This is a genomic window from Pseudoalteromonas sp. OOF1S-7 (genome assembly GCF_022347765.1).
Lineage (GTDB): Bacteria > Pseudomonadota > Gammaproteobacteria > Enterobacterales > Alteromonadaceae > Pseudoalteromonas.
Genome location: NZ_JAKRFZ010000008.1, coordinates 57,672 through 115,342 on the forward strand (window position 1 = coordinate 57,672; position 57,671 = coordinate 115,342).

47 protein-coding genes (2 of these 47 cut by a window edge) are annotated in these 57,671 nt (G+C 47.9%); 16 read left to right on the top strand and 31 right to left on the bottom strand.

Translation table 11 applies throughout. The features are described 5' to 3' along the window. Together MHN33_RS12965 and sohB are read left to right on the top strand one after the other, a co-directional pair. A protein-coding gene (locus tag MHN33_RS12965) for a VolA/Pla-1 family phospholipase (RefSeq protein ID WP_239398392.1) crosses the window boundary here: on the top strand, window positions 1–700 show its 3' portion. The gene continues 1,721 nt to the left of window position 1, outside the view; only the last 700 of its 2,421 coding nucleotides appear in the window; its start codon lies off the left edge, out of view; the stop codon is at window positions 698–700. A gap of 72 nt (window positions 701–772) precedes the next feature. Further along, a complete protein-coding gene (gene sohB / locus MHN33_RS12970; RefSeq protein WP_239398393.1) occupies window positions 773–1,786 on the top strand; it encodes a protease SohB in 1,014 nt (337 codons plus the stop codon). Between the two features lie 50 nt (window positions 1,787–1,836). On the opposite strand, the gene MHN33_RS12975 is transcribed toward sohB, so the two are convergent. The 4 genes from MHN33_RS12975 to MHN33_RS12990 all read right to left on the bottom strand — a co-directional run bounded on the left by MHN33_RS12975 (window position 1,837) and on the right by MHN33_RS12990 (window position 6,021). After that, entirely contained in the window at window positions 1,837–2,328 is a 492-nt protein-coding gene (locus tag MHN33_RS12975) for a histidine phosphatase family protein (RefSeq protein ID WP_239398394.1), read from the bottom strand. A 39-nt stretch (window positions 2,329–2,367) separates the two neighbouring features. Beyond that, window positions 2,368–3,285 carry an ABC transporter ATP-binding protein gene (locus MHN33_RS12980; RefSeq protein WP_239398395.1) on the bottom strand — a complete coding sequence of 306 codons (918 nt, stop codon included), beginning with the start codon at window positions 3,283–3,285 and terminating at the stop codon, window positions 2,368–2,370. Next, a complete protein-coding gene (locus MHN33_RS12985; protein WP_239398396.1) occupies window positions 3,282–4,091 on the bottom strand; it encodes an ABC transporter permease subunit in 810 nt (269 codons plus the stop codon). The genes MHN33_RS12980 and MHN33_RS12985 overlap by 4 nt, the downstream gene beginning before the upstream one ends. Window positions 4,092–4,209: 118 nt before the next feature. Next, window positions 4,210–6,021 carry a M2 family metallopeptidase gene (locus MHN33_RS12990; RefSeq protein WP_239398397.1) on the bottom strand — a complete coding sequence of 604 codons (1,812 nt, stop codon included), beginning with the start codon at window positions 6,019–6,021 and terminating at the stop codon, window positions 4,210–4,212. A 148-nt stretch (window positions 6,022–6,169) separates the two neighbouring features. Between MHN33_RS12990 and MHN33_RS12995 the strand changes: the two genes are divergently transcribed. Further along, entirely contained in the window at window positions 6,170–8,434 is a 2,265-nt protein-coding gene (locus MHN33_RS12995) for an acyl-CoA dehydrogenase (RefSeq protein ID WP_239398398.1), read from the top strand. Window positions 8,435–8,539: 105 nt separating this feature from the next. On the opposite strand, the gene MHN33_RS13000 is transcribed toward MHN33_RS12995, so the two are convergent. The 4 genes from MHN33_RS13000 to MHN33_RS13015 form a co-directional block, all read right to left on the bottom strand. Further along, window positions 8,540–8,977 carry a hypothetical protein gene (locus MHN33_RS13000; RefSeq protein WP_049863006.1) on the bottom strand — a complete coding sequence of 146 codons (438 nt, stop codon included), beginning with the start codon at window positions 8,975–8,977 and terminating at the stop codon, window positions 8,540–8,542. A gap of 163 nt (window positions 8,978–9,140) precedes the next feature. Continuing rightward, window positions 9,141–11,489, bottom strand: a complete 2,349-nt coding sequence (locus tag MHN33_RS13005) for a hypothetical protein (RefSeq protein ID WP_239398399.1) — start codon at window positions 11,487–11,489, stop codon at window positions 9,141–9,143. Window positions 11,490–11,686: 197 nt separating this feature from the next. Next, complete coding sequence (locus tag MHN33_RS13010; RefSeq protein WP_239398400.1) at window positions 11,687–14,830, bottom strand: efflux RND transporter permease subunit; 3,144 nt, start codon at window positions 14,828–14,830, stop codon at window positions 11,687–11,689. Between the two features lie 3 nt (window positions 14,831–14,833). Further along, window positions 14,834–16,009, bottom strand: a complete 1,176-nt coding sequence (locus MHN33_RS13015) for an efflux RND transporter periplasmic adaptor subunit (protein WP_239398401.1) — start codon at window positions 16,007–16,009, stop codon at window positions 14,834–14,836. A gap of 221 nt (window positions 16,010–16,230) precedes the next feature. On the opposite strand from MHN33_RS13015, the gene MHN33_RS13020 reads away from it, so the two are divergent. Continuing rightward, window positions 16,231–16,479, top strand: coding sequence for a YkgJ family cysteine cluster protein (locus MHN33_RS13020; RefSeq protein ID WP_239398402.1), 249 nt, complete (start codon window positions 16,231–16,233; stop codon window positions 16,477–16,479). Here the strand turns inward: MHN33_RS13020 and map are convergent. From map to rsmF, 3 genes are all read right to left on the bottom strand, one after another. Further along, window positions 16,454–17,278 (bottom strand): type I methionyl aminopeptidase, encoded by an 825-nt coding sequence (gene map, locus MHN33_RS13025; protein WP_239398403.1) that lies wholly within the window; start codon window positions 17,276–17,278, stop codon window positions 16,454–16,456. The two genes, MHN33_RS13020 and map, sit on opposite strands and share 26 nt — an antisense overlap. Then, window positions 17,253–17,465 (bottom strand): ParD-like family protein, encoded by a 213-nt coding sequence (locus MHN33_RS13030; protein WP_239398404.1) that lies wholly within the window; start codon window positions 17,463–17,465, stop codon window positions 17,253–17,255. The genes map and MHN33_RS13030 overlap by 26 nt, the downstream gene beginning before the upstream one ends. Before the next feature lie 427 nt (window positions 17,466–17,892). Next, window positions 17,893–19,332, bottom strand: a complete 1,440-nt coding sequence (rsmF, locus tag MHN33_RS13035; protein WP_239398528.1) for a 16S rRNA (cytosine(1407)-C(5))-methyltransferase RsmF — start codon at window positions 19,330–19,332, stop codon at window positions 17,893–17,895. A gap of 230 nt (window positions 19,333–19,562) precedes the next feature. Here rsmF and MHN33_RS13040 point away from each other — a divergent pair, with 230 nt between their 5' ends. Together MHN33_RS13040 and arsJ are read left to right on the top strand one after the other, a co-directional pair. Beyond that, window positions 19,563–20,576, top strand: a complete 1,014-nt coding sequence (locus MHN33_RS13040; protein WP_239398405.1) for an ArsJ-associated glyceraldehyde-3-phosphate dehydrogenase — start codon at window positions 19,563–19,565, stop codon at window positions 20,574–20,576. A 3-nt stretch (window positions 20,577–20,579) separates the two neighbouring features. Next, window positions 20,580–21,779, top strand: coding sequence for an organoarsenical effux MFS transporter ArsJ (arsJ, locus tag MHN33_RS13045; protein ID WP_239398406.1), 1,200 nt, complete (start codon window positions 20,580–20,582; stop codon window positions 21,777–21,779). Between the two features lie 54 nt (window positions 21,780–21,833). On the opposite strand, the gene MHN33_RS13050 is transcribed toward arsJ, so the two are convergent. From MHN33_RS13050 to ccoN, 12 genes are all read right to left on the bottom strand, one after another. After that, entirely contained in the window at window positions 21,834–23,825 is a 1,992-nt protein-coding gene (locus MHN33_RS13050; RefSeq protein ID WP_239398407.1) for a methyl-accepting chemotaxis protein, read from the bottom strand. 230 nt (window positions 23,826–24,055) lie between these two features. After that, window positions 24,056–24,973 carry a tRNA 2-thiocytidine(32) synthetase TtcA gene (gene ttcA, locus MHN33_RS13055; RefSeq protein ID WP_239398408.1) on the bottom strand — a complete coding sequence of 306 codons (918 nt, stop codon included), beginning with the start codon at window positions 24,971–24,973 and terminating at the stop codon, window positions 24,056–24,058. Between the two features lie 148 nt (window positions 24,974–25,121). Beyond that, window positions 25,122–26,045: a universal stress protein UspE gene (gene uspE / locus MHN33_RS13060; RefSeq protein ID WP_239398409.1), complete on the bottom strand. Its 924-nt coding sequence runs from the start codon at window positions 26,043–26,045 to the stop codon at window positions 25,122–25,124. 100 nt (window positions 26,046–26,145) lie between these two features. Further along, complete coding sequence (locus MHN33_RS13065; protein WP_239398410.1) at window positions 26,146–26,874, bottom strand: FNR family transcription factor; 729 nt, start codon at window positions 26,872–26,874, stop codon at window positions 26,146–26,148. A 222-nt stretch (window positions 26,875–27,096) separates the two neighbouring features. After that, on the bottom strand, window positions 27,097–27,768 hold the full coding sequence (locus MHN33_RS13070; protein WP_239398411.1) for a sulfite exporter TauE/SafE family protein: 672 nt from the start codon (window positions 27,766–27,768) through the stop codon (window positions 27,097–27,099). Beyond that, a complete protein-coding gene (gene ccoS / locus MHN33_RS13075) occupies window positions 27,746–27,928 on the bottom strand; it encodes a cbb3-type cytochrome oxidase assembly protein CcoS (protein WP_049865783.1) in 183 nt (60 codons plus the stop codon). Before ccoS ends, MHN33_RS13070 begins: the two co-directional genes overlap by 23 nt. Further along, window positions 27,925–30,300 carry a heavy metal translocating P-type ATPase gene (locus MHN33_RS13080; RefSeq protein ID WP_239398412.1) on the bottom strand — a complete coding sequence of 792 codons (2,376 nt, stop codon included), beginning with the start codon at window positions 30,298–30,300 and terminating at the stop codon, window positions 27,925–27,927. The genes ccoS and MHN33_RS13080 overlap by 4 nt, the downstream gene beginning before the upstream one ends. A 5-nt stretch (window positions 30,301–30,305) precedes the next feature. After that, on the bottom strand, window positions 30,306–30,797 hold the full coding sequence (locus MHN33_RS13085; RefSeq protein WP_239398413.1) for a FixH family protein: 492 nt from the start codon (window positions 30,795–30,797) through the stop codon (window positions 30,306–30,308). 118 nt (window positions 30,798–30,915) lie between these two features. Beyond that, window positions 30,916–31,881, bottom strand: a complete 966-nt coding sequence (ccoP, locus tag MHN33_RS13090) for a cytochrome-c oxidase, cbb3-type subunit III (protein ID WP_239398414.1) — start codon at window positions 31,879–31,881, stop codon at window positions 30,916–30,918. Next, window positions 31,878–32,063 carry a cbb3-type cytochrome c oxidase subunit 3 gene (locus MHN33_RS13095; protein WP_010373992.1) on the bottom strand — a complete coding sequence of 62 codons (186 nt, stop codon included), beginning with the start codon at window positions 32,061–32,063 and terminating at the stop codon, window positions 31,878–31,880. Before MHN33_RS13095 ends, ccoP begins: the two co-directional genes overlap by 4 nt. A gap of 6 nt (window positions 32,064–32,069) precedes the next feature. Further along, entirely contained in the window at window positions 32,070–32,690 is a 621-nt protein-coding gene (gene ccoO, locus MHN33_RS13100) for a cytochrome-c oxidase, cbb3-type subunit II (RefSeq protein WP_138552105.1), read from the bottom strand. A gap of 12 nt (window positions 32,691–32,702) precedes the next feature. Then, window positions 32,703–34,136, bottom strand: coding sequence for a cytochrome-c oxidase, cbb3-type subunit I (gene ccoN, locus MHN33_RS13105; RefSeq protein WP_125719416.1), 1,434 nt, complete (start codon window positions 34,134–34,136; stop codon window positions 32,703–32,705). Window positions 34,137–34,232: 96 nt separating this feature from the next. Here ccoN and MHN33_RS13110 point away from each other — a divergent pair, with 96 nt between their 5' ends. The 5 genes from MHN33_RS13110 (at window position 34,233) to MHN33_RS13130 (ending at window position 42,773) form a co-directional block, all read left to right on the top strand. After that, window positions 34,233–34,943: a hypothetical protein gene (locus tag MHN33_RS13110; protein WP_239398415.1), complete on the top strand. Its 711-nt coding sequence runs from the start codon at window positions 34,233–34,235 to the stop codon at window positions 34,941–34,943. 196 nt (window positions 34,944–35,139) lie between these two features. Next, the gene (locus tag MHN33_RS13115; protein WP_239398416.1) at window positions 35,140–39,138 is read left to right on the top strand and encodes a hypothetical protein; all 3,999 of its coding nucleotides are present in this window, start codon (window positions 35,140–35,142) and stop codon (window positions 39,136–39,138) included. A gap of 63 nt (window positions 39,139–39,201) precedes the next feature. Continuing rightward, entirely contained in the window at window positions 39,202–40,296 is a 1,095-nt protein-coding gene (locus MHN33_RS13120; RefSeq protein WP_239398417.1) for a hypothetical protein, read from the top strand. Window positions 40,297–40,307: 11 nt separating this feature from the next. After that, on the top strand, window positions 40,308–42,218 hold the full coding sequence (locus MHN33_RS13125; RefSeq protein WP_239398418.1) for a hypothetical protein: 1,911 nt from the start codon (window positions 40,308–40,310) through the stop codon (window positions 42,216–42,218). Between the two features lie 78 nt (window positions 42,219–42,296). After that, entirely contained in the window at window positions 42,297–42,773 is a 477-nt protein-coding gene (locus MHN33_RS13130; RefSeq protein ID WP_239398419.1) for a transcription elongation factor GreAB, read from the top strand. Here MHN33_RS13130 and MHN33_RS13135 read toward each other — a convergent pair whose 3' ends face one another. Beyond that, window positions 42,774–43,769 (bottom strand): helix-turn-helix domain-containing protein, encoded by a 996-nt coding sequence (locus tag MHN33_RS13135; protein ID WP_239398420.1) that lies wholly within the window; start codon window positions 43,767–43,769, stop codon window positions 42,774–42,776. Window positions 43,770–43,885: 116 nt separating this feature from the next. Between MHN33_RS13135 and MHN33_RS13140 the strand changes: the two genes are divergently transcribed. Beyond that, window positions 43,886–45,787, top strand: a complete 1,902-nt coding sequence (locus MHN33_RS13140; protein ID WP_239398421.1) for a beta-ketoacyl synthase — start codon at window positions 43,886–43,888, stop codon at window positions 45,785–45,787. A gap of 49 nt (window positions 45,788–45,836) precedes the next feature. Here MHN33_RS13140 and fghA read toward each other — a convergent pair whose 3' ends face one another. Continuing rightward, window positions 45,837–46,679: an S-formylglutathione hydrolase gene (gene fghA, locus MHN33_RS13145; RefSeq protein WP_239398422.1), complete on the bottom strand. Its 843-nt coding sequence runs from the start codon at window positions 46,677–46,679 to the stop codon at window positions 45,837–45,839. 9 nt (window positions 46,680–46,688) lie between these two features. Then, a complete protein-coding gene (locus tag MHN33_RS13150; protein WP_239398423.1) occupies window positions 46,689–47,813 on the bottom strand; it encodes an S-(hydroxymethyl)glutathione dehydrogenase/class III alcohol dehydrogenase in 1,125 nt (374 codons plus the stop codon). Between the two features lie 94 nt (window positions 47,814–47,907). Here MHN33_RS13150 and MHN33_RS13155 point away from each other — a divergent pair, with 94 nt between their 5' ends. Beyond that, window positions 47,908–48,774: a LysR family transcriptional regulator gene (locus MHN33_RS13155; protein ID WP_239398424.1), complete on the top strand. Its 867-nt coding sequence runs from the start codon at window positions 47,908–47,910 to the stop codon at window positions 48,772–48,774. Here MHN33_RS13155 and MHN33_RS13160 read toward each other — a convergent pair. After that, window positions 48,771–50,438 carry a SulP family inorganic anion transporter gene (locus tag MHN33_RS13160; protein ID WP_239398425.1) on the bottom strand — a complete coding sequence of 556 codons (1,668 nt, stop codon included), beginning with the start codon at window positions 50,436–50,438 and terminating at the stop codon, window positions 48,771–48,773. The genes MHN33_RS13155 and MHN33_RS13160 overlap by 4 nt on opposite strands. Window positions 50,439–50,605: 167 nt before the next feature. Here MHN33_RS13160 and MHN33_RS13165 point away from each other — a divergent pair, with 167 nt between their 5' ends. From MHN33_RS13165 to MHN33_RS13175, 3 genes are read left to right on the top strand one after another with little or no spacing between them, the layout of a single operon-like run. Further along, complete coding sequence (locus MHN33_RS13165; protein ID WP_239398426.1) at window positions 50,606–51,817, top strand: lipoprotein-releasing ABC transporter permease subunit; 1,212 nt, start codon at window positions 50,606–50,608, stop codon at window positions 51,815–51,817. Continuing rightward, window positions 51,810–52,508, top strand: coding sequence for a lipoprotein-releasing ABC transporter ATP-binding protein LolD (gene lolD / locus MHN33_RS13170; protein ID WP_239398427.1), 699 nt, complete (start codon window positions 51,810–51,812; stop codon window positions 52,506–52,508). The genes MHN33_RS13165 and lolD overlap by 8 nt, the downstream gene beginning before the upstream one ends. Window positions 52,509–52,512: 4 nt before the next feature. Beyond that, entirely contained in the window at window positions 52,513–53,739 is a 1,227-nt protein-coding gene (locus MHN33_RS13175; RefSeq protein WP_239398428.1) for a lipoprotein-releasing ABC transporter permease subunit, read from the top strand. Between the two features lie 29 nt (window positions 53,740–53,768). Here MHN33_RS13175 and MHN33_RS13180 read toward each other — a convergent pair whose 3' ends face one another. The 4 genes in view from MHN33_RS13180 to MHN33_RS13195 are tightly spaced (at most 21 nt apart) and all read right to left on the bottom strand, a layout consistent with a single transcriptional unit that may run on beyond the window. Further along, complete coding sequence (locus tag MHN33_RS13180; protein WP_239398429.1) at window positions 53,769–55,388, bottom strand: bifunctional diguanylate cyclase/phosphodiesterase; 1,620 nt, start codon at window positions 55,386–55,388, stop codon at window positions 53,769–53,771. A gap of 5 nt (window positions 55,389–55,393) precedes the next feature. Further along, entirely contained in the window at window positions 55,394–56,458 is a 1,065-nt protein-coding gene (locus MHN33_RS13185) for a chemotaxis response regulator protein-glutamate methylesterase (protein ID WP_239398430.1), read from the bottom strand. Further along, window positions 56,455–57,243, bottom strand: a complete 789-nt coding sequence (locus MHN33_RS13190; protein ID WP_239398431.1) for a CheR family methyltransferase — start codon at window positions 57,241–57,243, stop codon at window positions 56,455–56,457. Before MHN33_RS13190 ends, MHN33_RS13185 begins: the two co-directional genes overlap by 4 nt. Before the next feature lie 21 nt (window positions 57,244–57,264). Beyond that, window positions 57,265–57,671: the 3' portion of a chemotaxis protein CheW gene (locus MHN33_RS13195; RefSeq protein ID WP_239398432.1), read on the bottom strand. The gene runs 139 nt beyond the window's last position; only the last 407 of its 546 coding nucleotides appear in the window; its start codon lies off the right edge, out of view; the stop codon is at window positions 57,265–57,267.

Below are 57,671 nucleotides of genomic sequence, written 5' to 3' on the forward strand. Positions count from 1 at the left end.
CGGTGGTTCGGGTATTGCTAACTTTCTGGTGGAGTCAGCTTCATTTGGGCCTGTGGTGAAAAGCGCTGTACTGTCAGCCGCGACAGATCTGGCTGTATCCAAGCAGTTTAATGCTTATCTGGCAGACGGCGCAATTACAGACTGTGGCCAGTTCGCGACGGATGCAGGCGCATTTGCAAACTGTGCGTACACAACCTTCACGGCACAGTTAGAGGCAAATGGTGACACAGTTTCGCTTGGTGCGATCGATGCAACCGTGACACAGTTTGCCTATGCAGCACAAAGCGTGTTGGGCAGTGCCGACCCTATCAATTATGCTGGCGCCGTGAATGCGCTGGGTACGCCTATGTATATGGGTGTGGTTGTGGGTGGTGAGAACGGTAATAAAGAAGATCAGGTTATTCCGCCATCAACGCAAAGCAACCCGCTGTCTGGCAGCCTGCCAATGGCAGCACTGATGGGACTGACGCCGGTGAGTGAAACTCAGACCTCTACGGATGGTATACCTGGTCGCTATGTTGTTAGCTTTAGCCAGGGCCATCACAGCTCTCTACTGACCACCAGCTTCGATGCACGTTCTGGTGGCACAGCTGAAGGACATGCAGCCGCTACAATGGAAATCCAGAAGCAGCTGGCCACTTTCCTGGCATCAAAAGGCCTGATGCTGCCAATTACCAATGATGCTGTTATTGCAAAATAGTCGCAATTGAGAGATTATGAAAAAGCCGCTGTTTTAGCGGCTTTTTTTTACTTAAATTTCAGGAGTAGAAAGTTGGCATTTTTATACGAGTACGGATTATTTTTGGCCAAAGCCGTGACCTTGGTCGCTGCGCTTGGCGCGATCATTGCGATGATTGTTGCTGCTAGTCACAAGCCGAATGCGCAGTCCGGTGAAATAGAGCTGACCGATGTTTCTAAACGTCTGGATGAGACGAAGGAGCAGTTTCTGGCGCAGACATTGGACAAAAAAGCGCTTAAATCTCATCAAAAGAAGCTGAAAAAGGCGCAATCAGAACAAGCCGATGAGGCAAAAAAGCGAGTGTTTGTCGTAGAGTTTTGTGGCAGCATGGATGCCCATGAGGTGGAAAACCTCAGAGAAGAAGTGACGGCTATCCTGACGATTGCGGATGCTCAGCAGGATCAGGTCGTGGTAAATTTGGAAAGTGGGGGAGGGGTTGTGCATGGCTACGGGCTGGCGGCCTCGCAACTGCAACGTTTTAAAGATGCCGGACTGCCACTGACGGTGTGTGTTGATAAAATCGCAGCCAGTGGTGGATATATGATGGCCTGCGTAGCGGATAAAATAGTGGCTGCGCCGTTTGCCATTGTCGGCTCGATTGGGGTAATTGCGCAGATGCCAAACTTCAACAAACTGCTAAAAAAGAACGACATTGATTATGAACAAATTACCGCCGGTGAGTTTAAGCGTACGCTGACGCTGTTTGGTGAAAACACCGACAAAGGGCGCGAAAAGTTCCGTGAAGAAGTTGAACATACACATGGTTTGTTTAAGCGTTTTGTCAGTGATAATCGACCAGATATGGATATAGATAAAGTGGCAACGGGAGAGCACTGGCTGGCAACGCATGCCCATGAGTTTGCATTGGTCGATGAGCTTCGCACCAGTGATGACTTGCTGATAGAGTTAAATCAGGCTCATCAGCTTTATCGGGTTCGTTTCAAGCTGAAAAAATCGATGGCAGAAAAGTTGGGGATTGGTGTTAGCCTTAGCCTGGAAAAAGGCGCAATGCGCTTGTTTTCCAAGTGGCAAAAATCTACCTTCTAAGGCGCAGCTCATATATCTGGGCAGTGCGGCTTGCGTAGTGCCCAACCTGGCTAGCCAGCCTTTTCAGGCCTGAAAATACAGCGCGTTAATGTGACTGTGTCCGCCGTCACTTTGTGCCATTGTGCGGTTTGTATACTCAGCTCCACATAACCGGCAGTCACCAGGTTATCAAGCTTAAGAGTGCTCAGGTGATTTATCAATATTGTCATTGCCGGGTTATGGCCCACCACAGTAACATCAGAGCACTCATCTGGTAGCAGGTGCAAACAATCCATCAGATCCGTTGCATCAAAGGTATAAAGTGCCGGGATCACTTCAACAGCCTTGCTCACCTGACACTCTGCATGGAGAATATGTCCGGTATCCTGCGCCCGACGTGCCGGGCTGGTAAATATGTGTGTTAGTGGAAGCAACCCAAGTTGCGCGGCCAGTGCCAGTGTGCGACGCACACCTTTCGGCTTAAGTGGTCGGTCGATATCGTGCAGCTGAGTGTCCTGCCAGCTTGATTTCGCATGGCGAATAAGTCTGAGTGTTTTATTCATTGTCTACCTGGCTGCGCGTAAGTACCATATTATTGTAGCTTAAGGTGTAGCGAACAGCTGGTTTTCAAGTGTGTTGCCGTTAACTAGCTGCTTATATCGCCAGCCATGATGATGACATAACTCCAGCAAGGCAATATCCAGCGCCTTGTGACTGACATCATACTCAATGACAAGTTCATCGGGTTGAGATTGTTTGACATTTTTAACCCCACTGAGGTGTGCTATCTGCTCTTTCATCACGTCAGATAACTGTTGTACCTGAAGAGTCAGAAACGCCGTATCCGACTCATTCTGCGCATAGCGTTGATGACTGGAGAGCTTGCCTTGCTCTAGGTAGAGTACGGTGTCGCATAAGCGCTCCAGCTCACTCAAGTCATGCGAGCTCAGCATAAAGGTGATGTCTTTACTTAAATCGGCAATCAAAGAGCGGATTGCCTTTGCATTAATGGGGTCTAGCCCGGCCGTTGCCTCATCCAGCAGCACAATTTTGGGTTGTCCAATCAAAGCTTGTGCAATGCAAATGCGTTTTCTCATCCCATGTGACAACTCAGAGGCTTTGGCTTTGAGCTGGTCGCTGAGGTCGACTAGCTCAAGAACACGAGCTGTTTCCTGTTGCGCTTCGCGGCGATTTAACCCCCGAAGTTGGCCGTAAAAGGTCAGCTGTTTGCCCACAGAAAAACGCGGATCTAGCTGGGCATCCTGTGGCAAAGCACTGAGGATACTGAACAGTGAACTTTCGCCCGGTGTGTGACCAAAGACCCGAACATTGCCTGAATCAGCTCGCAAAAAGCCACACAAGATACTGAATAATGTGGTTTTTCCTGCCCCATTGGGACCGACCAGGGCAATGGTGCTGCCAGTATCTACGCGAAAGCTGACGTCATCCAGTGCGCGCTTCTGGGCAAATCGTTTAGTCAGGTTCAGGACCTCAATGGCGGTTGATGTCGTTGGACTCATAGGTCTTTCCTCTTGATTAGCCAGTTAGCGAGGCTCAAAAGTGCTACTGATTGCAGTATTGGTGTTGCGATTGACTGCCAATTAATGTTGTACCAAGGTGCTATGTGGCTGATGTGTACACCTGGCAGGGCATAATACAACCAATGTGCAAGCTCTATATAGCTTGCCAGATAGCCTATCAGCAGGTTACCAACAGTGAACAGCAAGCTGGCATAAATGATACTCAGGCGGGCTGAACTGGCGAGAAGGTTGAGTAATGCCATCAATGCAATAAAGGGCAAGGTAGTCAGAGCAAGTAGTACAATGACTGCGACCACCTTACCTAATCCGCTAAACAGCAAAGAAGTATCACGAGTCAGCATTAACAGCCAGGCAGCCAAAGCGGAGACCGATATCAATGCGAATAACACAAGTACTTGGCCGGAGAAACGCCCTAGTAAGATCTCACTGCGGCTGGCACGTAATGTCAGGAACCTGAGCGTCCCCCTTTTAGCGTCTTCGACTGTCTGATCGGCACTGACGAACAAGGTGAACAATGGGAAAGTGAATAGGGCGATGATCCAGTAGACCGATAACTCAGCCTCAGGCCAACGCACCAGCTGGTAGAGTCCAATAGACCCCGCGATTTGAATGGCAATATCGGAGAATTCAGGACTTCTGAGCACGGACACAGCGTGATAGATGGGGTAGCGTAAGATGATTAGCCAAACCATAGTAAAGGCTGCCAGGGCAAGCCAGCCTCGTTTAGTGGCAAACAAGCGCGTCAGTTCAAACTGACTTAGTAATATGATTCTTTTTAGTGACATAGTGCACTCCTTTTGCGCCTACCTTAACGCAAAAGTCAGAGCGGGGAAAAGCGGAGAATTGTTTCAGAGTGTGGCGAATAACAAAGGAGCCCGCAGGCTCCTTTGTTATAGGAGTTGATTACCAACCGCACTGGCGGTTTTTATTTTGCTCGTCCAGATAGCTCTGAAGTGGGGCAAAGTAATCCAGAATAGCGGTGGCATCCATTTGCTGGCTGCCTGTAACGCTTTCCAGTGCTTCTTGCCATGGGCGGCTGCTACCCATTTCTAGCATGGCATTTAAGCGCTCACCGGCTTCTTTTGAATTGTACACAGAGCAGCGGTGAATGGCTTCTTTATTACCTGAGATTTCACACAGGGCTTTGTGGAATTCAAATTGTAGAATATGCGCCAGGAAGTAACGCGTATAAGGAACATTGCCTGGCACATGGTATTTTGCACCTGGGTCAAAGTCATTTTCAGTACGTGTAACAGGCGCCTGAAGGCCCTGATACTTCTCGCGTAATTCCCACCAGGCTTTGTTGTATTCAGCCGGGCTTATCTCGCCGGAATATACTTTCCAGCGCCATTGGTCAACTAACAGACCAAAAGGAATGAAGGCAATTTTGTCCAGTGCCATTTTCATCAGCAGGCCAATGTCTTTTGACTCGTCAGGCACCTGATCTAGCAAGCCAATCTCTTTGAGGTAACCAGGCGTTACCGACAGCGCTATGGTGTCACCGATTGCTTCGTGGAAACCATCGTTGGCACTTTCCTGATAATACAGCGGTAGCTTGTTGTAGGCACGCTGATAGAAGTTGTGGCCTAACTCGTGGTGAATGACTGAGAACTCTTCACCGGTGCGCTGTATACACATTTTGATGCGAAGGTCGTCTTTGTTATCCAGGTTCCACGCTGATGCATGACACTGTACGTCACGGTCCTGTGGCTTAGTGAAGAGTGAGCGAGTCCAGAATGTTTCTGGCAGTGGTTCAAAGCCCATTGAAGTGAAGAACTTCTCGGCGCCTTTGACCATTTTGATTTCGTCGTAGTTATGCTTTTCAAGTAACTCGGTCACGTTATAGCCCGGATCAGCATTTTCCGGCGCAACCAGGTCGTAGATGTTGCCCCATTGCTGTGCCCACATATTACCTAACAGATGCGCCGGTATTGGCTGATCCTGTGGTACTTTATCTTCGCCATATTTTTCGCCCAGTTTGGCACGAACGTGACAGTGGAGTGAGTCATATAAAGGCTTTACCTGGCCCCAGATGCGGTCAAGTTCTTTTGCAAAGTCATCGGCAGGCATGTCGTATTTACTGCGCCACATCGCACCAGTGTCACGATACCCCAGTTCTTGTGAACCTTCATTTGCTAAAGAAACCAGATCTTTATACAAAGGACGCATCTGTGGGGAAACCTGACGCCAGCCTTGCCATATATCTAGCAGCTCTTCATAGTCTCGGCTGTTGGCCATCTTGGCTGTCATTTCACCCAGGCTCATGCAGTTGCCGTCTTTGCAGTACTTACCTTTGCCGTACATGCCATCCAGTTCGGCTGATAGCTTAGCCAGTTCCGCTGTTTTTTCGGCGTCTTTTGGCGCAGGCAACGTCAGGTTTAACTTTAGCTTATCCAATTTACGGCGATTGTCGTAACTGAGTTCCAGTTCATCAAACTTGGCTGCTTCATTTGCCAATGCGACTACTTTTTCAGTGTATTCCTGGCTAACGTCAGCGGCCAGTGAAGCCGTGTCTTCTGTAATGAAGTTGGCATAAATCCAGGCTGAACGTGCACTGCGATAACTGAGGTCTTGCAGTTCTTTTTCTGCTTTGGTTAGAAATGCTTCAGCGTCTTTTTCAGTCAGGGTTGACGTGTTGGTAGAGTTACATCCACTCAGAGAGAGTGCCCCGGCAACCACCAGGGCGCCCAGGCTGAGTTTGAATTGTAGTGCCATCATTGTTCCAATTATCGTTATTAGAAACTCGATCATACCAGCGTCGAATGGCTGCGACAATTCGCGTCGCACGAGCAGGGCAAAAATATTGAGATAAGTGACATTTGTTCCATACTTAAAGCGCCATCAACCGGGAGGTGCCGATATTATGTGGTTACTGATACTGCTCATTATTGCTGTGTGTTTGATTTTCTACGTAAAGGAAGTCAGGCTAAAAATTGTTTCAAGTCCGGCTTTGGCTTATTTTAAACGCGCTTTACCCCAGTTGTCTCAGACTGAACGTGAAGCCATGGAAGCCGGTGATACCTGGTGGGATGCCAGCTTATTTAGCGGGCAGCCGAATTGGTCACAGTGGTTGCAAACGGGTAAGCCTGCACTGAGCGAGCGGGAAATCGATTTTATTGAGCATGAGCTGGCTGAGCTGATGACGATGCTGGATGAAAGCCAGATTTGCGCGACTGGCGACTTGCCGCCTGAGGTATGGCAGTATCTGAAAGAAAAGGGGTTTTTTGCCTTTATTATTCCTGAGAAATTTGGTGGCAGAGCCTTCAGTGCGCAGGCAAACTCCGCCATCGTGGCGCAAATAGCTACTCGCAGCTTGTCGACAGCAGTGACCGTGATGGTACCTAACAGCCTTGGCCCGGCCGAGCTGTTGCTTCACTTTGGCACACCACAACAGCAACAAATCTGGTTGCCCAAGCTGGCTGATGGCTCTGCGCTGCCTTGTTTCGCATTAACTTCTTTAGAAGCGGGCTCGGATGCCGGTGGTATTACCGACTTTGCTGTTGTGTGTAAACAAGAGTTTGAGGGGGAATTGACTTTGGGACTGAAAGTTACCTGGCAAAAGCGTTATATCACTCTGGCGCCGGTGGCCTCGGTGCTGGGGCTTGCCTTCAAAGTGTATGACCCCGATCAGTTGCTATCCGATACAACGGAATTAGGCATTACCTGTGCCTTGATCCCCACTGACCATGATGGAGTTGAAGTCGGTCCGAGGCATGACCCTATGGGGCTGGCATTTATGAACGGTACGACTCAAGGGCAGGGGGTTTTTATTCCAATGGACTGGGTAATTGGCGATGTCGGCGGAATTGGTAAAGGCTGGCGTATGCTGGTCTCTTGTCTGAGTGCTGGACGCGGTATCTCTTTGCCTGCCTTAAGTGCCGGTACGGCACAATTAAGTGCCAGGTCAGCAACGGCTTATTGCTGCGTCAGACGGCAGTTTAAGCAGCCTTTATGGCGCTTTGAAGGCGTTCAGGCCGTGTTGGCCAGGGTAGCAGGGCTGAGTTACAGTATAGAGGCGACAAGGCAAAATACCGCCCTGGCCATCGATCTCAATAAGAGCCCAGCAGTGATCACGGCAATTGCCAAATACCACCTTACGGAGATGGCTCGGATCACCATTAATGATGCGATGGATTTACATGGCGGAAAAGCTATCCAGCGTGGTCCACTGAATTATCTCGCACTCCATTATCAGGGGATGCCCATTAGCATTACGGTGGAGGGAGCAAATATTCTCACGCGTAATCTGATGATTTTCGGCCAGGGAGCGACACGCTGTCATCCCTACATATTAAAGGAAATGGCAGCTGCCCAGGAGCAAGACGCGGATTTAGCTCTGCAACAGTTTGATAAGGTATTCATTCAACATCTGGCCCACAGTTGTAAAACCTTTCTCAAAGCCACATTTAGCGGGCTAACCTGCGATGTTTTTTCATCTTCGCCTGTTGCGGGTGAGGTGGCTCGCTATTATAAAATCCTAACCAGATACAGCCAGATATTAGCCGTATTAAGCGACCTGGCGATGCTGATACTCGGAGGGAAACTTAAGCTTCAGGAAATGCGCTCAGCCAGATTAGGTGACATGTTAAGCCAGCTTTATCTGGCATCATGTGTTTTGAAAAAGTATGAGGATGATGGTCGCCAGTGTAGCGACCTACCATTGCTACACTATGCCATGGGGTTTCATCTCAATGCGTTTGAGCAGGCATATGCCGGATTTATTGATAACTTTGCACCTGCCGGATTGAAAACCATCGTAAAACGCTGGTTTATGCCTTTTGGTCCTGAGACGGGCGGGCCGTTGGATCGGCTGATTACGGAACTATGTCACAGTCTGTATCGCAATAAACTGACGCTGGCACGTGTGAGTAATTTATGCGAGATCTCAGGTCATACTGGTTTGGAGGTGTTAGAGCAGGCATTTCAGTTGTATCTTAAATGCGAGCAAGGGCTGCATAAGTTTGAGCGCTGGCAAAAAGCCCATCAGATCAAATTGCTGGTATTAAACACTGATGAGCAATTAGCGATGGCGGTTGCTGAATGTATTCTTGATGAAGAGGAACGAGAGTTGCTCACTGAATGGTTCCGTTCGAGCCGTGCAGCTCTGAGTGTGGATGAAAGCGTCTGATCACAGCTGAAACCAAGTATTTGAGCTGATAGTGTGGGTCAGCTGTGCTGACTCACACCAGCCAGGAGGCGATGACTTGAAATCGCACTTTGGTTAAATATAAGTTTATCGAGCAAAAGGGTCGGCGTTAATTTTGTCCACATACCACTCGCCTTTGCGCCTGATAAGCTGAACACTTCGCATATCATCGACCTGCTCTCCATGCAGCATACCGGTAAAGATCAAGTTGATCCGGGCTTCGTTACCGTATTGCTCTCTTAAGCTCTGGTTTGTCATGTCCACTTCAATGGTTACCTGATCATACTGCATGTTAACCAGGTTTCTGGCGAATTGAGATGGCGTGCCGTAAGAGCGCATAATTCTGCCCATGCGCGGTGTGGAGCGGCTAAGTGCCAGCTCCATGTCTTTCTTATTATAAAGTGCGTCAAAAAACACTGTCGCTGCATATCCTGGAGTATTTTTGTCCCCACGCGCTGCATCATCATCACCACAACCAGATAGCATCAATAGGATTACAGTTGAAAAAGTAAGTAGTAATTTCATATTAGTATTAATTCAGGGGGTTATGACTTTAGTTTGTCTTCTAATCGGGCTTTTGTAAAGTATAGGCTGGTAAAATACGGGGTATATAACGAGGAATCACGACTGATGAGGCGACAGGTCGCAAACAGTTGCAGCGTCTTACTGCAACTGTTTGAAAGTTAACTTATTCAATATCGCATTTTAGAGTACCGCTACCATTGCGGTAACAAATCTCTCTGGTATATATTAATAAGTCTTGTGGCAGTATGTCTTCGAGCAATTTGGTTTGCGTGTCACCGTCATAACATTTTATGTCTTTGTTACTTACCAGGCAGGTGAGAGCGCCATTTGCCAGCACTTTATGCACTGTTGCATTTGCCTCCAGTAGTTCTGTCAGCTCAGTGCCTCGACTGCCCCAGCATTGCCAGCTGGCATCATTCAACTGAGCACATACATTGGTTGCGTCGACGGCGTTAAGTTTTGTCACCAGCAATTGTGCAGGTACGTTTTTCACTGGATTATCACCCTTGGCATTACAAACCACAGTACCATAATTGCCAAGTAAGCAGGCATAGTCGCCCCGGGTGATCACTTGTTTGAGTTCGGCAGGTGCGGTCAGATCAAGTGGCTGACCAAAGCCGCCTTCACGGCAAGATTCAAATTGACCATCCGTCACCTTACAAACATAGTCATCACCTCGGAAGGTGTGGCTGCTCTCATATCTCAGTTTGACTTCGCTGTGATCGGTCTGGTCAAACTCATCTGTGGCGTGAAATTCAAGTGTCACGTAGCGCTCAAAGTCACCATTATACTTGATAGATGCACTGGTATCCGATACCTGTTTAATGGTTACGTCGTCGCTGGTGCTTTCGGCCTGCCAGTGACTCGGCAAATCCTTCTTGTCATTCAGATGGAAAACTTGGCCAAAGACTTGTGCTTCACTGCCCATTATATAGGTCTCGGTTACGCCAGCGTAGGGGACGACCAGGGCTTGATGAGCTGTTCCCATAATCAAACTTTCGCGCACAACATCACCGGCTTTAGCCGTGATCTTGATTGCAGTGAGACCTTTGCGAGAAATTGTTCTCTTGTGTAGGTTCAGCGTTAAATGATGGCCTTCGAGGGTCCATTCAAGACTATCGTAAGGCTCATAATCAGTGCTTGAAACTGTCACTTCTTCGATATCAAGGTCACCACGAAATTCCAGCCCTAAAGTGGTGGGGTAATCCGGATAAACCGAAAATTCCCCTGGATCTTTTACCTCCAACAGATCTTTGGCTACTGACTTGCTTACATAGCTGAAATTAGCAAAAGCCGATTTCTCAGCACCATTTTTGAGCTTTACTTTGTACTCCACCAATGGAGAAGTCTGGTATGTGTCTTCATCAGGAATAGTGATCACCAGTTTCTCGTTCGACTTCTGGAGTAACTCTTCATTAAAGTCGTGAACCAGCCATGAAGCGCTTTCGACATCTTCGAAATTTGTCAGATTTGACGTCACGGTGATCGTCTGTCCAGGCACCGCATAAAGTCGGTCTAAAGAGAGTTCAATGGCATTGAGGTCGGTTACATTCTGCACCACAACGGATGTTTCCGCCGTTTTTTGGATATTGCCTTGCATCGTTACGGTGAGCAGAAGCTTAAAGGTTTGGGTCTCACTGAGCTCAGGGGCCTTAAAGGTATAAAAAGACTTTCCCTGCGTCTGCTGTGCAGGAGCTGGCGTACCTTGCCACTGCCAATCATAGCTGATGATCTCATTGGTACGAATAATGTCAGGTTGGATGGTCTGGGTACTTTTTTCATTGATAACAAACTGCTCAGGCAGGCTGACACTGAGCGATGGCTCAGATTCCGGTGCTAAAGTCGCTTTGATTGTTCTCGTGACGACTTCGTCATTGGTGGTGATTTCAAATATAATATCAAAGAGTTGGGTTTGCGTGACCTCAGGTAATTTTACACTGAACGTACTTTGTCCTGCGCGCGTGTCATGACTCGACTGGGTATTCGTATTGGTCAGTTCAAAGCCGTCGGTACGCCAGTCAATTTTCTCTATCTTTGATGTCATCGCAAAGGTGGCGGTAATGGATGCATGTCCCCCACCTGCCAGTGTCAGGGCGTCGACAAGCTCAATGTGGCCGGCAGTGGACTTGGGCATCACGGTTACCTGCCAGGTTTTACTTGCCTGATTGTTGTGACTGTCCGTTACAGTGTAGGTCAGTGTAACTTGTGTCTGTTTGTCGACGTCCGGAAAAATCACATGATGTGCATTACCCGTTGCTTCGAGAAACTGAACTCCTGGCAGGGAGCTGGTCCATTTACCTGTCACCGAATCATTTTCTGGGTCTGATACTGTGGTAGTCAGAGACAACACATCTCCGGCGTTAACCAAAGAGTTGCCTTCCAGGCTGATGTTGGGTGCCTGATTTACGACTGGTTGAGTACTGTCCGTTGACGGTGGTTTATTTTCATTATTAGAAGAACCGCCGCAGGCAGCGAGGATCCCAAAAGTAGATAGCAGCAAATAATTTCGCATTATTCATTCCTTTTATTGCGTTTTCACTTCAAAAGAAGAGTACAACAGAAAGGCTCGATTTTGGAAACGTTTATTTGTGAGATTGTGTATTCATAACAATCAACAAGATTAAACAACCGGTGGCTAACAAAGGCCCAAATAAAAGCCCGGAGCAATGCCGGGCTTAGTTGGTTGGGTAGAACTATGAATAAAAATTGTTAGCTTTGTTGCAATGGTTCTGGATCAGGGTCTGACTTCTTAATGCGTTTTACAATGCGTTTAAGATCTTCCAGTGCCACGTATTGGCAAGGGATTAAGATCAGCGTGATCACGGTCGCAAATAGCACACCAAAAGCCAGTGACACGGCCATAGGAATGACAATTTGTGCCTGCAGGCTGGTTTCCAGCAGAATGGGTACCAGGCCGATAAAGGTCGTCAGTGAGGTCAACAGAATAGCTCGGAAGCGTTTGCAGCCAGCTTCCACAACGGCTTCTTTAATGCTCATGCCTTGTTCACGCGCTTTGTTGACAAAATCTACCATAACCAGCGAGTCATTGACGACCACGCCTGCGACGGCAATGATGCCAAAGAATGACAGGCTGCTCATAGTCATGCCCAGGACCATGTGACCAAACACGGCGCCTACTACACCAAATGGGATCACGGACATGATCAGTATTGGCTGAGAGTATGAACGCAATGGGATCGCCAGTAGTGCAAAGATAATCATCAAAGACAAAGCAAAGTCACGAATTTGTTCAGCTACGCTGTCCATTTCTTCCTGAATACGACCAGCAACACTGCTGCTTACGCCAGGGTAGCTTTGTAGCAAAGAAGGCAAGTATTCATCGCGGATCTCTTCGGCAATTTTAAACGGTTCAGCTTGATCTGTGTCTACAGAGGCCCACACATTGATAGTCCGCTTGGCGTTTTCACGGCGGATGCGATTAACCCCTTCGACCAGGTTAATATCGGCGATTTCTCCGAGCGGAACTTCTGCTCCACTGGACGTGATGATCCGAACTGCCTGAATGTCACTGATGGTATTGCGCTGCTCTTGTGGATAGCGGATCATCACTTTGATCTCTTCGCCGCGGCGCAGGATCCGCTGTGCTTCCAGGCCATAGTAGCTAAAGTTGACCTGAGAAGCGACATCGGCCAGGGTCAGGCCCATGCTGTATGCCAGAGGTTTAAGCTCTAGCTGTACTTCTTCGGTGCTGGATTGCATGGAATCATTGACATCGCCCACACCGGCAATGGTACGCAGCTTTTCTTTGAGTTTGCCTGCGACCTCTTGCAGTACTTTTTTATCTTTGCCCTCAAGGCGGAAGCTAATATCACCATCATCCCGGCCGCCATTCATGATGCTGTCCTGAATATTCAAGGATTTTACGCCAGGCAGGGGCGGCATGTTTTCCCGCCATAGTGCACTCAATGCAAAGGTGTCTATCGGGCGCTTATGGGGTTCAACCAGAATGGCCATGATTGACGCTGTGGTTCTGCCTCGTAAATTGACGGACAAGTCTTTGATCATCTTTGTGCCATATTGCGCTTCAATTTGCTTTTCAACATCCAGAATAACCTGCTCAACTTTTTTAGCTGTAGCCAGAGTTGCAGACTCGGAAGATGACAAGTTCATATCTATGGTGATGCGCGGGAAATCATGAGGGATTTTTGGATTTGCCACAAACTTGACCAGACCTCCGGCAAACATACCGGCGCTGATTATGATAATAGACAGGAAGCCTACGATTACAGTGTAACGATAGTGAATGCAGCGCTCAATAAAGGGGCGATACAGATTCTCAATAAAGTTCTTCAGCGCGCCATCAATTAGCGCTCGGGCACGGTGTAGTGGGTTTTTAGGGTTATCCGGGCGGTCTTTCATTGCTGCAAGGTGGGCAGGCAGGATCAGCTTAGATTCGACCAAAGAGAATAGCAGGCACAGGATAATGACCCCACCAATGGCTTTGGAGAATGCGGCGGCAGGACCGGTTGCAAACGTTTGAGGCAAAAACGCGGCCACAGTGGTGAGCACTCCAAAGGTGGCCGGAATGGCAACACGCTTCACCCCGCGTACAACGTTGTCCAGGCTGTGACCGTGTTTTTCTATTTCCGCGTGGGCGGATTCGCCAACCACTATGGCATCGTCGACCACAATGCCGAGCACCAGAATAAACGCAAACAGAGAGGCCAGATTAATGGTGACATCCAGCATGCCCATCGGCATAAACAAGAAAGCGCCAAGAAACGAAACTGGCAGACCCATCATGACCCAAAAAGCCAAACGCACTCGTAAGAACAACGCCAGCATCAGCATCACCAGAACGCCACCCCAGGCCATGTTTTCTATCATCATGTTTAGACGGCCTTCAAGGTAATAGGTCAGATCAATAAAGGGCTCAAGTTCGACACCCTGAGGCAGCCGCGTTGCTTTCTCAGCTAGGTAAGTTTTCATCACTTGGGCGACTTTAGTAATGTCCTGGTCTTTGGATGCGCGTACTTCGAATACCAGGGAGTTACGGCCGTTGTAGCGAGAGTACAACAGGCCTTCTTCAAATCCATCGGTGATGGTCGCAACATCGCGCAGTTTAATTTGAGCACCATCGGCCAGTGTTAACAGGGGAAGCTGCTCAAACTCATGGCCCCGATAGGCTTGGTTTTCGACCCGCATTGAGATATAACCATTATCTGAGCGGATCTGGCCTGCCGACATATTGGCAGAGAAATTTTTAACTGCTTCTGATATATCTCTGAATGTCAGGCCATATTCGCGCAGCCTGTCAGGGCTTATCTCAATACTGATCTCGTAATTCAGGCCGCCGTTGAAGTCCACCAGATTGACGCCGGGCAGGGCGAGCATCTCATCGTGTATCTCGTTACCCAGTTGCTTGAGCTGGTGGAAGTTCATGTCGCCGTTGAGTGACAGCCACATGACTTCCTGCTCAAACTTATCGCGGCGGACGATCGGGCGCTCCATACCAGCCGGGAAGGTTGAAATGGAGTCAACCTGCATTTTGACTTCGTCCAGCACTTCCTGTGGGTCGTACTTTTCTTCCACTTCAATCCAGGTTTGAGAGAAGCCGCGGTTGGAGTAGGTGATCAGACGTTTGATCCCTTCCAGTCCTTCCATCGACTCTTCCACTTTAATCGTGATCCCTTCTTCGACCTCCTGCGGCGCAGCGCCAGGATATACCGCCTGGACGCTCAGCCAGTTGTTCTCAAACTGTGGAAACATTTGTTTGCGAATGGTAAAGGCGCTAAGCAAACCGCCCACCAGAATAAAAATCATCAGCAGATTGGCCGCAACCGGGTTGCGGGCAAACCAGGCGATTAAGCCTTTTTCACGTGTGCCATCCATAGGTTACTCCTCCTTCAAAGCCAGCTGGGTGTCTGTGGCCAGTGCAGGCGCACTATCCAGCCGTAACTGCATACCTTGTGTTGGATATTCCAGGGCAGAAGTAATGAGCTGCTGCCCATCAATCAGACCCTCTGTTGCCACTGCATATCCGTCTACTTCGCGGATCACGGTGACAGGCTTAAAGGTTAGTTTTTGATTTTGGTCGAGCAGTGCGACCTGACCGTCGCGGATCAGGTGGCGAGGAATACGCATTGCATTGCTAACAGAGATACCTTCGATTTGCGCAGTCAGATACGTACCAAAGCGCAAGGGCTGCGTTTGATCCGCATAAGGTGTATCGACCTGAGCAACCAGGTAGGTCATACGGCTTTTGTTGTCGACAATTCCTTCACTACGCACAATCTTGCCCTGCCAGGTCACCGCTTGTCCTGCAACCTTGGCTGATAAAGATACACTGGCTTGCAGGCCGTTGTTACGCAAATATCTGAGTTCGTGGTCCGCAACGGGCAGGCGGATCTCGGCAACCGACGTTGCGTTGATCACACCCAGCGTACTGCCCGGGTTTACGACACTGCTGAGACTTAACGAGCGGCTGGTGATGATAGCGTCGTAGGGGGCCTTGATATAGGTGCGTTCCAGATTACGTTTGGCACGCTTTACGCTGGCTTGTGCGGCTTTGAAGCGCGCCAGTTTTTCCGCAAGCTGAGGCTTGCGCAAATAAAGTTCAGAGGGAATGGTCGATTGGGCATTGTCTTTGATGCGTTGCCATTCGGTCTTTGCAACATGGGCCTGTGCCTGTTCAATTTCCAGTGCAGAATGTGCCTGAGCCAGGCTGGCTTCGGCTTCAATTAATGCCGCTTCATAATCATTGGGGTCAATCCGGGCCAGGGTTTCGCCCTGACGAACAAATCCACCTTTAACAAACTTATCTGACAGCGCGATCAACTGGCCGCTGACCTGGGCGACCAATTCAGTGCTGTACTTAGGGGTGACGAGCCCGTAAGAATCGACCATAAGTTGCATAGGGGCCATATCTATCGGCTGAACTTCAACCAAGGGATGAATGACTTTTTCAGGTTTTTCTTCGGGCGGTTGCTTCATTGCCGAAAATGCAAAAGCGGTGGCCAGGCCACCGAGTAGCACCGCAACGGGTAATAGAATTTGTTTTTTACTAGCCACAAGTTATTCCTTCCATCAATAACGGTTGAATCAATTTCTCTAACCTGGTTAAGGATACGCGAACAGATGTGTCTAGGTGTTTTAATCATTTCAAATTATGTAACAAGGCATTGCAATGATGTCTGAATGCTTACTTCTATACCCGGAGTCTAGTGTTTTCAAAAGCGGAATGACGTATACTGCTCCGCTTTATTTACTTAAACCAAATTATGAAGGGTTAGATGGAGTGTCGTTTAGGCTGCGGTGCATGCTGTATAGCACCAAGTATCAGTTCGTCAATTCCGGGAATGCCTCAGGGAAAGCCCGCGGGGGAGCGCTGTGTTCAGCTGGATGACGACAATCTGTGTAAATTGTTTGGAGATCCCCGCCGGCCCAAAGTATGTGGTGACTTTGTGCCCTGCGAGGATGTGTGCGGTACAGACAATGAACATGCCATGTGGTTGATCACTGAGCTTGAGCACTGTACTTAGTCGGCAACTCAGTAGCCAATAACCCAGCTGCTTTTTCTTCTTCTCGTAACGTTAGAACTTCAAACCCGGTTGGAGTGACCAGGATAGTATGTTCCGCCTGAGCGGATAGAGCGCGATCCCGGGTAACCACTGTCCAGCCATCTTTGAGTGTTTTAACCCTGTGACTGCCCCGATTGAGCATAGGTTCGATGGTAAAGGTCATGCCTGGTTCAAGTTTTAGCCCAGTCCCCGGACGACCGAAATGTAATACCTCGGGTGCTTCATGCATTTGGGTGCCAATGCCGTGGCCACAATACTCCCTGACAACGCTGAGCCCCTTTAACCGGGCAAAATCACCAATAGCATGGCCAATATCTCCCAGTGTTGCGCCGGGCTTGACCTGCTCAATCCCACGCCACAATGCGGTGATGGTGTCATCAACCAGTGAACGGGCGGTAGCATTGGCTTGAGGCATAATGTACATTTTACTTGAATCAGCAATATAACCCTGATGCTTCAGGGTGATATCAATATTCAGAATATCCTCTTTAGCGATAACCTGCCTGGCACTGGGCATACCATGGCAAACGACTTCATTGACGGATGTGTTGATGGAGTACGGATATCCATACTGGCCTTTGCTGGCGGGAATGGCACCCAGTACTTCCACAATATAATGCTCAACAAACTCATCCAGTTGTAATGTGGTTACACCAGGTTTTACGTGCTCATCAAGAGCCTTAAAAACCTGGGCAAGCAGTGCGCCAGAGTCCTGCATAAGCGCAATAGCCGCTTTATTTTTCAATGTGACCTGAGTCAATGGAGTCACTCCTTGTGTGATTAAGTTGTTGTCTGATCAATTGAGCAAAGGTCATATCTGGATTCAGCTCAGCCAGCCGGCCCATCTTGATCCAAAATTCAGCCTGTGCATTGATAGAGCGCGACATAACCTGGCTTGCCTGTCGTAGCTCTTCGTGTAATTCCTCAGAGATTTTAACTATGCCCATGAATATGCGTCATATATATATTTCGTATATGAATCATATATTGATATGCAAAGATGATCAACACTGTGAATTTAAGGAGGCGTATTGTGGCTTAAGAGAGCAGGGCGCGGAATGCTGCAGTAATACCAACTTTACTTAATTAAGCAAATTGGTATAACCTCGTCAGTAACTGTATGTAAGCTATCTAGGGCAGATAAAAAACGCCCGACTCGGTGAGAGTCGGGCTTAGGGAAAGGCTCAAATTTGGGAGCCGTGCGCTAACTTAAAAACACCTTCTAATTACAAGGGAGAAGTAGAAAGTCATTTAAGTGTAGCTAAGGCTTCATAAAATTTACAAACATTTGAAATAATAATTATTCATTTTAAAACAGTTACTTACCTTTATATGAATGAATCGTCTTAAAATTATCAAAACCTTTTATTCAGGTTATACCCAAGTTATCAACTGACCATTCAGGACTAAGTCGCGTGGTAGTTTGTTTTTGATTTTGGCTTTCTGCCACTTGCCAAGGCCGACCGGTGCGCCACATAGCGTAAGTATAACCTCACCTTGTGCAGGACCAGGGGAGTCTAGACGAATATCCTGTCCCTGAAAGTAAGCTTTTGCCTGAGTGGGATCCAGTGCAAAGACATTGTTTGTGGCCAGCTGGCCCAGGCAGGTAGCAAATTCATGTTCAAGTTTGACACCATTTTTGTGTGTGGTCGCGACTTTGATACCAATGCGAGAGTATTTAATTTTTTCCTGTAACGTATCCATGTTTTGCGGGAAGAGCCACAACTCCTTATCCCGGCTCATCAGTTGACCAGGCAGTGATGCTACCCCAAATTGTTGACGGATACTGGTCTCAAACGTTTGTAATTCTTTTTTGGAGCAGGGAGAAAATGGGAATTGTCCTTTCTTAGTCTTTTGTTGCGGGTTTTGAGCGCGACCGGTTTTTTTGAACTTGGCGATGAAAAAGCCTTCGCTGTCGTAGATTTGTGGCCAGACATGCAGGTAGCCTTGGTCTGTCACGGCTCTATCTGCCTCGGGGAACAGATCGTGGAGTGAAATGATCTCGACATCTCCCGGGAAGGCGTCGAGCAGATGATCGCAGATCTGTTGGTTTTCCAGTGGGGTCAGGGTACAGGTAGAGTATACCAAAGTGCCGCCGGGTTTGAGGGCCATAAAAGCACTGTGGATCAGCGTTTTTTGCACTTCTGCAATGTCCTGATTGGATGCCAGCGACCAGTTTTTGAGTGCGTCAGGGTCTTTACGGACTGTCCCTTCGCCAGAACAAGGGGCATCCAGTAAGATATGGTCAAAGCTCTCATACATATAATCGCCGAATACCTGACCATCAAAATGAGAAAGGGCACAGTTGGCAACGCCCATGCGCTTGAGGTTAGCGGCCAGTGTCTTTAATCGGGAAGAGGATAGCTCGTTGGCAACCAGGATGCCCTGATTCTCCATTAAAGCGGCCAGCTGAGACGTTTTTGAGCCTGGCGCAGCGGCCATATCCAGCACCCGATCTCCCGGGTTTAGCGAAGTAGCCAGCGCAATGGGAGGCAGCATGGAGCTGGCTTCCTGCACATAGATACAACCGCTCAGGTGCAGCGCCGTGTTACCAATAGGCAACGTGGCTTCTTCGTCGGCCGGCCGGCTTAACCAGTAGCCTTGCGCGCACCAGGGGATCGGCTCAATTTGCCAGTTCAGTTTCGCTGCCTCGCGTTCAAACGCTTGTTGCGACATCTTAAGAGTATTGACGCGCACTGCGCGTCTCAGGCCCTTGCGGCAGCTGGCAATAAAATCGTCCATCGTCAGGTGCGCCGGAATGTAGCTGGCGACATCGGCAATGAACTCATCGGGAATATAAGTTTTGTTGTCCAAAGTCATTATCTCTTGCTTTTTATGTGGCTAGTTTACCACTAATTGACATCGCTCGGGGATAGACTCTCCCCGACAGGCTATATTCCTTTTAGCAAGATGGTACTTGCTTATTTTATCTTGAATATACGAAAAAACATATATAACATATTTCACATATTTGAATCAGTGGTGGCGGGGTCATCCTGAGTGCAGTCAGAACAGACTGGTGTAATTAAAATAAGGTAACTCATATGACAATCAAAGTAGGTATCAATGGATTCGGGCGCATGGGCAGGCTGACCATGCGGGCATTGTGGCAAACGGCAGACATAGAAATTGTACAAATCAACGATCCGGGCGGTGATGCATATACACTGGCCCATCTGATGAACTTTGATTCAGTGCATGGAAAGTGGGAATGGGAAGCCGAAGCCAGCGATGAAAAGACGATGGTGATTGCGGACAAACGTGTTGTGGTGACGCAACAAACACGCACCGAGGCGATAGACTGGTCGGGCTGCGATTTGATAGTGGAAGCCAGTGGCAAACTAAAAAGTAAGGACAAGCTGGCGGGTTACTTTGAGCAGGGTGTCAAACAGGTGGTGGTCACTGCACCGGTGAAAGAAGAAGGGGTATTGAATGTTGTAATGGGCGTAAACCAGCAGCTATTTGAAGCTGAATCTCACCCAATTGTGACAGCCGCCTCGTGTACAACGAATTGTCTGGCACCGGTTGTCAAAGTACTGCAGGACAACATTGGTATCAAGCATGGGTCGATGACCACAATTCATGACATCACCAACACGCAGACTATCATTGATGCGCCCCATAAAGATCTACGCAGAGCACGTTCTTGTGGCACCAGTTTAATTCCGACGACAACCGGGTCGGCGACTGCCATTACTCATATTTTTCCCGAACTGAAAGGCAAGCTAAATGGTCACGCTGTGCGTGTGCCACTGACCAATGCCTCGATTACAGACTGTGTGTTTGAAGTCAACCGAGAAACCACGGTGGAAGAGATAAACAGCTGGATGGAGCAGGCCGCACAAGGGGAGTTGGCCGGTATTTTGGGCTACGAAACTCGCCCTTTAGTGTCTGTTGATTATAAAACCGATCCGCGCAGTGCCATCGTTGATGCTTTATCGACTATGGTTGTGAATGGCACTCAAGTGAAACTCTATGTTTGGTACGACAACGAATGGGGCTACGCAAACCGTACTGCCGATCTGGTTCGTTACGTCATTGCGCAGCGCTGGGGATAAGGCGTGTTTCAGCAGTTATCCGCGCCCATCAAGCAGTATCTGGTAATTACTGGTAACTATTGGTCGTTTACACTGACTGATGGTGCACTGAGAATGCTGGTGGTGCTGTATTTCCACCAGCTGGGTTATAGCCCTATCGCCATCGCGTCATTGTTTTTACTCTATGAAGTATTTGGTGTGGTAACCAATTTGGTAGGCGGCTGGCTGGGTGCCAGAATGGGTCTGAACAAGACCATGAATGTTGGCTTGTTTTTGCAAATTGTCGCGCTGCTAATGTTAGCTGTAGAACCGCAATGGTTAAGTGTTGCTTACGTAATGGTCGCACAGGCCCTATCTGGCATTGCCAAAGACCTTAATAAGATGAGTGCAAAAAGCGCGATAAAATTGTTGGTGCCCAAAGAGCAGGACGGCGTCTTGTTTAAGTGGGTTGCGATACTGACTGGCTCTAAGAACGCTCTCAAAGGAGTTGGGTTCTTTTTGGGAGGGGTGCTGCTGACACAGCTGGGTTTTCAGGGGGCATTGTGGTTTATGAGCATAATGTTACTGCTAACCTGGGTGCTTAGTTTACTGCTGCTGAAGCAGGATCTGGGCAAGAAAAAACACAAGCCGAAATTTTCAGAGATGTTTTCGACCAGTAAACAGGTTAACTGGTTGTCGGCTGCAAGGTTATTCTTGTTTGCCTCTCGTGATGTCTGGTTTGTGGTGGCGCTGCCTGTTTATCTGGCCAGTGTATTTGGTTGGGATCACTGGTGGGTTGGCGGATTTATGGCCTGTTGGGTGATTGCTTACGGACTGGTTCAGGCCAACGCACCCAAATTGCTGGGCAAGCAGCGCTCAAGTAGCCAGCAAGCATTTATCTGGGTCGCAGCGCTTACCTTGCTTCCTGCCGCGATTGCGCTGGCATTGTGGTCACAGTGGTACATCCAGGTTTCTATAATTGCGGGCCTACTGCTCTTTGGGGCAGTATTTGCCGTCAACTCTTCACTGCACAGCTTTTTGATAGTTCACTTTGCTGATGCAGATGGGGTATCAATGGATGTGGGATTTTACTACATGGCAAATGCCATGGGGCGCCTTGCTGGCACTATTTTATCTGGTCTGGCGTATCAGTATGGCGGTCTGATTAGCTGCCTATTGATCTCCAGTGCTTTACTCATACTTGCGACGTTGCTCACTTTTGGATTGCAACGTCATACCAGGTAAGTTGAACTCGAGGCCAGGCAAGTCAGCCGGTTAACCAGATGGCTTGCCTGTTATTCAACTAACTGTTTCTGGCAGCTTAAAGCTGGCAGTAATTTGCTTAAGCTTTCTCGATTGCTTGTCCAGATCTAAGCTGGCGCTGGCTACCTGATCGGCACCCGCCGCGTTATCCAGAGCCGCTTGCTTAATCGCTCCGATATTGTAACTGATTTCTTCTGTGGTTTCGGTTTGTTGCAACGCCTCCTGGGCAATGCGCCGGGCACTTGCAGAGATCTCCTGGATCTGCGCAACGCTTTTTTGCAGGCTGGCAGCACTTTCATTGGTAGCTGAAATCGAGGCCTGAGCGACTTCGGCTGACTGATGCATTTTATCAACGGCCTGTGTCGTTGCGCCTTGTAGTTCCAGGATCATCGATTCAATATCACCCGTAGATTGCTGAGTTTTGTAGGCCAGTTGGCGCACTTCGTCAGCGACCACAGCAAAACCGCGCCCGTGTTCACCAGCCCGGGCTGCTTCAATAGCGGCATTCAGTGCCAGCAGGTTGGTCTGTTCGGTAATCGCCTGGATCACCTCAATCACTTTACCTATATTCTGGGCGCCGGACTCCACATCCTTGATGGCACATTCCGAGTCGCTTATCACCTGATCAAGTGTAATCATTTTCGAAACACATTGTGCCAGCGTCTTGCTGGCAGCTTGGGTGCTTGCTTCGGTATCAACACTGAGCACGGCAACCTGGTTGGCGCTACTGGCAACACTTTCGATTGACTGAGCGGTCGCATTAATAGCAAGCGCAACTTGCTCTATGTTCGCGTGTTGTTCTTGCAAACTGGTGTTGGCCTGCTCACTGGCGGCACTGGTCTGGCTGGCTGTGACAGCAAGCTGGGAGGTGGTTTCGCTGATTGTCCCAATCACCCCTGTGAGGTAGCTGGTCATTTGTCTCATTGCACCGTAAACACCGGTGACATTAGTATCCTGACTGAAGTCCTGGCGCAAGTCACCTGAAGCGATACGTTCGCTGATATCACGCATCATGCTGGGTTCTCCGCCGAGAGGGCGCAACACTGAATTAGCGATTAGCCAGGTGGTTAATATTATTGTAAAAGTGGCAACTCCGCCAATCAGCGCAATAAACCAATACAATTTATAAATGGGCGCGAATGCTTCTGCTTTATCAATTTCACTCAACAATACCCAGTTTAAGTTTGTGAACTGGAACGGCATGTAAGCGGACAATACGGGGTTGCCGTTGTAATCAATGATTAACTCCGTATCAGTGAAGCCCTGCAAGCCTCGCCTGACCGCGAGCGTATCGACACCATTTTGTGCAACTGACCCGGCAAAGCTGGCTGTAACACTGTGTGCAGCGGGATCCAAAAAGGAATCTGAGCGCATTCTCAGGTCTGAGCCAACCAGGTAAGATTCACCGGTTTTTCCCATGCCATCACGCTGTTGCATAATATCATTGATTGTATCAATGGCTATCTGTAATGCTATGACGGAGTGAGTTTGTCCATTGACTTGAACAGGTACACCAATAAACGCAGCAGGTTCGTTGTTGCTGGGAGCATACTGCTGGTAATCGGTGATTGAGAATTGCTTGCCATTGAGTGCATTACGAAACAGCTGGGCAAGCCCTGAATCGCGGTACGGCCCTGTTCTCAGATTAGTCTGATAATCGCTTTCCTGTGCAACTGTGTAACCAATGTAGCCGTCTGTATCTATGATGAATAAGTCATAAAATCCTTTTTGTTCAATAAAGTGTTTAAATAAAGCATGATGACTGTGTGCCAGTTGCCCCGTATCCAAATCTGAATTGGCACTGACCAGCTGTTGCCATTGTTTGGCTATCAGGCTTAAATCAGCCTGCCGCGCGCTAAAGTAATCGTTAATCTGGCGATGTTTAATATGTTTGATTGAAGTCAGCTGATTATAGGCTTGACGTTCCAGCGCATCGGATGCGGTAATAAGGGATGTGATTGCCATAAATGTGGCAGGCAATAAGCCAACCAGTAAAAAGGAGATCAACAAACGTAGTTTGGTAGACATGGGGTACCTGACTTAAGGTTATTTTGCTAAATGCAATTAAAAATGATTATCATCACATATTGTAAACAAAAATCCCTCTAGTGGGAACTCTGTCATTTTAAAAGTTAAAAAAAAGAAACTAAATTCTTATTTTTGTTTTTGTTCCAGCTTGCTTACAGTCAGTAATGTGATGCTATATGGCAGGGGTCTGTGGTGGCAGAAACCGGGTGCTGGCGCACCCGGCATATAAATTAACTGAGCTCAATTGCCTGAATTTGAACGGTTTGCTCGTCTTCCTCTTGTTCTGCATTAGCAGGGACACTTGGAAACTCTGGCTTATCGAGCGCAATATCGCCACCATCAATCACATTGTCTTTTTGCAGTCCCTGGAAATCAAACAAAGCGTGATCAGCAAGGTGTGATGGCACTACATTTTGCATAGCAGTAAAAATACTCTCAATTCTGCCCGGATGAGTTTTATTCCATTCATTGAGCATGGCTTTAACATGTTTACGTTGCAGATTTTCTTGAGAACCACATAGGTTACAGGGAATGATGGGGAAAGCCTGGCTTTGGGCATATTGCGCGATATCAGCTTCTTTACAGTAGGCAAGGGGACGTATCACCATATGCTGACCATCATCGCTCATCAGCTTAGGTGGCATACCTTTTAATTTTCCGCCGTAAAACATGTTCAAAAACATGGTCTCAATCATGTCGTCTCTGTGGTGACCCAGCGCAATTTTGGTTGCGCCCATTTCTTTGGCTGTACGGTACAAAATACCGCGACGCAAACGAGAGCAAAGAGAGCAGGTGGTTTTGCCTTCGGGGATCTTATCTTTTACGATTGAATAGGTATCTTCCTCGACGATTTTGTATTCTATGCCAAGGGTATCAAGATACTCGGGCAGAATATGCTCTGGAAAACCCGGTTGCTTCTGATCGAGATTGATGGCGAACACGTCGAACTTAATGGGGGCAACGCGCTGTAGATGTTGCAGCACATCCAGCAAAGTATAACTGTCTTTACCGCCAGACAGGCAAACCATTACGCGGTCGCCTTCTTCGATCATATTAAAATCGCCTACAGCCTGACCGGCCAGCCTTCTTAAGCGTTTTTGCAACTTATTTAGGCTATATGCTTGCTTTGCTTCTTGTGAGTGAGACACTCGCCCCCCTATATAAAAATGACGGCAAAAATAAATAAGGGCGCATTATACCGCCAGACCAGTAAACTGCAATATTAGCGGTGTGATTATGAACAGGCAAAAATAGGAAAGGATCGGCACCTGTTCGGTGCCGATAATGATATTGGGCTTATTGTGCTAACGGGCTTTTGTAACCGTCAGGTTTAAGGGCCAGTACGTCGCAGTCCAGGCTGTCGATGACGTGCTCTGCCGTGTTACCAACCAGTGCTGCACTGAGACCTGTACGTCCGACGGTACCAATCACAACCAGCTCGGCATTTTTTTGTTTTGCAATATGCGGGATCACATCCTCAGGCAGGCCTTCCTTAATCACACATTGGTTGTCGCTCAGGCCAAATCGCTGCGCCAGTGCCCAGGTTTCTTCTTCGTGGTGCTTCTTCACCGCTTCATTGTATTGAGACGGGTTGAACTCTGGTATCTCAATAGCGATGTTCACTGGGGTTGCCGGATAAGTATTAACCAGGCTTAAGGAGGCATTGGCAAGCTCACATAAGAATTGAGCATCTTGGATAATACGATGATTCAGCGCCTGGTGCTGCTCATCATCACTGACCGCATTGACCGCCGCCAGTATTTCGCCAGCTTCTGGCCAGGCATGATCTTTGACCAATAATACAGGGGCTGGGCACTTTCTGATCAGGTGCCAGTCTGTCGGAGTAAAAATTACGGATTTAAGTGTATCATGCTGATGAGTGGCTTTGATGACGAGATCAAATTCATGTTCAAGCACGGTTTTGATAATCGCCTCGTAAGGTCGGTTATGCCACACCACTTTGGTTTCGATTTCAATGTCTTGATAGCCACTGGTGAGTTCTGAAATCCAGGCTTCACGGTCCTTAATCACCGCTTCTCTCATCGCCTCACGTTCTTCTCGCGATAACATAGTCGTCATCTCGTAAGAAAAATCATAAATGGATAAAAAGGCTGTGATCTTCGCGCCTGTTTTTTGCGCCAGACTGATAGAACGATCCAGGCTGTTCTGTTGCTGTTTGGTCGGATCTATGATGGTGAGAATGCGTTTGATTTGTTCCATAATGGGCTCCTAAATCTTGCACGGACGATTTCAACTCTGTTTACAGTGTAATCGAAATCGCCACGGTATAAAGGAAAAGTGAGCCGTTAATTGCCTTAGATCAAAGAGAAATTGCAGCTGCTTTGGCCAGCTCTTCAATATTCAAAATGGTAATGAATTTACCCTCTACTTTGATGATTTCCGCTTTTTGGAAACGGCTCAGCAGACGACTTATTGTTTCAACGGTTAACCCCAGGTAATTGCCTATTTCGCCCCTGGTCATGGTAAAGCGGAACTCTTTGCGTGAGAATCCACGCTCACCAAAGCGGTTAGACAGGTTGTAGATAAAAGTTGCCAGACGCTCTTCTGCGGTTTTCTTATTGAGTAACAGTAGCATTTCTTGATCGTAATTTATCTCGCTGCTCATCAGACGCATGATTTGTTGCCTGAGTTTTGGCAGTTTACCAGCCAGTTCATCTAAGGTATCAAATGGGATTTCACAGACCATGGATGTTTCGAGTGCCTGAGCAAAACTCTGATGTTGCATTTTATTGATGGCATCAAATCCAACTAAATCTCCGGCAAGGTGAAATCCGGTGATCTGTTCATCGCCCTGTTCAGAAAGTGTATAGGATTTAAAAGAACCGGAACGTACAGCAAAAATTGAGTTGAGCTCGCTTCCCGATTCGAACAAAAAGTCCCCTTTATGAAGCGGCTTTTTACGCTCGATGATTTCATCCAGCTTATCCATTTCACTGCCGTTTAAAGAAAAGGGCAGGCATAATTGGCTGATACTGCAGTTATTGCAGCTAATAGTACATTGACTTTTTGAACGATTACTTAAATCCATAACAAATCCGTTATCTATGACGCACGTTAATGACATTCTATTAGATGCGGTCATATTTTAATACTTGAACTTTGCGATACCTGATGCTCAGGTATACCACCTACTAGTCGGGTTTTGATACTGCAAACCACAGCACCTACCCGCGTATCGATCATCTCAGGTTAAAAAACTCCCATTCTTTAACCAGAACGACTCTCATCTAATAGTATTACTGCGTCTAGATTAATGTACTAGTTTGTCCGTTGCAATGATTAGTAGATAAAAGCCATACCAAATAAAAATATTGCCTAACGCAATGCGTGTTGCTTTGTGATTTAAAAATGTATTGAGTAGCTGGGCTGTCTGTCCTACCGCTAACATCGCCGGGAAAGTACCTAGTGCAAAAGCGGCCATCGTGAGCGCACCGCTCAGACTGTTGTTTGCTTGCAGACTCCAGGTTAGTGCAGAATACACCAGCCCACAGGGTAGCCAGCCCCATAAGGCGCCATATGCCAGCGCCTTAGTTTTGCTGTCAATGGGCAGCAAATACTTGTTGAGTTGCACCAGGCGCTGCCAGAGCAACCATTTTCCCGCTTTTTCCAACCAGTTTAGTGTGGCTGCCAGGCGCATCACATAGACACCAACCAGCAGCATAAATACGCCGCTCAGTATATTCAGTGTGTTAGCAAATAATGTGCTTTGCTTGGCAAATGCCGCTCCGAGCCCGGCAACCAGCGCACCTGCCATCATGTAACTGCCTAATCTGCCCAGGTTGTATAGTAAAGCAGTCACAAGGGGGGGCTGCTTGGTCTGAGCGAGTTGTAAGCTGGATGCGATGCCGCCACACATGACCAGACAATGGCCGCTACCGATTAAGCCCATCACAAAGGCGCTAAATAGACTTATCTCTGTCATTACTTTTGTTGTGTTGCTCTTTGTCATCTTCGAACAAAATACTGTGTCCTTGCTTATTTAAATCTGAAAACTGTTCGCTTTTGACTGCCCAAAAAAAGACCCCGATTGCGATGATGACGAACAATATCGCGATGGGAATAAGGATGTAAATAATACTCATAGCTTCAGTAACCTCAAAGAGTTAGTGATCACCAGAATTGAGCTCGCGGACATACCAATGACCGCCACCCAGGGGGGCACTAATCCCATCGCCGCGAGCGGTAAGATTGAACCATTATAACAAAGTGACAAAGTGAGGTTCTGTTTTATCACGATTGTGGTTTTCTTTGCGACCTGATGCAGTGTTTGTAATGATTTAAGGTCACTGTTGAGCAATACTACATCGGCCGTATTTTTCGAAATATCAGCACCGGTCTCCATTGCAATGGATAGGTGTGCACTGTTAAATACCGGGCTGTCATTGACCCCATCACCAACCATACCGACAATGTGCTGCTGTGCAGACCAGGCCTCAACCTGATGTTGCTTGTCCTGAGGGGTACAGGCATTTTTGTAGGTATCCAGTCCCAGCTCTAAGGCCAGATTTTTTACGGCATTTGAGCTGTCGCCACTGAGCAAATGGCAACTCAGGCCCTGACCCTGTGCATAACTAATTATCTCAGGTGCGCTGCTTCTGACTTTATCTGCCAGATAGAAATCGGCGACAGGCTGATCATCTACAAACAGTGTTGCCTGCGCAAAAGAGCTGTGATTACCAAGCCAGGCTGATTTACCAATGGCGATTTGGTGCTGACCAAAGTGGGCTTTCACACCGCTGCCTGTTATTACTTCAACATCACTCAGCTGCCTGGGCGCCACAACCTGTTCGGTGAAGGCCTTGGCAATCGGATGCTCCGAATAGCGCTCGAGTGCGACGGCCAGCGCCATAACATCGGACTTCTGCCAGCTTTTGTCTAGGATGCTGACAGACTCAATAGAAAACCGTCCTTCGGTAAGGGTTCCGGTTTTATCAAACGCCATTCTGGTCAGCTTGGGTACAGTTTCCAGAACATGACTTTCTTTAATCAGGATCCCTTTACGGGTCAATGTTGCCACTGCGCACGTCAATGCTGTGGGGATCGCCAAACTTAATGCACATGGGCAAGTAGCAACCAGTACGGAGATAGTCACCCAAAACGCGTGAGGTGGATCTATCTGATACCAGGCAACGGCAGTAATAGAGGCGAAAATCAATAAGCAGGCAACAAACCATTGTGCCACTTTGTCTGTGACTTCAACGATTTTAGGACGCTTTGTCAGGGCATTGTGTTGCAGTTTGATGATTTGATTTAGTAGGGTGTTTTGCCCCACTTTGTTGATTTCAATGGTGATCACCCCATCATGATTGATGGTGCCGGCATAGACCTGATGGGTCTGATATTTTTTCACCGGGAGGTGCTCACCCGTCATCATAGACTCATCAACGGTGGTAGAGCCCGAGATCAACACGCCATCTGCCGGGATAGTTTCACCGGGTTTTATCATAATCTGATCGTTCAGTTGCAGGCTTTTCGCTGCAACGATTTTCTGTTCGCCATCGGGGAGCAGTTTACGCGCGGTCAGTGGCAGCAGTTTTTGCAAATTGGCAGTAAATTCACTGGCTTTCAGTCGAGCCCGGAATTCCAGATACTTGCCGAGCAAAAGCAAAAAAGTGAACATACAAATAGATTCAAAGTAAACTTCGCCCACCGACATCACTGTGGCGTAACAACTTGCCGCATAAGCGCCAAAGATGGCCAGAGAGACGGGCAGGTCCATATTGAGTTGCCTGGCTCTAAGGCCTTTGATGGCATTGGTCAGAAATGGCATGGCCGAGTAGAGGATCACCGGCGAGGCTAATATCAAGCTGATCCAACGGAAGTATTGTTCGAAGTTGTCCTCCATCCCGGAAAACATGCCAAAATACATAGCAAAAGCAAACATCATAACCTGCATGGTCATGAGGCCTGCGACACCTAATCGGCGCAAATAGGCTTTTGCGACAGTTTGTTTTTGTGCAGCTTCGTCATCCGCCTGGAAAGGGTAGGCCTTGTAGCCAATTTGATGCAGCGATTTAATGATATCACTGAGCTTACATTGTTGCGGATGCCACAGGATCATGGCTCTGTGTGTTGAGGTATTGACATCAACACGGGCGACGCCTTTAAGCCCGAGTAATTGCTTCTCAATTAACCAGGCACACGCTGCACAGCTGATCCCTTCGACGCTGAGCAGGACTTCCTGCAGCTCCCCCTGTTGACTGACAAAATCCTGCTGAATGTCGGCATTGTCATAACTCAGCAGCTCTTTTAATTGCTCGGGAATCAGCTCTTCAACTTTGCCCGCACTGTCAGTGCGAAATTTATAATAGTCGCTCATACCCTGAGCTAGAATAGTTTCGGCAACCGCCTGACAGCCTGTGCAGCATACCGGCTGTGGCTGACCTTCAAATTGTATATGAGCAGAAAACCCCGGCGGCACGGGCTCCAGACAATGAAAACAACTGTTTGTCATAATGTCTACTTATATTCTGGAGAAATAGCGACTTTCTGTGCAGTGGGCAATTGTAGCTTTTCTTTAAGCTTCCAGCTCTGGTCCATAGGCTCGAGAAACACGGTAAACGCACCACGATGTGGTTCATCCAGAATGGCGGTAAACTCGCCTGCAGCATTGGCCAGCAGGGTCACTTCAAAATCGTACTTTTTAATTGTACGGTGATAAAAAGATGCTTTTAGAGCATTTACTTTACTGTGGTCACCTTTGGTGAAGGTAAAACTGACTCTGTCTTCACTGACATCAAGATCACCGTGTAAATACAAAGCTTTAGCTTTATCGAACTTGCTGAGTTCAAGGTTAATGGCTTTGCCTTTTTTGTAGTAGTCGTCGACGACCATATCTGGACCATTGCCGACGGCAAATATCACCAAAAAAACGCAGGCAATAATGGTAACCAGCGGAAAAAACATTAAAAACCAAGGCCAAAAATTCTTATACCAGGGAGTAGGGTTCATAACGACTCAACAGCTTAATTTAAGTGGCAATATTCTATCTTATTTAGGGATAAATACCTAAAAAAAAGCCTCCGATTGGAGGCTTTTTTGATCTTAAATAAACTTATAATCTATTCGATTATTTCTCCTGGGAGAGGCTGTACACGTAGGCTGTAAGCAAGTGTACTTTGTCTTCACCCAGGATGTCTTTCCATGCTGGCATCACACCGGCACGACCATGACGCAGTGTTTCTTCAACAGCACGCTGTGAACCACCATACAACCAGATGTTGTCAGTCAGGTCAGGCGCACCGAATGGCAGGTTATGGGCGACAGAGCCTTTACCATCCATACCGTGACAGGCTGCACACATTGCAAATTTCGCTTGACCCGCATCGGCATCTTTTTGGTTTACCTTACGGCCAGACAAGCTCAGTACATAAGCTGTCATTTCTTTGATGCCTTGGTCACCCAGTGCATCCTGCCAGCCTGGCATCGCAGCTACACGACCTTGCAGTAGTGTTTCTTTGATCTTGTCAGGTGTACCGCCATATAACCAGTCATTATCTGCCAGGTTAGGGAAGCCCATTGCGCCACGTGCATCGGAACCGTGACACTGTGCACAGTTTTGAGCGAACAAGCGTTGACCAATTTCAAGTGCTTTTTGATCCTTCGCCAGTGTTTCAATGTCCTGCTCAGCTAATGCTTTGAAGATAGGACCAAAGCGCTCGTCCGCAGCTTCAAACTCTTTATCGAGCTGAACCCAGTGACCATTCGCTTTGGCTTCTTCAGTTGCTTGCTTAGACTCATCAAGAGACGTTACGCCCTGATTTGAGCTTGTCCAGTTCAAAAAGCCCGCGAAGTTACCCAGACCTGGATAAGCTGCAAGATAATAAACGGACCAGATAAATGTTGCGAAGAACATGTATGTCCACCACTTAGGAAGCGGATTGTTCAGTTCTTCGATTCCGTCAAACTCGTGACCACAACTTTCGCCTTCTTCAACACCTGTGTAGTTTTTCAGGTTCCAAAGCAGCAGGCCAAAGATCAGAGCCAGACACGCCAAGGTCAATACGATGACCCAAATACTCCAAAAGCTAGTCATTTTTCAGACTCCTTTTCCTCGTTTGAGATTGTGTTGTTGTGTTTCTTTTCATCTTCAAAGATGGCATTGGCTGCGTCATCAAAACGACGTTTGCTACGCTTGCTGTATGCCCACACAACAATCACTATGAACAGTACTAAAATTACCAGAGTCAAAATGCCTCTGTATGTGCCGTAATCCATAACAAATTACTTCAAATGTGTGCCAAGTTGCTGAAGGTAGGCAATCAGAGCTTCCATTTCGGTTTTGCCCTTTACTGCTGCTTCAGCACCCTGAATGTCCTCATCGGTGTAAGGCACACCAAAGTTACGGAACACTTCAAGTTTCTTAGCGGTTAATTGACCGTCCAATACATTCTCATTGAGCCAAGGGTAGCCAGGCATATTTGACTCAGGTACTACAGAGCGTGGGTCCATCAGGTGTGCAAAATGCCAGTCATCAGAATAACGCTGACCAACACGTGCCAAATCAGGACCTGTACGCTTAGAGCCCCACTGGAACGGGTGATCCCAAACAGATTCACCAGCTACAGAGTAGTGGCCATAACGCTCAACTTCGTCACGGAAAGGACGGATCATCTGTGAGTGACAGTTGTAGCAACCTTCACGAACATAGATATCACGACCTTCCATTTCCAGCGCTGTAAGAGGGCGTAGGCCGTCAACAGGCTGAGTGGTGTCTTTTTGGAACATCAGTGGTGTGATTTCAACGAGTGCACCAAAACTGATGGCAAAAACCGTCAGGATAGCCATCAGGCCGACGTTCTTTTCGACGATTTCATGTTTATTTGTAGAGTTATTATTGCTCATACTCGACACCCCTTAAGCCATTTGCGTGTTAGCTTCAGTGGTCAAAGAACCACTCTTAGCTGCCACAGTACGGTACACGTTGTAAGCCATCACGAGCATACCAACCACGATGAATACACCGCCCAGGAATCGCATGATATAGAAAGGCTTAGACGCTTCAAGAGATTGTACGAAGCTGTACATCAAAGTACCGTCAGAGTTAACTGCGCGCCACATCAGACCTTGCATTACGCCAGAGATCCACATTGCAACGATATACAGAACAACACCAACCGTGTGTAGCCAGAAGTGGGTGTTAACCAGTTTAACGCTGTACATGTTTGCGTGACCAAATAGTGCAGGGATCAGGTGGTAGATAGCACCGATAGAGATCATTGCAACCCAACCCAGAGCGCCTGAGTGTACGTGGCCAACAGTCCAGTCAGTGTAGTGTGACAATGCGTTTACAGATTTGATTGCCATCATTGGACCTTCGAACGTAGACATACCGTAGAAAGACAGAGAAACAACCAGGAAACGCAGTACAGGGTCAGTACGTAGTTTGTGCCATGCACCAGACAGTGTCATGATGCCATTGATCATACCACCCCAAGAAGGCACGAACAGGATCACAGACATCACCATACCTAAAGACTGTGTCCAGTCAGGTAGTGCCGTATAGTGTAGGTGGTGAGGACCTGCCCAGATATATAGAGAAACCAGTGCCCAGAAGTGAACAACCGATAAACGGTAAGAGTAAACAGGGCGACCTGCTTGCTTAGGCACGAAGTAATACATCATACCCAGGAAGCCAGCAGTCAGTAGGAAACCAACCGCGTTGTGGCCATACCACCACTGAACCATCGCATCAACCGCACCTGCATAGATAGAATATGATTTGGTGAGAGATACAGGTACAGCCATGCTGTTTACGATGTGGAGTACTGCAACGGTGATAATGAAGCCCGCATAGAACCAGTTCGCAACGTAGATATGAGACACCTTACGTTTGATTAGCGTACCGAAGAAAACAACGGCATACGTGACCCAAACAACAGCAATAGCGATATCGATTGGCCATTCAAGTTCAGCATATTCTTTAGAAGATGTGATACCCAGTGGCAGCGTGATGGCTGCTGAAAGAATGATTGCCTGCCAGCCCCAGAAAGTGAAAGCGGCTAGCTTGTCGGAGAATAAACGCGTCTGACACGTACGCTGTACAACATAGTAAGATGTTGCGAAAAGTGCACTAGTACCAAATGCGAAGATTACTGCGTTCGTGTGTAACGGACGAAGTCGAGAGTAAGTTAACCATGGAATGTCGAAGTTTAACGCAGGCCACGCAAGTTGCGCCGCGATAAAGACACCTACACCCATGCCAACGATGCCCCAAATCACTGTCATTATAGCGAATTGGCGTACAACCTTATAATTGTACTCAGTTTGTGATGCTACTGTTTGGCTCATTTTCTGGATTCCGCTGCAATTAATGCGATTAGAAATGATTAACCTGTAATACAGGCCCTGTTTTTTATTTCAACAAACCCGCTTGAGTTACATCCCGTGGAACAAAACTCTCACCAGCTTGAGAAACCCTTATTTTTGCAAGGAAATAATAATTTTTTTGCAAACGAAAAGATACTACAAACACCTAAAATAATGACATCAATCAAACTTTGTACGAGTCACTTGTTCAATGAGTACGCGAATTGCGCAATATCAAAACAATTTGCAAAACTTAACGCCAAAGGCTGGTCGAAAAGAGCGAATCCACATAAACTGGATGTCTTTTCAAGATGTCACATACTACGCATTATGCAGAAAAATTGCACATTACCCGGTGTTTTATTAGTCACTTTCCTGACGGCCTGTTCAGACCCGAACACTATTATACATGAAAGTTCAGAAAAAAGTGAAAGTTCGCAAACTTCCTTGAATTGTATTGCTGTTTCGCCTTGTATCGATGGCGAAATGTTACTCTGGAGTGCAACGGAGCAAATACGGCCAGAAACGCCTTTTGAGCTGTTTGTCAACACTCAGGCTCGAGGTGCGAAGCTAAAAGTAGCTTGGTTAGAAGGCGTAACAATGTACATGGGTAAAATCCCCGTTTTCTTCGAGCAACAAGACAGTTCACTTTGGTCTGCAGAGGTGATGGTTGGTGCATGTAGTGAGCCTGTAATGGAATGGCGATTGACACTGGAAACCGTAAACCTGATTAATGAGCACGAATATGTCAGAAATGTCACATTTATCCTCTATACTACTCAGGAATGAATTCTATGTCGTAAAATCTCATCTTTGTGTTTTATATTTGTTTACAAAGAGGCGCTGTTTGCAATGACTTTGTTACGGGTATTGGGTATATTGGGAATTCAAAGTACCCAAATTAGCTTAGAGTCTTGTTTGACAAAAACATTCGCATAGGCAGATAAATAAAGAAAAACACGCAAGCTATTTAAGGAGACCTCTAGTGGCAAAGCGCATAAATAAATTTACTCCAGTGGCATCCACCATTGCCTTAAGTCTGGGACTCTCGGGCTGTAGCCTTTTCGATGATGATGACAATAATGTTCCTGTGACGACTCCTCAGGAAGTGGAAAGTACAGTAACGGCAAACTTTTCGGTGTCTGTATCAGGTAAGGCTGTGAAGGGCACGCTTAGTGGAGCACAAGTGAGTGTGAAAACGCTTGATGCTCAGGGAAACATAGTTGACCTTGCATATCGTACTCAGGTAGGCGAAGAATCGGCCACTGAAAAATCACTCAATGCTGAAGACGCGAAAAAGAAAGCTGAAGAAAAGCTAGTCGCTTCCAACCCGGCAGACTTTAAAACTGATCCCCGTGGTTTCTTCCAGCTGTTTGTCGATGAAGATTTCAGCGGACCAATTTATATTACAGTGAAGACAACCAAAGATGGTGACGCATTAGTGAAATGTGATGCGTTCGTTGGTTGTGGTGAAGGTGTAGCCATTGATAATGGCGACGGGATCGTAAAAGACAATGGTAAAATTGACTTTGGCGAATGGTACAAAGATGACATTGAGTTGTCGGTTGTGAAAGTCATTGCGGCAAATACAGCAGCGCGACCTGCGTCAGGTAAGAATCAACCAAGCTTTGCAGATGGGGATAATAACCAATATACAGCTAATGCAACTATCTTCACTTCGACAGCAGTTAAAATGTTGTTGGATGCAGCAGCAGAGCAGGGCATCGATTCAGCAAAAATAGGCGAAGCCAGTACCAAGGTACTTAAGGCTTTGATAGGCAACACTAAGCTAGTTGCCTCCCTGACTGGAGATTTATCTCTTGGTGGCGCCGTTGATTTCACTGATGTAGGTCAGGGAGAGTCTATTGACGAAGGCGTGCTTGCGCTTATTCAGGTCGCTGCATCCCTCCAAACGATAGCAGGTAAAGAAGGCAAGAGTACCAACGAAGTGCTTAACGACTTGGCAAATGACGTTGGCGGCGGGGACCTGACTCAAAGTGACACATTTAAAAAAGTCAGAGATGAAACCTCGAAAGCAGCCAAGATTTTGGTTGCTATGGTGAGTAACGATTTAGCCGCACTTGAACAAGCTTTGATTGATGCAGGTGTTCCTTCGGAAGATGCGGCTTCTATTGCTGAAAAAGTCAACGAAGCGAAGAAAAAAGCAGTTGAAAATGGTGCAACAACAGACGAGGACTTAAGTAAAGACGTTGAGCAGGTTAAAGACCAGCTTGAAGACTTAGGAAACGAAGATGTTGTCATACCTGATGAAAATGACGAGAACGATGTGGCAAACACCGCGTTATTGACCGCCATCAACACGAGCGCTTCACAGCTAGATTCAGCGGATACCGATCTCTCTGAGCTCAACACAACCCTGACGGAAGTTAAAGTCCTGTCTGAAACGCTGGACACTAAAGAGCAAGCAACAGCCTATTTTGCCGCTGCCAGTGAACTTAACGCAAGTTTTGAAGCGCAAAAAGACGCAATCGCTGACATTCTTAGCTCTGAGACCACGAATATTGACGCTCATGTCACGGCAGCTCAGGCACTTGTGGATATAGACGTTAAATATCAGCCAACTTTAGACCTGGCCGTCACTCTTAAAGAAAAGCTGACAAGTCTTGCAGAGTTCAACACCAGTATTGCGACACAAGTTGCGGAACAGTTTAGCAATGCCACAAAGGTAGTGGATGACTTTGACGTAAAACTCGAGGCATCGGCACAAGCGGCTACGTCTGCACTCGAGTCCGCGACAACTGCTAAGGCCGCTTTTACTGAGCTTGAGACACCATTAAAAGCGCAAATTGCAGCAGCGACAAGTCTGGTTGAACAAATCGTTGATCTTAACACCGCAGTTGCGGCACTTGACGCGGTGGCGTCAGCCCAGACTTCGTTGAGCAGCGTTACCTCTCTGTCGCAGGATTTTGCAACTAAGGCAACTGTGGCTGTTACGACGGCTACAGACTATAAAGCGGAAGCGGATGCGCAGGGCGAACAGGTAGAACAAGCAACCGAAGCGCTACAAAACGCACAACAAATTAAAGCTGAAGCTGACACCGCCGTATCCAGTGTCACTTCTTATACCAGTGAGTTAAGTACTGCTGAGGAAACGGCTCAGGAACGCAAGCTTGCCTTTGAGCAACAACTTGAAGAAGATCGGGAGCTCAATGAAGCGCTTATTGGTCAGATAAGTGAACAATTTCAGGTCTTAAGCGTACCTCAGGGCGAGATTACGGGCTTTGAGAGCGAGTTGGTACAGGTAAAAGAAAAGGGTGCTAATGCCAATACGTTAGATGGTGCGACAGAGTACTATCTGGCCGCTTTAAGTCTTCAGACGACAGTGTCAGCTGATAAGCAAAATGACTGGAACATGACTTTGTCTGGTGTTTCCGATAAAGCCCAGGAAATTGTCAGCTCAGCGACCGCGTTGGCGAACAGAAATAGTGAGTATATATCTACCAAAGATAATGCAGATGCGCTGTTAGCCTCAACGGTACAAACACAAAGCAAAGTAACCACTTTGGTGTCTGGCATTGACGCTGAAGTCAACAATGCAGCTACTAAACTGACCTTAGAGCAACAAATTGCGGCGGCATTGAAGCTTACACAGGATACTATAATTGAAACGCAAAATGCGGAGGCTGAGGTAGCTACCAAGCAAGCTGAGTTTGAAGCTGCTTATACTGCAGCACAGGCTGCGTTTAATAATATAGAAAATGCGGTGACAGCCCAGCTGGCACTAGATGCTGCCAACGCGGCCGTCACAGCGGGCGACGCATATAAGCAAGCTGTAGCGAATTATGTTGAGTTATCTAATACTGCTGTTATTGCAGCACAGAGCTATAAAAACTTGGTTGACAGTCGTGAGACTGCATCATTAGTAACGATTCAAACAGATAGCGAGGACCCTACAGAGCTACTGGCACTGGCTACTGAACTACAAGTGAAAGCAGTTGCTGCAAATACAGAGTTTGAACAGGATTCGCGTCCTGCGGAAGCTGCTGAACTGAAGACGCGCTCTGAAGAAAAGCGAGATCAATATGTGGCTGACAATGGCAATACCGAAATTGGTAAGCAGGGTACAGATAAACTGGTAAACATCAGCTTTGTTACTAAAGAGGGGGCTGATGCGGTCTTTAATGCCGGCGAAATTATATACGATGTTGTGAAAGATATTTGGGATTCCGGTTTAGATAGCGGTGATCATTCGGGTGTGGCGCCAAACTTCCCTGACTGGACTTACAGTTATGACACGGATGAGTATAAGCTTAGCTTGAAAAATACTCAGGGCGATGAGCAGATCGATGCAACAGGACAAGTAAATTCAGGCGCTCAGAGTAAGATCTTGTTTACCTGGTCTGGTTTATTGAAAGCTGATTCAGGTCAGAAAATTGAAATTCAAAGTGCTGATTTGGCTGAATGTGAGCGTTGGGCACTCGATGCCATCGTAATGCCAAATGCCTCTTGTACCATCCTTTATGTCGATGGCAGCATTCAGAAAGTTGAAGATGCCCGTGATTTTGATATCTCCCGAGGCAAGACCTTTAACGTTGTAGAGTTTGTTGATGGTCAATACGGATTTGATGGTTCTTTCTCGTCTGAGGCGACTGCAGTCGATGCTCAGGGTAACCCTGTTGCGCTATTCACGGATGGTGCTATTGAGCTTGCAGATGTTACATTGTCGGGCAGAAGTGAAGATACTGACTTCACAGCTCATTTTGACTTGCGTAATGAAAGTGGCAGCAATGATTTAGGGCTAGCCAATATCATGTTAGATAACTTTAATGGATATGTATTTAAGGTTAGCTTAATTGATGAGTCAGGCCCATTACTGGGTGATGTATCAATCAATAATGACACAAACCAGCCTATTAAAGTGGGCGATGTAGAGGAGGTGACCAATGGCTTCCGCATCGATTATATAAATGGAGAATCGATAGTGTATACAGATATCGACTTCTTAGGTCAGTCCAATAACTAAAGCAAGCTTAGGTAAGAGGGGGAAGGGCAACCTTTCCCCTTTTTTTTGTTAAAAGTGAAGTTTATGAAATTAAAAAAAATCTCTCCGCTGGTTGTGCTTTGTGGTCTCTCCATAGCTAATGTAACTTACGCAACCTCCAACGATATCGAGTTAATTCACCAATTTCACAGTGAGATATATACAGAGGCACAACCCGTTAAAGCGTTTGTTGAAGACTTTGACAAGCCACTGGCACACGGTGATAGTGCCTTTACCTACAATATATTCGAACTGGGGATGAAGTTTAAAGGTATAGGGATAGGTGCACAAAGCCGTTTTGATTATCTGCTGGCTTTTGACCCGGACACAGCACGGTATACGCACACAGAGAAGAATGATCTGCCTTTTGAAAACCGTAACTATCGTTATTATCTATGGGGCAGACAAGCAACAACCAATGGGATCTTCCTGAGCTATGATTTTGACCTACTGGATAAAACCTTGGTTGTTACACCGAAACTGACTTATTTCAAGAGTACGCATTTTCAGGATGCAAGGGTAGATGGCACAATTTTCGGTGATGAGGTTGAAGGAAAGCTACAAGCAGAATATTACTTTTCTAAAGACATCCTGTTTAAATCATTTACGCCAACGGAAAATCCAGAAGGAGATGGTTATAGTTTCGATCTGGCCTTGAACTGGCAGGTTACTCCTGAGCTAAAGATTTGGGCAGCAGGTAAAGACCTGATGTATGAGACAAAGTACGAGGGCGTCGGGTTTGTTAATGGATTCACCACAGATATTCCGTTTACTGAAAGAGAAGACGGGATAGACACAACGCCTTCTGTCAGACTCCGCACGTCTGCCTATGATCAGGAAATAGAATACACTTTTGAGCGTGACGCAAGGTATTACCTGGGTATTAATTATCGAATTAACCGTCGATTTTCGAGTACATTAAAAGCGCGCAAATACATTGATGATGCATTCGTTCAGGCAACGGTATCTTATCATTTTGGAGAGAGTTGGGAACTGTTTGGTGGGTATGAAACACATAGCGATGCATTTGAATTGGGCATTAAAGCTCGCTACGCCGGAATCTCTGTGAAAATGGATAATCCCGATATTGAAGAAGCTCATTACGTGAATCTGAACTGGTTTCTGAATCTGGCATTTTAGGGAGGTGCAAGGTGCTTAAAATTAATAGTTTAATACCTTTTGTGTTGGCTGGCAGTCTAACAGCTTGTGGTGGAAATAGTGATCCAGCCCCGACCGTAAACGATGTTGAGCCAGGATTAGGCCATGACATCACTCAGTTACCTTCAGCGTCAGTGTCTTTTTATATACCAAAGTTTGTCGATACATCCGGCACATTGGTTGTGACTAAGGTCAGTACTAATGAAATACAGCAGTATTCCGTCGAAGAGTTGAATCAAATGACGATTAATCTGGATGCCGGATTATTATATCAATTTGAATTTAGCCCAGATACTACTCAATCATTATGCCCCAGGAAGCTTGGCTGTGGCCGAGCTTTGCGCGACGACCCTAACGATCTGAATGATAATGATGTAATTGATTTTGGTGAGCCAGTTACTGCCAGTGTGTCATACGCGCTGGCCGCAAAGCCTATTGCAGGCCAAAACCAGCTTTATTTTTCTTCTTATGCGACCTTGCTCAGTGACTCACTGTTAGACAGTACCGTGCTGTCTTTGACAAATACACCGATTTATCATTTGAGCCACAGCCGTATAAACCGGTCATTACAAGCCGAATATGCTGCTAAAGCCTACACCTACGCTGATATTATGACACAGCTTAATATCCAGGGACGTGAAGATGACGTGGCTCTGCCTCTGACAGATGCATTTGACCTGGCCTATACAGGTAGCGACTACGCGCCTTGGCAAAGTTATATTAACGAAGTAAATCAGTATTTTATGGAAGTGCTACTCGATGAAAGAGGCAGTGCCTTGTTTGCTGGTGTTGCAGATCAGGTTTTGCTCATTGCCAATGAGGCTTTGCAGTTACAGGAAATGGAGGCATTAACAGATTCTCAGACCGTGTTTAATAATAACTTGCTTAATCACTTTAGGGACTCCCTTGGGGTAGTTCGTCTGCAGGAAGAAAAATACAGTGAAGAGCTGGAAAGTAAATTAAGCGAGGTGGAGAGACTGATCTCAAATGATGTTGCGCAAGAGTCATTTTTGGTCTTGTCGGAAGCAATATATGATGTTGTGAACAGCGTGTCTCCGGCGCGGAATTCAGAACCTGGTAATTATCAGATTGGAGGTTTGGATGTCGAGTATTCGACAAATCCGTCATTTAGTTGGCGAGTCACGGGTTCCAACAGTGATTTTGATATTAGCATGGATGTGACTATGCCAGAGTGGCGTAAAAGCCCAACACTGGGTGACCGTATTGCTGGCAGGGGTAAGGTATCAGTTCGAAAAGGACCTGTTTCTTTGGAAGCTGATCTGAGTGATATTTTCCTGTTGTTTGATGGCTCAATTGATGAAGATAACCTGGAAGTTGCGACAGGCACCTCTCGCTTTGCTGGTGAGGTTACTTTGCAAACTGCATACTCGACGACCAAAGCGGATATCAGAATGCGCCTGAATCGGGTTTTGTCTCCCCGTAATACGATTGAAAGCATCATCGCGAATTTGCGACTGCGTGGTGATTTCGAAACCGTGAATCAGGTGACGCCTGTGACCTTGTATGCAGCAGAACAGTCACCTTTTGAATTCGATACGCGCCTGGATCTGGTATTTGGAGTACATATTGATTTTGATCTCAATGGTGCACCTGACTTTCAGCTACAACTGGCAGCAGACCCAACAAGTATTACAAATCTAAACTCAACTGAAATTGCTTATCTGCTTGGTGGCAGGGTAATGCAATTGGACGTACGTCGCTCTGGCAAAAACAACAGTATTGTGGCGCAAGGAAAGGACGGCTATTGGCTGGATGTAAAGCAAAAAGGGCGCAATTTCACCGGGGGGTATTACTATGGCGACCAACAAATAGGGGACGTGAAGACCGTACGTGGGATCCCCGGTGTGCTATTTCCTGACGGCAGCTTTGAATCACTGTTCTGAGATCAGGGTTTACTGTTAGAATCTTTGTTTTTAATAAAAGGGCCTGCGGGCCCTTTTGACGTATGGCAGAGGATTAGCTTGAACAAACTCCATGTTATTGAACATTTAAGATTTGCTCTGGAGCGCAAGCTTCAGGAAGCACAAGAGGCTGCAGAGAGTGCGCGAGCTGACGCGATTCATGAGCAAAGTGCCGCAGAAACGCAATATGACTCACTGAGCATTGAGTCTGGTTACCTTGCAGAAGGACAAAGTGAGAGAGTAGACGCAGCACACAGAGCTATTCACGCATTTGAGCAGGTGTTTACCGCCAGTCGGCCAGCTGGTATCGTGATTGGTGCATTGGCTGAGCTGGCCGATGAGCAAGATGCGCGTCATTGGTTTTATATTGGCCCGTGTGAAGGGGGATTAAAGGTGACACTGGACAATATAGATGTGAGGGTAATTACTCTGGTGTCTCCCATAGGGCAGGTATTAAGTGGCCGTCACATTGGTGAAGAGGTGGAGTTTCACTTTAATGGCCTAACCCAATGGCTTGAAGTGCGAGATTTGCAGTGATCAGGAGAACAACTTTTTCCTGACTACCTGTCTGTACTGGCTCGGAGTTTGATTCATAGTGCTTTTGAATACCCTGGTGAGCTGCCCCTGAGAGTTAAAGCCGCAAGCTAGTGCTATTTCCTGAATACTGAGGTTCGTTGAGGCCAATAGTTCAGTCACCTGACGAACCCGAACTGTTTGCAAATAGTTCGCGGCTGTCTGGCCTGTTGCTGCTTTGAAGCGGCGATTGAAGGTTCGGTAACTCATACCAAACTGTGCTGCGACATCGGGAAAGGTGATCTCATCGGCGCTATTATTACGTAACCAAAATTGGATAGAGGCTATCTGCTCATCGCTGTGTCTATCAACCGCACCCTCAAGGTATCGCTGTTCTTCATAAGGTTTACGCACTTCATGAGAAAAATTTTGTTGCACATGGTTTGCGGCCTCCTGACCATAAAATTGGTCTATAAAGTGAACTATTATATCAGCCAGCGCGTTTAGACTTGCTACTGTATACAAACGATCTGACTGCGTAATAAAGTAGTCAGGGCGCAAAGCAACGAGCGGGTAGCTGCGCTTAAACTGCTCCGCATAATGCCAATGCGTCGTGGCTGAGTGGCCGTTCAGGATCCCGGATTCCGCCAAAAAACACACGCCAGTTCCTACCCCGATGAGTGTCGCGCCTGTACGCCGTGCTTGGGCCAGATTTGCAACCAGTGAGGTATTTTTTCTCAATACCGGCCGAGGGTTGCGCCAGATACTGGGGATAACGATATAATCGAAGTCACTCAGTGCACTGAAGCTGGTGTGTGCGGTAAATGGCACACCCATCGATGAGTGAACAGTTTCTCCTGTTTCGCTCAGCCAGGCAATCTCCAGTGGTATAAACTCATTGCCAAGGTGACGTCTGGCAAATGCTTCACCGGCGCGCAGCATTTCTATGGGTAATGTCACACTGGTAATGAGCATCTGCTCATAAAGTGTAAAGGCAATACGGTGGTTGTAGGTGTTCATCTCATCCGACCTCATTACGGTGGCGTATTTTGCATGTTATGTGGCGAAAAATGTAAAGTATCATATTTTCCTTCGTTCTAGAATCGGTTCATTCGTTTTAGTAGACAGAGATTGATATGACAGCATTACCAATTATCGTAGGTATGGGCGGCGTGAATGCAGCCGGCAGAACCTCGTTCCACCAGGGCTATCGTCGCATTGTAATAGACAGCCTGGATGATGCTGCAAGACAGGAAACCTTTCTGGGCCTCGCGACTTTGATGAACCTCGTTTCATTGCAGGGGTCAGATTTGGTTACTGCACAGGGAGAAGTTGTTCTGCCGGATCAAATCGAAGCGCGCTTTGGTAAGCAGATCATTGACGGTACTTTGATCCGCAAAATCGAGAAAACACATTTTGACGTTGATGCAACTCACTGGCAGCAGAAGCTGACGATGCAGGCCAACGACGGCGCTGGATTAACATTTACCTGCCGTAAGCGTGACCTGCCAACACCTGTACCATCAAGCTGGCAGATTGAAATGCTGGATGAAAAAACGGCGCAGGTACTGATCCCTGAACAACTCGAAGTAAAAGTTGATAGCTACAGAGACAACCCAATTAAGGCGGCGGGTCAGCTGCCAACCGGGTTTGATCCATCTGTCATGTACAATAGTCGTTATCAGCCGCGAGGCCTGCAGGCGACGATTTTTGCGGCGACCGATGCTATCCGCTCAACCGGCCTTGACTGGCAAAGCGTGATGAACAGCGTTGAACCCGATCAGATAGGGACATATTCAGCGTCCGTGGCAGGCCAGGTTAATGACGAAGGGTTTGGGGGCCTTATCCGCAGCCGTATGAAAGGTGAACGGGTAAGCACCAAACAATTAGCACTGGGCCTTAATACCATGTCAACAGACTTTATTAATGCTTACGTAACCGGCAGTGTGGGCACGACATTTTCCACTTCAGGTGCCTGTGCGACTTTTTTGTATAACCTGCGTGCCGCGGTTAATGATATTCAGGCTGGTCGTACCCGTGTTGCTATTGTTGCCAGTGTGGAATGTGCGCTAACGCCAGAGATTATAGAAGGCTTTGGCAATATGGGGGCTCTGGCTAATGAAGACGGTTTACGCAAGCTGGACAACACTGATGAGGTTGACTACCGTCGTACCAGCCGTCCATTTGGCGAGAACTGTGGCTTTACCATAGGCGAGGGCGCACAGGTGACTATCCTGATGGATGATCAGTTAGCGCTGGAGCTGGGTGCAGATATTATGGGCTCAGTTGCGGATGTGTATGTCAATGCAGATGGGGTTAAAAAATCCATCACAGCACCGGGTCCGGGTAACTATATTACCATGGCCAAGTCTGTGGCTCTGGCTGAACAGATCGCGGGTACAGAGGCACTGCAACAACGCAGTTTTATTCTGGCACATGGTTCAAGTACACCGCAAAACAGGGTGACAGAGTCGTTTATATATCATCGCATTGCAGAGACATTTACGATTGAAGGCTGGAAAGTGGCTGCGCCAAAGGCGTTTGTTGGCCACACAATTGGTCCGGCTTCCGGTGACCAATTGGCAATGGCGCTGGGCATATTTAGTCATCAAATCATGCCGGGTGTGACGACCATAGATGCCGTTGCAGAAGATGTATATGACCAGCATTTGGATATTCGTACACATCATTATCACTGCGGCGAAATGGATATTGCTTTCATTAACTCCAAAGGGTTTGGTGGCAACAATGCAACCGCAACGGTACTGTCACCGGCTATGACTTTGAAGATGCTATCCAGGCGTTATGATGAAGCTGAATTAGCAAAACACAGCGCTAAGCTTGTTGAAACCAAACAACAGCAAGCCAGCTATCAACAAGCGGCCGATCTGGGTCAGTACGAACTTATTTATCGTTTTGGCCATGGCATGATTGATGAGGCCGATTTGCAGTTAAGCAAGGAATCATTGAGTATCCCGGGCTTCGACAAGGCCGTCAAGCTGACAGTCAATAACCTTTATGGCGATCTGGCCGATTAGACTACTATGTTAAGCAAACAAAAGGCGCGTTAGCGCCTTTTTTTGTGGTTCATTTCAGGTGCTGCGCGTGGAAATCCAGGTGCGTGTCAATAAACGAGGAAATAAAGAAGTAACTATGGTCATACCCCGGGTGCAAAGTCAGTGCAAGCGGGTAGTCCACAGCCTGAGCTGCCTGAACTAAGGTCTCTGGCTTGAGCTGTTCGACAAGAAACTGATCGGCTTCGCCCTGATCAACCCGAATGGGTACTCTCAGACCTTCCTGACTTTGTCTCAGCAGATGGCAGGCGTCGTAAGCGTGCCAGAGTGCTTGATCTTCCCCCAGATAGCCCGTAAAAGCCTTTTTACCCCAGGAGCAATCAATAGGGTTAGCAATGGGACTGAATGCCGAGATACTGTGATAACGCGTTGGGTTCTTCAGCCCGATCACCAGCGCACCATGGCCACCCATAGAATGTCCGGCAATGGCACGCTTTTCGGATACCGGGAAATGCTGCTCGATCAAGGCCGGCAGCTCTTCGCTGACATAGCTGTACATCTGATAGTGTTTATCATACGGTGGCTGCGTGGCATTGACATAGAAGCCTGCACCCAGACCAAAGTCATAGCTTTTGTCTGGATCATCGGCCACGTCTTTACCACGCGGCGACGTATCCGGTGCCACAATGGCGATGCCCAACTCGTTAGCCCGTTTAAACGCGCCCGCCTTTTGCATAAAGTTTTCATCAGTACAGGTCAGCCCCGACAGCCAGTACAGCACAGGTACTGGCTGGCCGCTATTCGCCTGCTCAGGCAAGAAGATGGCAAAGGTCATGTCACAGTGAGTATGCTGACTTCGATGACGGTAACGTTGATGCCAGCCTCCTGCAGCTTTATTTTCGCTCACTAATTCCATATGGCTTCCTCAGAAATGGATCACTGAACGTATGCTCTTACCCTGATGCATCAGCTCAAACGCTTCGTTGATATCATCCAGCGACATCGTATGGGTAATGAAGTCATCCAGCTTAAACTCACCCGCCAGATAACGCTCAACGATCTCTGGCAGCTCAGAGCGACCTTTAACTCCGCCAAATGCACTACCACGCCAGACGCGTCCAGTTACCAGTTGGAAAGGACGGGTAGAAATTTCCTGACCGGCACCGGCAACTCCGATGATCACGGACTCGCCCCAGCCCTTGTGACAACATTCTAAGGCACTGCGCATCACATTGACGTTACCAATACATTCAAATGAAAAGTCCACGCCACCGTCGGTCATCTCGACAATCACTTCCTGAATGGGCTTGTCGTAGTCATTTGGGTTGATGACATCGGTTGCGCCAAGCTTTTGTGCCAGCGGGTATTTGTCTGTGTTGATATCCACGCCGATGATCCGGCTGGCACCCGCCATCACTGCACCGATCACAGCAGACAAGCCAATGCCGCCCAAACCGAAGATAGCAACGGTATCACCGGGTTGCACCTTGGCAGTATTCATTACCGCACCCATACCGGTGGTAACACCACAACCCAGCAGACAGATCTCTTCAAGCGGTGCCTCTTTATTGACTTTGGCCAGAGAAATGTCAGGCAGTACGGTATACTCAGAGAAAGTCGACGTGCCCATGTAGTGATAAATGGGTTCGCCGTCTTTATAAAAACGGGTGGTACCGTCCGGCATAACCCCTTTACCCTGAGTGGTACGGATCTTCTGGCATAAGTTTGTTTTGCCAGAGGTACAGAATTTGCACTCACCACATTCAGGCGTATATAAAGGGATCACATGGTCGCCGACGGCAACACTGGTGACACCTTCGCCCACCGCTTCAACGATACCGCCGCCTTCGTGGCCCAAAATAGCAGGGAAAACACCCTCAGGGTCATCGCCAGACAAGGTGAATGCGTCTGTATGACACACACCGGTGGCAACGATCTTAACCAATACTTCGCCTGCTTTAGGCATCATGACATCCACTTCCTCAATGCTCAGTGGTTGTCCTGGTCCCCAGGCAATTGCCGCCCGTGATTTAATAAACTCAGCCATCATTACTCCAGTTTTGTAGTGTGAAAACAAAAGTATAACTTGCTATGAGAGTTTGATAATCTTAAAAAATAAGAAAGACTTTTACGTATTTGTAATAATGGACAGATGGTCAGGTTTAGATGAGTTTGTCGCGGTGGCGACCTGTGGTTCCTTCACCGGTGCGGCGCAACAGTTAGATACTTCCGTGGCGCAGGTTAGCCGCCGGGTTAAAACCTTAGAATCAGAGCTTGGTTATCAGCTACTGACCCGGACCACCCGCAATCTGGCACTGACACCCGAAGGCCAGATATTCCTCGGTCATGCCCGGTTGCTGCAACATGCCTATGAGGACGCGACGGCAGCGCTGAGACAACGAGACAGTGAGCCCACGGGCAAAATCAGGCTGACGGCACCTGTGATGTATGGCGAGCAATACATTATGCCGCTGGTACATCAGTTTATGTGCCGTTTTCCTTCCGTCACTGTCGATATGGAACTGACGAATGCTCAATTGGATCTCGTGGAGCAAGGGGTCGATCTGGCTATCCGCATCGGTCAGCTCAAAGATTCCTCGCTACATGCAAAACGCCTGTCACAGCGGCGCACTCTGGTCTGTGTTTCACCAGAGTATTTGCAGCAACATGGTCCTGTCACATCCATCAGAGATCTGGCCCGACAGAACTGTTTGCTTGGCAATGCGCAATACTGGCGTTTTATGGACCACGGCGTAGAGCGGCATGTCAAAGTGACAGGCACACTGCGGTGTAACAGCGGCTGGGCATTATTGGATGCTGCGAAGCAGGGTCTGGGCGTGGTGCAGTTGCCACACTATTACCTGCAAGATGCGATTGAGCGGGGTGAACTAGTTACCGTACTGGATGATTTCACACCCGAAGAGGAGGGGATCTGGGCGGTATACCCACCCAGAAAGTATTTGTCTACCGCCATCCGTGCGCTGATAGATTTTCTCGCAGAATCGCTTTAAGCCTGGATGCTATTTTCCTCCATTGCTTCCAGCGCTCTGGTCAGTGCCTGCTCGCGGCTTTTACAAAATGCATGCTCGCCAAGCTTGCTGCGGATATCAAACTTCTGAAGTTGTTCACTGGTGTCTTTGTTTGGTGAGTAAATAAACACCTGACAGTTAGCATCCAGTGCGTCGCTGATGGCATTTTCAATAGCGAGGCTGACGGTCACATCAAGCATAGCCACATCGCTTAAATCCAGTACCATACTCTTGTACTCGCCAATATGGCGGTGCTGGCGGGTAATGGCCTTTGATACACTGAAGATCATCGGACCGGACAAGTAAAAGAACAGCAACTGGCCTTTCGCTTGTTCCAGCAGGGTGCGCTCGTGTGTAGATAACGGCACGTCTTCATCGGCATCGCCGTCACTGATGGCTTTTACATGCTGCTCCTGAACGCGGCTCAGACGTTCAATCACCATGATATTGGAAATAAATACACCCAGGCCCACCGCAACCATGAGATCAACGAACACGGTCAGCAACATCACGCCATACATAATAGCCATCTGACTGATGCTGAGTTTGTGCGCGCGTTGAATAAAGCTCCAGTCCAGAATATTGATCCCGACATAGACCGCGATACCGGCTAGCACGGCCATGGGGATTGGCTCTGTCAGGCTACCTGCGACAAAGACCACAGCCATCAGGATCAGCGCCCGGAAAATGCCAGCCAACGGAGAGCGAGCGCCCACCTGAATGTTGACAACTGTGCCCATGGTGGCACCGGCACCTGGCAGAGCACCGAAGAAGCCGGCGATCATATTGGCCACACCCTGGCCTCGTAGCTCTTTGTCAGAGTCGTGTTCGGTGCGGGTCAAACTGTCGCCAATGACGGCAGTGAGTAAGGTATCGATACACCCTAATGTACCGAGTACCAGCGCGTCGATGACCATTTCGGTAAAGAGCTCTGGCGTAAAAGTCGGCCAGACAATCTCAGGCAAGCCGCTCGGGATCTCACCAATGCGGCGAATGCTGTCGGTATCGAAAAGCATGATTGAGATCAGCGTAACCACCACCAGGGCAACCAGCTGAGCGGGCACGTACTGACGATATTTCTTCGGCATGTAGAACAACACGGCCAATGTCAGAATGCCTAAAAAGAGTTCGGAGAAATGCAGATTGAGAAACAATTCGGGGAAGGCGGATAAGGTACCAGGGACGCCACCTGGAGGGGCCTGATGGCCCAGTAGCGGTGCCAGCTGCAGGATGATGAGTATGACACCAATGCCAGACATAAACCCGGAAACCACACTATAAGGCATCAGGGTTACATATTTCCCGAGTTTGAGCGTACCCAGTAATATCTGGAACGCCCCAGCCATCATCACGACCGTGAAGGCCATTGCCGGTCCTGCTTCAGGGTATTTTGACACCATGGTGGTCAGCACTGCTGTCATTATGACCGTCATCGGGCCAGTTGGCTCTGAGATCAGGGAGGTTGAACCGCCAAACAAGGCAGCAAAGAGGCCAACAAGAATTGCGCCCCACATGCCGGCTTCAGCTCCGGCGCCGGATGCCACGCCAAAGGCGAGGGCGAGTGGTAGGGAAATGATTGCAGTGGTCACACCACCGAACAAATCTCCCTTTAAATTCATATGTTTAAATCTTGATAACGAAAACATTGAAGGTCCATACCGCGAGATTTGCCGCATTCTACACTAAAAGCGAGTGTAATTTAGAGCCACAATAAAAAATTTTTACACTTTTTTTTGGGGGTAAGGGTATGACCCGGCTTTCTTGATTGTGCTAGTATCGTGCACTGAACTTATATGTAGAAAAATAAACTATTATGTTTCAGCCTGTTAGCCTTTATATAGGGCTCAGATACAGCCGTGCTACCAAGGGTAATGGGTTTGTGTCTTTTATTTCGTTTTTTTCCATCGCCGGAATAGCGCTCGGCCTAATGGCGCTCATTACGGTCAGCTCTGTGATGAACGGATTTGAGCAAAGCCTTAAAAATGCCATGCTCGATTTGATCCCCCACGTGCAGTTGCACAAGTCGTCGGACGAACAAGCGGGAGATGCATCCAAGTTGTTAGCTCAGCTGAGCGTGTTGCCTGAGGTCAGGCGGGTGACACCTTATGTGACCAGTGACGTAATCTTACAAACGAATAAAGATCTAGTTGGCGTGCGCTTGCAGGGGGCTTTCTCCGATTACCCGTCGGCACTTGAACCCCATATTGAAGCTGGCAGCATTACGCAATTCAGTGAACAGAAATATCAACTGGCATTAAGTCGCTACCTGGCCAATCAATTGGATGTTCGTTTGGGGCAAAAAGTCCGGGTGATCATGCCGGATATCAGCAGTTATACGCCGATGGGACGGGTGCCCAAGCAGCGATTGTTTACCGTTGCGCTGATCTACAACACTCACAGCGAAGCTGATGTGAATCTCGCATTTGCGGATGGGAAAAGCTTACAGCGTTTGCTCAAGCGCAAACCGACCGATTTTGACGTCAGTATTACGTTAAAAGATGCCTTCGCGGTCAATGCATTCAAAACTGCACAAGCACCGCTGTTGTCCGGGCTGAAATATTCAGACTGGCATGTGCAGCAAGGCGCATTATTTGCTGCGGTGGCAATGGAAAAGCGCATTATGTCTTTGCTGTTGGGGCTGATAGTGATTGTGGCTGTGTTTAACATTGTTTCGGCGTTGTCGATGATGGTCAGTGAGAAGCAAGGTGAAGTAGCTATTTTGCAAACTCTCGGGCTGGCTCCGGGTGCCATTGCGCGCGTCTTTATGGTTCAGGGCTTGTACAACGGCGTAGTGGGTACACTTATCGGCACAGTATGTGGTTACCTGCTGGCAAGTAATATCAATCAGGTGCTGGCACTGAGTGGGCTATCTCTGCTCGGTGGGGCAGAGCTGCCAGTCAGATTCGACTGGCTAAGTATGAGTCTGATTGTTGCAACCAGTCTGGTGTTGAGTTTTCTGGCAACATTATATCCGGCGTTTAAGGCCGCAAAAGTGCTACCTGCTGAGGTGTTAAGATATGAGTGATTTAGTGATTGAATGTCAGGGTCTGAATAAGGCCTATGATGAAGCGGGCCAGCAGGTTGAAGTGCTGAAAGGGGTTGACCTGACACTGGCTCAGGGAGACATGTTGGCGATTGTGGGGAGCTCAGGTTCGGGTAAAAGTACTTTGCTACATATTCTTGGCACGCTGGATACAGCAAGCAGTGGCTCGGTGCACATTAAAGGCACGGATGTGGCCAGCTTGTCGCGTCGCAAACAGGCCGACTTTCGTAATCAAAACCTGGGTTTCATTTATCAGTTCCATCACCTGCTGATGGATTTTACGGCGCTTGAAAATGTCGCGATGCCATTGTTGATATCGGGTCAGCCACCCAAAGCGGCACATGCACAGGCTGAAGACATGTTGGGTAAAGTCGGTCTGGCTCATCGTGGTGGCCATCGTCCGTCAGAGCTGTCCGGGGGGGAGCGCCAGCGAGTGGCGATAGCACGCGCACTGGTCACGCGTCCGTCACTGGTCCTGGCCGATGAACCAACCGGTAACCTGGATAAGCAAAATGCCCTGAAAATTTATGCGCTGCTTAAGGAGCTGAATCGGGATTTAAAAACCAGCTTTGTGGTGGTAACACACGACTTAGAATTAGCCGCAAAACTGGGCCGAGCCGTTGCATTGGACGACGGTGTGTTGGTCGAACAAGCGTTACATAGCGAGGCTTAATGCAATGCTGAGTGTGTTTATCAGTAACCGGTTACGCGCGTCCAAGCATCAGGCAGGTTTGATTGGGTTTTTGAGTAAATCGTCAACGCTGGGCGTGATGCTGGGGGTCGCGGTGTTAATTGTTGCTTTGTCTGTGATAAACGGATTTGAACAGCAGCTGAAATCCCGCTTATTGTCTGTGGTCCCGCATGTTGCCTATCAGGCGCCTTATGAGCCTATCTCTAGCTGGCCCGACAAAGTTGCTCTGCTAGAGGCGCAGCCAGGCATAGTGGCAGCAGCGCCGGAAATATCGGTAACAGCCATGGTCCAGTTTCGTGGAGAGCTCAAAGCTGCACAAGTGAAAGGTGTTGATTTCCTTTCCCATCACAAAGTGTCGGATGTGGGCCAGTTTATAAACGATGTTGCACTGGCCTCGTTATCTGGCGACGATATTGTATTGGGTCGCCATATTGCGGCTGAGTTGGGGTTAACGCGCGGTGATAAACTCACGCTGTTAGTGGCAAACCCGCAGGCTGACTCTCCACTGGCGGCACCCAAACGACTGAATTTTGTATTGGCGGGCGTTATTGACATGGGTGGGCCCATCGATCGCTCTTTGGCCCTGGTGTCGGTGAATAGATTGCAGCAGGCGATGGGACTGGCGGAGGATGAAGTAACCGGATTGCGCGCAAAAGTTGAGGATGTGTTTGCCGCGCATCAGATTGCGATGTCTGCGGGCAGGGCGTTACCTGATCTGGTCTATGTCAGCAGCTGGTTTCGCACCCAGGGTAGTCTCTATCAGGATATACAGATGGTCAGAACCATTGTCTATCTGGTGGTATTTTTGATCATTGCCGTGGCCAGCTTTAATATCGTGTCGTCCATGGTGATGGAAGTAAAAGAAAAGCAGGCTGATATTGCGATTTTAAAGACCATGGGTGCAAAAGACAGTACCATTTTTGCCACTTTTGCTATCCAGGGTGTGAGCTATGCACTCATTGGTGCCCTGGCGGGCCTGTTTATTGGCATTTTGCTGGCGCTGAATATCTCGGATTTATTTCGCGCCTGGGTTGAGCTGGAAGGAGACAATCCGTTGCAGGGCGTCTACTTTATCGAGTTCTTGCCCAGTCAGCTGCATTGGGTGGACGTAGCGGCTGTATTGTCAATTACCCTGGTGATTGCCGTATTGTCCTGTCTTTACCCTGCCTGGCAGGCCGTGAAAGTCGATCCGGCCAGAGTCCTCGGGGGCTAAATGCGAGTAACGCCTTCTCAGAGCGGGCGTTACTCTTCAAAATGCAGATAGCTGGACTTATCGGCTACCACATACTCAACAAAATCAGTGATGCTCAGTGGCTTGCTGTAATAATAGCCTTGCACATATTCAACGCCCTTAGCCTTAGCGTATATCATCTGATCCAGTTGCTCTATGCCTTCTGCAACCAGAGGCTTATCGAGGTTTTTTGCCAGCGACACTATGGAATTAAACAGAGACTGCATTTTTCCGTCACTGACGACATGGGTCACAAAGGCCCGGTCAATTTTAATTTCATCGAAATGCAACTTGCACAAGTAACTCAAGCTGGAGTAGCCGGTGCCAAAGTCATCAATCGATATCATCAGTCCCGCGCTTTGCAGCTTTTGTAAAATCTCATTGATATAATTAAAATTGTCAATCAAAGCTGACTCGGTGAGTTCCAGTTTTATCTTAGCCGGATTGAGCGACAGCCGGTCCAGCGCCTGTAGCAGCCGGGTAGTAAAGTTGACGTCGAGGATTTCCACAACGCTGATATTGATGGCAAAACGAAACAGGCTGGCTTCAACTTGCTCCTCTGTGAGCAGGGCCTTTAACACGTTAATTTGGCTGAGTGTAAAGTGCGTGAGTTTGTTGATTTCCCCGGTACTTTCTATGACAGGAATGAACTCAGTAGGCGGAATCGGCTGACCATCAAGCTCCCAGCGCATCAGGCATTCAGCGCCAATCAAGCGCTCAGTTTTGGTGTCATGTATTGGCTGAAAGACGACCTCAAAGCAGTCCGCGAGGTTGCCCTTATACAGGGCACTACGCAAACCAGTCTCGATTTTATTTTGCCGCTCAATCTGCTTTGCCAGCGTCTCTTTGAATTCGACCAGACGATTATGATCAGAGAGTGAATCAAAGGTGGCCATTTCTGCTTTGTTGAGGCTTAGCTCATGGTCGTCATCAGGCTGCTCTTTATAATAGCCAAGTGAGACATTACTGTAGAAACTGTTACCATTAAAATTGAAGGGTTCATTCAGCTGTTTGTATAGCGTTTCTATATTGATGGGCACAAAATGCGGGATAAACACACAATAACAATCGGAAGAGTGTTTAGAAAAAATACCCTTGTCGAATTCGCCCTGAAATCGTGCCAGGATTTCCATAAAGACCAGATTGGCCACGCCAATATTCCACACCTCGGAAATACGTTGAAAATTACAGATGCGAACACAGCATATGGTGCCCTGATGCGATTGCTCTTTGATTTTACTGATAAAGGCATCCCGATAGAGTAATCCTGTATGGGGGTCGCGAATAGCCAGCTGTTTATTAAGACGTCTGACGGAAATGAGCTCTTCCATGGGTTCCAGCCGGACATAATGGAGGTCTTCCTGTCTGAAGCTGTATAACCTCACCCAGGTAACGCTGCTGTTATCTATGCTGATGCCCAGCTCTATCTGGTCAAAGATAGGGTCGAACAAGATCTCAGAAATACTGAGCTCTTTAAAGTCTTCATCAATAAACACCAATTTTTGTGACAGGATATCACCGGGCTTTAAGTCCAGCATGCGTTCAGCCGCTTCAGAGAGGGTGATGATCTGGCCCTGCTCATCATAGCTGAGATAGGCAATGTCCAGAAGTTGAGTCAGTTGCTTTTTCATACAGATCACCCAAGCGCTTTTTGGATCTGGTAAGGGAGGTTACTTAGCGCGTAGATCTTGTCGACGGCCCCCCTCGCGATGGCTTCTTTTGGCATGCCAAATACCACACAGCTGGCTTCACTTTCTGCAAAAGTGATGGCACCTTTTTGCTTCATTTCCAGCATACCACTCGCCCCGTCGTTGCCCATGCCAGTTAAGATCACGCCAATGGCATGGTTGCCTACCGATTGTGCAACAGATCGAAACAGCACATCGACCGAAGGCTTATGGCGACTGACAAGCGGTCCGTCGCGTATTTCTAAATAGTAGTCCGTGCCCTGACGTTTTACCAACATATGCTGGCCACCTGGCGCTATATACACATGGCCCGGGCGGATCCTTACAGCGGTCTGTCCTTCCGATACAGTATGCGGGGTGATGTCATTGAGGCGTTGTGCAAACGCCGCGGTGAACTTCCCCGGCATATGTTGCACAATCACAATTGGAGGGCAATGAACGGGCAGCAGCTTTAGCAGCCGGGCGATTGCCTCTGTGCCACCGGTAGAGGCGCCAATAGCAATGACTTTCCCGGCGCTGTCGGGTGGTTGCGTGGTGTTGTGTGCTGGCAGTACTTCTTCCGTTGTATGCAATTCCCGAAACGTGCCTTCATCGAGATATTTAAGCTGGCGCACTTTGGCTTTAGTCGCGGCTTTGATGGCATCAATGATCTGCGACACGGAGTCGCTGTGCAGAAAGTCGCCCAGCCCCTGGGTGGGTTTGGCAATAACATCGACCGCGCCACAGGCCAGTGCCTCGATGGCGGTAGTGGTTTTTTCCTGCGCCAGTGCCGAGCAGATGATCACCGGCGTAGGGCGTTCCTGCATGATTTTTTTTAGGAAAGTCAGGCCATCCATTTTTGGCATCTCGATATCCAGCAAGATAACGTCCGGCCAGTTGAGCTTCATTTTTCGCTCGGCAATGATGGGGTCCGGTGCGGTGCCACTGACATTTAAGGTGCGCTCGTGGGCGATGACCTCACTCATGATCTGGCGCATCAGGGCGGAATCATCGATGATAAAGACACTGGTCATAAGGCCACCTTCTTGTAGATGCATGGGCTCAGGGTTTGCAGGCAGGCGGGTTTGTCGCGCATGGCTTCCGAGTGCCCTAAAAACAGTAAACCGCCGTGGTTTAAGCGCTTGATAATATTATTCAGGATGGCTTGTTGTTTGGGTTTGTCAAAGTAGATAAGCACATTGCGCAAAAAGATGACGTCAAACGAGAAATCCACTGTGGTCAGATTTAACAAGTTGTCTTCCTGAAAGCGGCATTGCTTTTTCAATGTTGAGATCAGCGTAAAATTATCGGCATTCTTACCAGTACCTTTCATGCAGTAGCGGATCCGGTAACGTTTCGGAATTTTCCCCACGGTGGAAATCGCATAGCGGGCATCTCTGGCCATCAGCACCGACATTTCAGAAATATCCGTGCCGATAACATGCCAGGGGCGATTGTAAAACAGATCGTCCAGGATCATGGCGAGCGAGTAGGCTTCTTCGCCGCTGGAGCAGGCAGCACTCCAGGCCCGGATAGGTGAATGCCTTGGACGATTGTGTTGATAGTAGTGATAAAGAAATTCAAACTGGGCCTGCTCGCGAAAAAAATAGGTCTCATGTGTGGTGAGCTTGTCGATGAAAATTTGTAGTTCATCTTTGCCCTCAGGCGTCAGCAATAAACGATAGTATTTACTAAAAGACGGACTGCGACTGGCCCGCAACCGGCTGGCAAGGCGACTGGCCACGATATCGGCTTTGCCTTTGCCCAGACTTATCCCGGTATGTTGTTCAAACAGTCGATTGAGTTGTTGAAATTCCAACGCCGAGATCGCCATAGTGACCTAGCGCTGACAAAACCGGGTAAAAAACTCGGCCTGCGAGGACTTCAGCTGTGTATTGATTTCACTGATATTGAGCACGCTTTTCATATCCAGCAAAATGGTGAGCTGATTATTAATCTTGGCCATTTTCCAGACGAAATGACGGGGAATATTGGCACCAAAGGAGGGCGAGTCTTCCAGCTGAGCACAGTTAATAAACTGGATGGACATTACGCTGCTAACCAGCATACCGAGCGTCATGATTTCGTCCAGGCTGGGATCGTAGAAGTCATATAGTACGATGCAGCTGTATTTGTTATAGGGCTGAGGGTTTTTCAGCATCAGGCGGTGTTGCAGGTCCAGTACAGGGATCACACTGCCCCGGACGTTGATCACGCCCCGGATCACCTGGTTGCACATAGGCACCA

Coding starts and splice junctions, on each gene's coding strand:
- lolD (WP_239398427.1), top strand. CDS start 51,810: ATGAGTGATTTAGTGATTGAATGTCAGGGTCTGAATAAGGCCTATGAT.
- MHN33_RS12980 (WP_239398395.1), bottom strand. CDS start 3,285: ATGAGTCCAACGACATCAACCGCCATTGAGGTCCTGAACCTGACTAAA.
- MHN33_RS13005 (WP_239398399.1), bottom strand. CDS start 11,489: ATGCGAAATTATTTGCTGCTATCTACTTTTGGGATCCTCGCTGCCTGC.
- MHN33_RS13165 (WP_239398426.1), top strand. CDS start 50,606: ATGTTTCAGCCTGTTAGCCTTTATATAGGGCTCAGATACAGCCGTGCT.
- MHN33_RS13065 (WP_239398410.1), bottom strand. CDS start 26,874: ATGGATTTAAGTAATCGTTCAAAAAGTCAATGTACTATTAGCTGCAAT.
- MHN33_RS13175 (WP_239398428.1), top strand. CDS start 52,513: ATGCTGAGTGTGTTTATCAGTAACCGGTTACGCGCGTCCAAGCATCAG.
- MHN33_RS13120 (WP_239398417.1), top strand. CDS start 39,202: ATGAAATTAAAAAAAATCTCTCCGCTGGTTGTGCTTTGTGGTCTCTCC.
- MHN33_RS13040 (WP_239398405.1), top strand. CDS start 19,563: ATGACAATCAAAGTAGGTATCAATGGATTCGGGCGCATGGGCAGGCTG.
- fghA (WP_239398422.1), bottom strand. CDS start 46,679: ATGGAATTAGTGAGCGAAAATAAAGCTGCAGGAGGCTGGCATCAACGT.
- MHN33_RS12975 (WP_239398394.1), bottom strand. CDS start 2,328: ATGAATAAAACACTCAGACTTATTCGCCATGCGAAATCAAGCTGGCAG.
- MHN33_RS13180 (WP_239398429.1), bottom strand. CDS start 55,388: ATGAAAAAGCAACTGACTCAACTTCTGGACATTGCCTATCTCAGCTAT.
- MHN33_RS13185 (WP_239398430.1), bottom strand. CDS start 56,458: ATGACCAGTGTCTTTATCATCGATGATTCCGCCCTGATGCGCCAGATC.
- MHN33_RS13095 (WP_010373992.1), bottom strand. CDS start 32,063: ATGGATTACGGCACATACAGAGGCATTTTGACTCTGGTAATTTTAGTA.
- MHN33_RS13140 (WP_239398421.1), top strand. CDS start 43,886: ATGACAGCATTACCAATTATCGTAGGTATGGGCGGCGTGAATGCAGCC.
- MHN33_RS13150 (WP_239398423.1), bottom strand. CDS start 47,813: ATGATGGCTGAGTTTATTAAATCACGGGCGGCAATTGCCTGGGGACCA.
- MHN33_RS13155 (WP_239398424.1), top strand. CDS start 47,908: ATGGACAGATGGTCAGGTTTAGATGAGTTTGTCGCGGTGGCGACCTGT.
- MHN33_RS13160 (WP_239398425.1), bottom strand. CDS start 50,438: ATGTTTTCGTTATCAAGATTTAAACATATGAATTTAAAGGGAGATTTG.
- ccoS (WP_049865783.1), bottom strand. CDS start 27,928: ATGAGTATTATTTACATCCTTATTCCCATCGCGATATTGTTCGTCATC.
- MHN33_RS13070 (WP_239398411.1), bottom strand. CDS start 27,768: ATGACAGAGATAAGTCTATTTAGCGCCTTTGTGATGGGCTTAATCGGT.
- MHN33_RS13135 (WP_239398420.1), bottom strand. CDS start 43,769: ATGAACACCTACAACCACCGTATTGCCTTTACACTTTATGAGCAGATG.
- MHN33_RS12995 (WP_239398398.1), top strand. CDS start 6,170: ATGTGGTTACTGATACTGCTCATTATTGCTGTGTGTTTGATTTTCTAC.
- MHN33_RS12985 (WP_239398396.1), bottom strand. CDS start 4,091: ATGTCACTAAAAAGAATCATATTACTAAGTCAGTTTGAACTGACGCGC.
- ccoO (WP_138552105.1), bottom strand. CDS start 32,690: ATGAGCAATAATAACTCTACAAATAAACATGAAATCGTCGAAAAGAAC.
- uspE (WP_239398409.1), bottom strand. CDS start 26,045: ATGGAACAAATCAAACGCATTCTCACCATCATAGATCCGACCAAACAG.
- MHN33_RS13050 (WP_239398407.1), bottom strand. CDS start 23,825: ATGTCTACCAAACTACGTTTGTTGATCTCCTTTTTACTGGTTGGCTTA.
- MHN33_RS13030 (WP_239398404.1), bottom strand. CDS start 17,465: ATGGGCATAGTTAAAATCTCTGAGGAATTACACGAAGAGCTACGACAG.
- ccoP (WP_239398414.1), bottom strand. CDS start 31,881: ATGACTAGCTTTTGGAGTATTTGGGTCATCGTATTGACCTTGGCGTGT.
- MHN33_RS12990 (WP_239398397.1), bottom strand. CDS start 6,021: ATGGCACTACAATTCAAACTCAGCCTGGGCGCCCTGGTGGTTGCCGGG.
- MHN33_RS13010 (WP_239398400.1), bottom strand. CDS start 14,830: ATGGATGGCACACGTGAAAAAGGCTTAATCGCCTGGTTTGCCCGCAAC.
- ccoN (WP_125719416.1), bottom strand. CDS start 34,136: ATGAGCCAAACAGTAGCATCACAAACTGAGTACAATTATAAGGTTGTA.
- MHN33_RS13020 (WP_239398402.1), top strand. CDS start 16,231: ATGGAGTGTCGTTTAGGCTGCGGTGCATGCTGTATAGCACCAAGTATC.
- MHN33_RS13085 (WP_239398413.1), bottom strand. CDS start 30,797: ATGAACCCTACTCCCTGGTATAAGAATTTTTGGCCTTGGTTTTTAATG.
- MHN33_RS13080 (WP_239398412.1), bottom strand. CDS start 30,300: ATGACAAACAGTTGTTTTCATTGTCTGGAGCCCGTGCCGCCGGGGTTT.
- MHN33_RS13000 (WP_049863006.1), bottom strand. CDS start 8,977: ATGAAATTACTACTTACTTTTTCAACTGTAATCCTATTGATGCTATCT.